The sequence below is a fragment of the Paenibacillus sp. G34 genome, assembly GCF_056856875.1.
Genome location: NZ_CM166469.1, coordinates 1,211,100 through 1,268,770, shown reverse-complemented (window position 1 = coordinate 1,268,770; position 57,671 = coordinate 1,211,100). Strand labels below are relative to the sequence as shown.

Genomic DNA, 57,671 nt, shown 5'->3' with positions numbered 1-57,671 from the left:
CTTACTAGTAGCCCACCTTCTACGTTGCCTCTCACCGTCAATTCTCCATGGTTGTAATCTCCCCAGAACATATCCTCCACATAAAGATTACCTGTAATATATATTTCCTGCCCCCCCACGAGCATATAAGGCGTTGTAAGATCACCAAGCACAACCAAGTTTGAAGAGGCCGCGTCGGATTCTGTGTTTCCAATATAACGATCAACGATCAGATTTCCCTCCACCATAATTAAAAAAGGCCCCTCATCCAGCAACAGCTCATTGATATGGAGATCACCTGACTGAAGCCATACTTCCTCGGCATCAAATTCACCGTCATGTGCTTCATTCTGTGTAAACATCCAGCTTTCGTGAGGCAACCTCGTTTTGATATCGGCAAAAGTAACCTTTTGACCTATGTGATGTATGGACATGTCCTGACACTCCTCATCGGTTGATATATGGTTAACATCTTCAAAACTTCTAATCTTCGAAACTCCGAATCTATTTGCAGCGTGACTACCCAGTTTAATTAGACTAGAGGAAATTGAGTTGAGCTTTCTGCTGACTGCATTGCAGCGATAAGCAGCGCAAAGTTAATCACATAAGTCCACATTCCAATCCGCACACTCCATACAGAGTGCAACAGCAAAAAACAAATATAGTACGTTCCTACACGTCACAAAACTACGTTTTTTCACTACTATTCTATGTGTTCACGCCAACGAATTCAATCTTTTTCCAGCTCATTGTTGCCAAAAGGCATCGAAACATCCTTTTTTCACTACTTTCGAGGTGCGAATCCCCCGGGGTTTTCATGTGAGCTTCACATTCGCACCCGCATAAATCACCTTCTGCCCTCTACTTAATCTTCCAACATTTCAATAGCCTCCTCTCTTCTAGTATCCTTTTAAAGCCCCCCTTTCCCTACTCCTCCAGCTTCTCCCAGCCACAACATCACAACATTCACTTTTCAAACTATGACATAGATCACATCCAACCTCATACACAAGTGCTACATTAATTAACGACCAACTGACCAAAACGGTAAAACGGTCAACCATCAGATAAGGTTATCTATTTTCGAAGCCTGTCACCGTTGCTTCAAGCTTTTCATTATTTACAATCGTTTCTAGTGCTTCACATTGCTTTTCTTGTTTTTCTTGCTTTTCTTGTTTTACCCGCTTCACCTATTTCACATTTCAGATGCCAAGGAGGTGCATAGCCGTGAAAACGATAGATCGAAGGCAACAGGTGATGGACTCTGCCGAGAAATCCTTTGCCCTGTTTGGCTATAAGGCCACAACGATGGAGCAAGTGGCGAGACTGGCCAATGTGGGCAAAGGAACGATCTATACCTTTTTCGAGAACAAAGAAGAATTGTTTGATGAGATCCTGCGCTCGATTATTGCTGATATGAAACGGATTACGGAGCAGACCGTGAAGGAGGAAAACTCTTTTCTGGATAACGTGCATCAGAGTATGGACTCATTGCTGGAGTACCGGGAGGAGCATGAGCTGCTGATCAAGCTTTTCCAAGAGGTCAACGATTTCGGAACCCCCCAAGCCAGAGAGGGTCTGCAAAAAGTAGAGAAAGCCATTCTCGAATACCTCGAGCGTCAAGTGAGTCGTGCTATGGAATTACAGCAGATTCGTACCGACGATCCTAAGCTGATTTCGTTTGTGCTACTGAAGTTATACGTCAGCCTAACATCCGATTGGAATAAAGCGCATCCTACCTTGCACAAGGATCAGATCAAAGCGTTTATGGGCCTCTTTCTCAAAAATGGATTATCCCCCACCTAGAGGAACGCTCGCAGACGCACACATACCATACTAAATAGAGATACAAGGGATAAGCGTAAGATAGGGAGAGAACATCATGAAATCATTGCGTGTATTTGGGCAGGATCTGAAATCTGCCTTCAAGAAACCAAAAGTATTTATTCCAATTCTCGTTGTGCTGTTCATTCCCGTGTTATATAGCGGACTGTTCCTGAACGCCTTCTGGGACCCATATGGCAAAATGAATGAATTACCTGTAGCCGTGGTGAACACGGATCGGGGTGCAGTTTACAATGACAAATCGCTTGAAGTCGGTCAGAATCTGGTCGATGAGCTGAAAAAAAGCGATGATTTCAACTGGCAGTTCGTCACCCGCGATCAGGCAGAACAAGGCATGAAGGACAACAAATATTACATGACCATTGTCATTCCGGAGAACTTTTCCGCCAAAGCAACTACCCTGATGGATGAGCATCCGGCTCCGGCAGAGCTGATCTACGAACCCAACGAAGGGTACAACTTCCTTGCGGGTCAGATCGGCGGTACGGCGGTGAAGCAGATTCGCTCCAAAGTCTCTGCCAAAGTCACAGAATCATATACCGAAACCCTGCTGGATAAGGTCGAGAAAATCTCGGACGGATTGGCGGATGCCGGAGATGGCGCAGGTAAAATCCATGATGGAGCAAGCAAACTGGACGAAGGGGCGGCTACGTTAAAAGAAAACCTGGCGAAACTGGCTGACGGTGCAGGCAAGCTGCAAACCGGCGCCGTTTCGTTAAAAGAAGGCACAGCCACCCTCGCCAAAGGCACTGGTGATCTTCACACTGGCGCGAGCACATTATCGAATGGTCTCGCACAACTATCTGCCGCCGGCACCAAGCTGGGTGACGGCGCAACGCAGGCTGCAGCTGGCAGTAAACAGCTGCATGCCGGTATCCAAGCTGCGCAAGAAGGCGCGTCCAAACTGGACGCCGGGCTCGCAGCTACCGAACAAGGCAGTGCCAAGCTGACCGCCGGACTGCAAACTTCCGTGGAAGGTAGCAGCAAAGTCAGCGAAGGCGCCAAAGCGGTTGCCCAAGGTCTGGCTCAATTAGCAAAGTCCAGTCCCGAACTGGCAGCCAGCCCCGCTGTTCAACAGCTACTCGCGGCTAGTCAGGCCGTTGCCGCTGGCAGTGAGCAGGTATATCAAGGCGGACAGCAACTCGTTGCCGGAAGTCAGCAACTTCAAGCTGCACAGCAACAATTGCATCAAGGCAGCAGCCAGTTGGTTCAAGGTGAAGAACAGCTGGTACAAGGCGCTGCACGGTTATCCGGCGGACAAGAAAAGCTGAGTGCCGGACTCAACCAATTCAATGCCAAATTAAACGAAGCCGCCGCTGGCGGTGCCAAACTGGCAACAGGATCAGAGCAACTGAATACTGGCGCAAGTAAGCTGTTGTCTGGCGTAAGCCAGCTGGAGGGCGGAGTTTCCACCCTTACGGACGGTTCTCATAAACTGGCTGATGGTGCAGGTAAGCTACAAGAAGGCACGATCAAGTTAACCGACGGATCCGGTGAACTCGCCAACAAACTAAACGACGCTGCGCAACAAACGAGCAGTGTCAAAAAGACGGATGAACTGGTTACGATGTATGCCGAACCTGTTCATGTCGATGAACACAAATTAAACGAAGTGCCCAACTACGGCACAGGTTTTTCGCCCTATTTTCTATCACTCGGATTATTTGTCGGTGCGTTGATTGCAACGCTGGTTGTGCCAACACGTGGTAGTAGTGTAAGTGACGCAAGTGGCTGGAATCGATTTGTCAGCAAAACCCTTGCCTTCACTATTATGAGTGGTGTTCAAGCGTTACTCGCTTCCGGGCTGGTGTTATACGGACTTGGCCTGAAGGTACAGAGTGTGCCGTTATTCCTTTTGTTCAGCTTTGTGACGAGTCTGAGCTTCATGTACATCATTCAGGCATTGGTAACTTGGCTGGAAAATCCGGGACGATTCATTGCCATCCTGCTGCTCATCTTCCAACTCACCACCAGCGCGGGAACGTTCCCACTGGAACTCATTCCGAACTGGCTGAAAGTGTTCAATCCATGGTTACCAATGACGTACTCCGTAACGGGATACAAAGCGGTCATCTCCAGCGGACAATTCGGCGTTGCCTGGGATCAGATCGGCATTCTGTGCGTCTTCGCAGTTCTCGGTCTGGTCGGTACGTTAACCTATTTCCTGAAACATCGCACGGCCCGAAACGAAAGTCTCAGCAGTGAAGCTGTGTTTCAGGCTTAAGCGACTGTTAGGTTATCTATAAACGTTTTACGTATAGTCCTGCTATACAATCAAAAGGCATATCCCTGGTCTGGCTCGCTGTAATAAAAGCGCGTCTGACGTTAAGGGATCAATGTCATTAAGTTAAGGTTCAGAACCAAATATCCATGTAAAAGAGTAGGCTATCTAAAAGATAACCTGCTCTTTTTTTGCGTAAAAACCCTGAAAAGGATTTTACTCGAAAGAAAAGTTGCCCTTTGAAACGGTGATGCAGCTCCTGATCTCTATGGGCGGTAACAGCCTATTCAAGGAATTCTTGGAATCGCAAGGTTATCATGATAATATAGCAACCGCTTCTGCTTTTGTGCAACAGAGGAATAAGATTCTGCCCTCTGTTGTGGAGTTCTTATTTCACAAATTTACACAATCGCATACGGACCTTAAGCGCTACCGCGGGATCAGTTACTCGCCATTGACGGTCAGATTTGCATTTCACCACTGGCCCTACGGATGTTGTAGACATTTACTGCGCTCAAGAGACGATGAACCCCAGTCCGATGTTGAAGCACTCATTCGTAAGAACGTGTTGCCGGGATTCGTTGCCGCGCCTAATGGTTTTTGTTCCTTCGCGCCGAACATACCTTTCGCTTCCACCGCATCAACCCAAGCAAGCTTTGCTTCGATTTAGCTAACGTCACAACCCGACAATATGGCGACAAGGCAGATAGCTGCAATAAATGGTATGCGTATAGCGCCGCCGCTTTGCGCAGCGCGTCGAATAATTCGATTGCATCGTTCATACTGGCGACCACCGGCGAATAGCTTGAAGAAGGTTTGACGCTTCATGTGTTCGAATAGGCGTGTCAGCTTCACCAACGGGTGACTGCGACCTTATTCGCATATTGAACGCCCGCAGCGTTTTTTATAACCGCCGCCTTGATCGATCTTCGCCAAGGCCGAAACGTTGTTCTTCAAATTTCTTTACTGGCGCAATTTCCATTAACGTTACCCCTTATTTATCGCAGAGCTTAATGTGGGGACACTGTATCGGTTTGTGGGACAGAAATGTAAAAAAGTCGGGAACGAAGCCCCGACTTTCTTCTAAATTACTTTTGATCTCCAATATCTGATACAGGTTCGCTATCGCCTTCTGACAAATAATATTTTGTTAGTATCGGCAACATTCCCATACTAGATATTCTTTTAAGTAATTGTAGAATAAGTTTGTCATCTACTTCTATATCTAAATCAGGTTGTAGAAGTAGTATTTTTTCAATCTCTGTTCTATATTCTTCAAATTTCGGCACATTATCTGATTCCTTAATTCTCTCGTTAAATTCTTTCGATTTACCAATTATTTTCCTTACTTGTTCGTTATTGAGCCGTTTACTCATTGCCCAGTCCCATAATACAAATGTTTCTGGATCAGTAGCGTAGTCCCTTAATAGATCAATGTAGTATTCTAGCCTACTAACTTTCTCTTCCAGTTTAATTATTCGATCATCATTGTTCATTTTTCTCTCCTAGGCAGTATAAAGTTGGGTAAAACTCTTCTGCAAACGATTTACATTATAACTTAAATCAGATCAAAAGGCTAGAAAGGTGAAAACATTCGCAACTGTTCTTGCTGTAGAAAGAGGGACGCCTAAATCGTATAAAACTCCAGAAATCGTATCAATAATAACTTGCTCAGCAACGGCTGCTTTAGAAGACAAGTTATCGAGAACATCTGCAATATCATCAGTATGTTTAGTAAAAGCTTTCAATGCTTTACCTTGCAGTCCCAAATAGTCCATCAGTTCCTCAAGGGCTTTTCCACCGCCCCGCAAAACACCTGCTACTGCTTTCATTGCTTTTTTCCCAACCCAATATTTCCATCCCTGAGTAGTAACCTCATCTCCCGACATAATTGCTCTTTTATGCTCTTTTATAGCAGAATCCGAAAGGTTCGGTGGTGGAATCTCAATAGTAGATGCCCCCACAGATGAAACCATAGCTGATAAACCAATCACTATTGACATCCCCAAAGCCACAACACTTTTTTTGTTAAACATAACTCATCCTCCAATATGTAATTTTTTTCCTTATAAAACATATAATATCATTATCTTACAAGTATTGTAAATGGGCGGTTAGTCCTATTAAAGCAAAAAAATATTTATTTCAACCACAATTTAGTAGATTAAATCAACAAAAAAAAAAAAGAAGCGCCGGGATTGAATCCCCGACGCTATTATTTTAATATTCAATTATAGACGCGTTTTACTGTTACAACATGATTAGTCCAGAATCCCGCGATTGCTTTAACGTGTACACCCCCGCCGCAAGGGTTCGTATGAAGCATTGTCCCGTTGCTTGTACGCAAAGGAGACTTCCGTTTCTACGTTGCTTTGTTGGCGGGAATCACTCGTAAGATTAACGCCTTGCGTATCGAAAATGAATTGCATGAACGAAGAACAATTGAAGTTAGCAGTTTGACCGGACTTCGCGCTGAACTTATACGGTACGCCCAGGTGTTTCATTCCAGTCGAAATGATCGTGTCGGCCTTCGTTGCCGTCGGCACTACTGACACCGGCGTCGGAGTTGGTGTTGCTGCTGCCGTAACGGATACGCTAATTTCAGGCTTAAGCGACTGTTTGGTTATTTATAACGTTTTACGCATAGTCCTGCTATACAATCAAAAGGCATATCCCTGGTCTGGCTCGCTGTAATAATAGCGCGTCTGACGTTAAGGGATATGCCTTTTGGAGTTGTCCATCATCTAACCATATTTAGCTCTACAATCTTACTTAGCGAAAATTTCTTCCATGAAGCGAAGGTATGTACTCTGCCACGAACATCATTTCAGCTAATATATCAGACTCTTTGTATGCTACAGCTATTCAGTCTACTCTTTTTCAAAAAAAGCATTGATCTACTAGTATGTAGAATACGACGATGTGTTTGCATAAAGAAGCAAAGCAATGATTAAGAAAGCAATAATAATTGCATAAAGGACCGTGCCGATGATGCCGCACACTAGTCCTGCGATCGCCATGCCTTTACCTTGTTCCCCGAGCATCCGAATCTCTTTGAAAGACAGTGACGCAAAAATAATTGCTATGATACCGATCAAGAATCCCACATAAGGAATGACCAAGGACAGAATCCCCATAACCAATGACACGATTGACTTGCCGTTGGTCTTTGGTGGTGCTGCATAAGGTTGTGGTGGCAGTGTGTCGTTGTAATAACGATCTGCATTGTTGTAATTTGTTGGCTGATTCAATGTAAATCCTCCCTCTTATTAAGTACTATCACATTATAAACGATAAAAGAGGAAAACAATTTCCAATTATTAGAAAAAAATATATTAACGATTATCAAAGGGTTAGCAGCGTGTCCCTCTCACAGATCCAACAAAATTTGAGAATGACCGCCCATGTTATCTAACATTAGTTTTATATTGAGCATCAGTATCGGCCACTTAAGACTCCATTCATTCTAACGATCACCAGCGACGCTATTTCACCCTTTTTAGTCATTTCAAAAATCTAACGATCACCAGAAACCTTATTTACTTGAAATACAGTGATTTTCGCTACATTTTGAGGGTTTCAGCCCAAATAGCGCTTGTGGTGATCGTTAGAATTCCAAAGGTCGCTGAAATGACAAAATAAGCTTCTCTGTGATCGTTAGCGTCTTAGGTGCAAGTCGAGCTGGGAAATCTCTGAGACATCAATCCACACACTCCATACGGAGTGCGACTGACAACCATGATACAGAGGGATTTATATGTATAAATTTCAATCCACGCACTCCATACGGAGTGCGACGCAGGTATAGCGCTCACCGTCAATACATACATGATTTCAATCCACGCACTCCATACGGAGTGCGACCTATTAACCGACCTCTAAACGCCCCAGAATCGTCGAATTTCAATCCACGCACTCCATACGGAGTGCGACCACAGGAACTGGGTGCATTGTTTGCAGACATACCTATTTCAATCCACGCACTCCATACGGAGTGCGACAGCGAAAAAACACGTAATAGAAACATAATCTATACACTTTCTTACGTGCTTTCGCGTATCTAACTAAGAGTTATACTCATCTTAATATAAATCGCCTAAAATATTCAAGATATTTTACCAAAAGGCAACAAATATAGGGGTTTTCAGGTGCGAATCCCCCAGGGGATTTCATGGGAGCTTGGCATTCGCACCTGTCTACCTGGTTTAAATCGCCCTCCACCGTTACCCTTCCAAATTGACTCGCTGCAGGAACGTCTGGGTACGCGCGAGCTTTGGCGCGCCAAAGATTTGTTCCGGCGGGCCTTGCTCGGCAATTTCGCCATTGTCCATGAAGAAGACACGATCCGCCACATCACGGGCGAAGCTCATCTCGTGCGTGACAATCATCATCGTCATATTTTCCTGTGCCAGTTGCTTGATGACGCGAAGCACTTCTCCCGTCAGCTCCGGATCGAGGGCTGAGGTTGGCTCATCGAAGAGCAGGATATCCGGCTGCATCATCAGGGCGCGGGCAATCGCTACGCGCTGCTTCTGTCCACCGGATAAGTTGGCTGGATAAGCATCGGCCTTGTCCGACAGTCCGACTTTCGCGAGCAATTCCATGCTACGGCTGCGAATCGCCTTGGTGCTCTCTTTTTTCAACGTCTTCGGCGCGAGCTCCAGATTGGCCTGTACTGTTAAATGCGGGAACAAGTTGAAATGCTGAAACACCATGCCCATACGATCCGTAATCTTCCGAATCTCGGCAGCCCCTGCGTAACGTCCATCGTCCACCAGCATCTGATTCTGAACACGAATCGTTCCGCCCGTAATATCCTCCAGATGGATCAGGCTACGCAGCATTGTGCTTTTTCCCGAACCCGAAGGTCCAATCACCGCAATCACTTCACCCGGAGCCACGTTAAAAGAGACTTGTTTCAGCACATCAAGTGTACCAAATGATTTTTTCAACTGATTTACTTCTATACTATAGGTCATATGCAGACAGTCCTTTGATTAAACAGATTTGATTTACTCATACGAGAAACGTTTCTCTAGAGCCTTGAACAGTAAGGTAAGCACCAGAGTCATCAGCAAATACATAATCGCCGCTACGAAAAATGGAACAAGCTGCAAGTCCCGATTCACCGCGGCTTGCGCAAAGTAGAGCAATTCAGGTACAGCCACGGCATAGAGCAACGCCGTATCTTTAATTAAGGTAATTGCCTCATTCGCTGTAGCCGGTAGTACCACCCGAACCATCTGTGGAATGATGACTTTCGTCATCGCTTGCCACTTCGTCAGGCCTAGCACTTTTGCTGCTTCATGCTGACCTTTATCAATGGACAACAATCCGCCCCGGAAGATTTCTGCGAAATACGCTGCGTAGTTGAGCACAAAAGCTATTCCCGCAGCTACGATTCGTTCAAACACCAGATACTCGCCAATGACCGGCAGCAACGGCAATCCAAAGCAGAAAAACAAAATTTGCAAAAGCAATGGTGTCCCGCGCATCACATAAACGTACGTATGGGCAATCCATGCCAAAGGTTTAAACCTACTTTTCATCGCAAGTGTGATCACAAATCCAAGCGGTACCGATAGGATGATCGCAACCAAAAACATAATAATCGTTGTCTGTGCACCCTCAAGCATCGGTTTTAAAATGGTCAAAATATAGTCCCAACTCATATTATGTCTCCTCTAATCTGTTAACCCCGCACTCCTCGGAAGCATATCGCTCCAGCGTGGAATACGGGGTTACTGTTTTCGTGAGTACACTCTCCTGATTCAAGAACAGCTCACATCATTATTGGTCAGATGAATTTCACCTGGCTAATTTCAAATTCACAAATTCATTTCACAATGATCAAAGATCATTTTTTCGTCATGTTTCATTACCTATTCTTACTTCTTACTTATTAACTTCTTACTTCTTACTTCAAAACCTTGTCTTCACCCAGCCACTGTGTTGAAATTTTTGCCGCTGTGCCATCGGCATTCAGCTCGTCCAGCGCTTTTTGCAGCTGATTCAGGAGCTCTTCATTGCCTTTTTTGATCCCGATGCCATATTGTTCTGGCGCCAGTGATTCATCCAGCAGTTTGAAGGTTCCTTCTTCCTTCGACATGTAATATCTTGCAACGACTTCATCAATGATGACAGCATCGAGACGCTTGGTTTTCAAGTCTGTCAGAGCAAGTACATTATCTTTGAATTCGGAAGCTTTGACTTTATCCTTCAGAGGACTTGCCGCAAGCGCATCCGCTGCTGAGGACAGTGCTTGCAATCCTACATTTTTGCCATCCAGTTCTTCCAGCTTGGTAATCGGGGAGTCTGCCAAAGTAATAGCAACCTGACTGTTCTCCAAGTATGGCTTGGTGAAAAGCACTTTCTCTTTACGCTCATCTGTAATCGTATATCCGTTCCAGATCATATCGATCCGGCCGCTATTGAGCTCCGACTCTTTGGAAGACCAGTCGATTGGCTGGAATGTCACCTTTTTACCCATTTTCTCCCCAGCTGCACGGGCATAATCAATGTCAAACCCGACAATTTCATTCTTCTCATCCCGGAATCCCATTGGAGCAAACTTATCGTCGATCCCTACAATGATGGTGTTCTCATCTTTATTTGCGGAGCTGGAACAGCCCGCCATAATGATCATACATATGCTGATAAATAATAGTAGGATTGCTTTCTTTCTCATCTCTCGTACCCCTCCATGTCTATGACCAAGCTCAAACGCTTTAGTTCGTTACCACGTTATCAGAGCCTTATAATAACATAGCATGAGAGAAGAGTCGAGCACCTTGCCCATTTCCAGCGAATTCAATCCTAAGAATTGTCGACAATTTGTGAAAATAACGCCTGCACCCCTGCCGGTTCCACCAGCTTCTCGCGTACGATAGAGTCCCATCGCTCCGGCTTTTGCAGTGCTTTAAGCTCTGTTCCAGCCCATTCCTGCGCGAGCTTACGTTCAAATACAACCCGTGTGTCCTTCAATTGGTAGACAACCTGCTCCAGATTATCGATCATTACAAAATTCGCAAGCGCATTATACGCGAGTATTCGATCCAACTGCACCGCATCCATCTCTTTTGTGTTCAAACTGTAATTAATCTGAGCCGTCAATGTTTCGGGAAACAGCTGATAACCATCCAATTGCTCATGTAACGGCAGGTTCTGATTCAGATGGCTAAGATTCGAGAAATTCCCCATATATGCATTCTGATATTTGGCCAAGGCGTTAAAATCATGCGTCAGTGGGTTATTCTGCTCAGCTTCATAACGTTCCTGATCTGCTGCTATTTTGGGATTAATGAAACCTTCCACTACGACAAGACCCACCAAGCCGATCACAAACAGGGAAACAATCCACATATTTTTCGCGTTCATACACTATCACTCACTTCATATTTGCTAACGATCCGGTATGCCCGGTGAACGACCAAAGGAACGAGGATACTTAGCAGCGGTAACGCAAAAGCAATCAAAATGACAGCGAGTTGATAGGGTCCATCCACCTGAATGGGCCTTTTAAACCAGATATTGCTTCCAAATCGCAATGCTGCCTGCGTACCCCAAAGCACAAGCACAACGGCTGCCCACAGCCACCATGCTCTGCGTTGCCACTGCTTCAACACTAACACACGAATCCGTATGGTCTTTTCTGTATCGGAAGATCCATGCTCCCTGTTGCTCATCAAATAAACGACATAAGCGGCGCCCACAATCAGGCTAATGATCAGAAGCAGATTGTTCAGCGCAGCTCCGCCCAACATCACTCGTGTAGGAATCGTAATAATCCAGGCAACCAAGCTGTAGATCAGGGTCGATTGCCACAGTGCTGTCCAGTAAGGAACACGTTTCACATGCCGGTAATCACTCATGAATTGTTCCATACCATCCATATGCTGTATCGCTGTTTGGAAAGCCTGCTCCTCACTCATGCCTTCGGCCAGATAATCATCTATTCGTGCGGCGAGGTTGCTACGAACTTCTTCTTTCAACTCCCGATGCTCCATTGTATCCTGTGCACCTGCAAATAAATCGTCCAAATGCCGATTAATCCGTGTTTCGAGCGTCATCCTTACTCATCTCCTTCTTCACCGGTGGCAATCATGCAATCGATTAATGCTTTGGCTGCATGCCAGGCTTGAACCTGTAGTTGATAAACTTCACGTCCCTGGCTGGAAATCCGGTAATATTTCCGCCTTCCCCCCTGTGTCTCTTCTCCCCAATATGACTCCACGAACCCACTCTTCTCCAGCCGTTTCAGACTGGAATACAGCGTAGGTTCCTTGAGCTCAAACTGCTCTCCACTTTTGCGGTATATTTCCTTAATAATGCCGTATCCATAGTTATCTGACGGGATAAGCACACTCAAAATAATGGGATCAATATTGCCCCGAATCAGATCACTGTTAATCACTTGAACATCCATTTGTGCGTTTCACCGACTCTCCTTCTTACTTTTCACATCTTACTTTTCACTTTTCACTTCTTACTTTCCACTTCTTCCTCTACTTCTTCAACCTTCAACCTTCAATCTTTAATCTTTAATCTTTAATCTTTAATCTTAATTCATCGTTCTTCCCTTTGATCCTGAGTATACTATAAGACATATTACTATGTCTGTAAAGGTAATATGTTGTACATTGTAATTGATTTTACATGCCCACAACGAAAAGACGAAGCAGCCTTAATGCTGCTCCGTCTTCATTTACGCCTTTTTTATGCTCTTCTACTGCTGTACCTTCTCGCGATCCTTGCCTTTATCCGACTCGCCCGCATTTTTGTTGGCGGCTTCCCGGTCTTGCTGCATCTCTTCTACCGTCTTGACCTTCAGACGCGCAGCGCCTTCGTATGCTTTGGTTGGAATCAGGTCTCCCGTAGCAAGTCTCGCTTCTGCCGCAGCAATCGCATCACCGTACTGTGGTAGCCACTTCGCCTGTGCAACCAGCATCTCATCGACCATCTGCCAGATTTCCTTCGGATTGCAGACCGCACCCACCAGCGGGTCCATCATAAAAGCCTGCCGCAGCAACTTATCGTCTCCATGGACTGCCGCCTCCACCGCAAGGCGCTGCACGGAAATACTCACATTACACACAGCTGCGGGACCGAGTGGCAGTTCGCCAATGTGCGGCATGGAGATACCGTTACGATCCACATAACCCGGTGCTTCAATAATGGCATCATTCGGCAGGTTCGAGATCACTCCGTTGTTCACGGTGTTGAAATGACCACGATACACACGTCCCGTCTCCAGGCTCTCTATGATATAGGAACCATGCTCTTCGCCGCGTTTCTCTGATATATACTGCATTGGTTCATCCTTCATCCAGTTTGGAAAATCTGTCTCAAACCAGTTACGTCCCTCGGTACACACGCGTAGATATCCACCTGTTTCCCCATTAATCCAGCTTCCCATGTCGATCCAGTCGTTAATTTCTTCAGGACGTTTGCGATACCATGGCACATACTCACTCAAATGACCGTTCGATTCGGTACTGTAATATCCAAAACGCCGCAGCATATCGATCCGTACCTTCTCGGTACGGCTGTACTCTGGATGCTCCTCAAAGGCTTCCAGCAAACCTTCGGTAAGATCCTTGCCTTTGTGGGACGCCTGAATATACCATGTCTGATGATTGATGCCGGCACAGACAATATCCACTTCACTCTTTTGCAGTCCATACACTTCCGCAATTTGTTGATGCCCATGCTGAACCCCGTGACACAGCCCGATTGTCCGCACACCACCGTATTTATTGCAGGCCCATGTCAGCATCGCCATTGGATTGGAGTAATTCAGGAGCAGCACATCCGGTGCACTCTGTTCGCGAATATCTTTGCAGATTTCAAGCATCTCGGCGATCCCGCGCTGTCCATACATAATACCGCCTGCACACAACGTATCCCCCACACATTGATCCACCCCGTACTTCAGCGGAATATCGACATCGGTTGCAAAAGCTTCCAGTCCCCCTACACGAATCGTACAGAGAACATACTTGGCGTCTTTCAACGCTTCTCTCCGATCAGTTGTCGGTTGAATCTGAATATTTAATCCATTCTCGCGGATATCCCGCTGGCACAGCTCGGTAACCATGTCCAGATTATGCTGATTAATATCGCAGAATGCGATCTCGATGTTGTTAAACTCGGGTACGGTGAGCAGATCACGCAACAACCCTCTTGTGAATCCAATACTTCCTGCCCCAATAAACGCCACTTTGAACGACATGTACATGTCCTCCCGTAATCCGAACCTTCCGGTTTCGGTTAATGACTTGCTTCATGGGTTCATTGTAGCAATGGAGAGAAGGAGAGCGTTATCAAAATCATGACCTCTTCAGGAATGAGGTGTCAAAAATCCTAACTTATATCTTTTTGTTTGCTATAACTGGCTGTAGCTAATGAGTTCAATCCCTTGTTCCTTCACATAGTTCATCAACGCTGGATTGATCAATACCGCTAGATCATGCTCACGCTCATCTACCAGAGATGAGATACTCCGCAGTTCCTCATCCGCATAACCCGGATGTCCAGCAATCTCAACGATATTTTCCGTATCCTTATACTGATCCAGCACACCACGCAACCAAGATTCCTGCAGAGAAGGCATAGCTGGATCACCACACAATACATCCGTAGACCGAATCCCCGCATCCACAAGCTTGCCGCTCATCTCTGGAGATAAGATGTCATCTCTTCTCATAGGAACGTTATACTCCCTCGCCAGTTCCATAACCAAGTCAAGCATTTGTGCATCTTTCACACTCACCCCATGATGGGTATCCAGATGATTCAACGTTAGCCCGGAAGCGAGAAACCTCTCGATTTGTGCCTTCAACTCCGCGCGCACTTCCCCAGGATTATAGGATGAAGGGATAAGCCCAGGTTTTCGATAGAAGCGACCCGATTCGTCCACGATACTCTGAACAGCTGATGCTTCCAGCACCGGAGCCATGAACGTCAGGTTCAAATGAACTCCCATAGCTGTAATTCCCGCCTCAAGGGCCATCACACTACTCTTCTCAAAATGCACCGAATTCACCAACGCCGAAGTATCTGTAATCAGACCTTGTTTCATTCCATGAAGGATGCCTTCGCTTACTCTCATGGTGATGCCATAATCGTCTGCATTAACAATCAGCTTCATATTGCTCCGCTCCTTCTCTGTTTCCATTTATGATCGAACAGATAACAGTTCCTCTTCTACAGCAACCGTCCCTTCTGTCAGTAACGGCGTAATGACACGGAATTGATCGGAATTCGTCACCACAATTGGCGTGGTCAGCTTAAAACCTTCGTTCCGGATCTGATCCATATCAAACTCAATCAGTACCTCTCCCTTACGGATTCGGTTACCTTGCTGAACTTTCTGAGTAAAATACTTCCCTTTCAATCTCACCGTGTCTATGCCGATATGCATGAGAATTTCGACGCCTTCATCCGAGGTGACTGCGATGGCATGTGCACTTTTCATCGTAACCGACACGATGCCGTCAACCGGGGATACCAGCTGACCTTTGGACGGAATAATGGCTACGCCCTTACCCATTGACTCCGAGGAAAATACGACATCCTCCACGTCATGAAGCGGGATCACTTTACCTTCAAGCGGACTTGCAATCACGCTTTCCATCGCTGCGTTCGTGTCAATTCCGGTAGCGTTTTGTTCTATTTTCCCCGTAGATGATGCAGATGCTGAGTGCTGGTTACTTTCACTTTTACTTTCGATTGGGTTATTTTCGTCTTTTTGTACCTCGGGCCCTTCAGCAACCTGATCATTTTTCTTGCTCTCGTAGCCAAACAGCACCACACACAAGGCTCCGCCCACAATTGCAGTCAACACGCCAATAATGTAATACAACATCGGACTCTGGGCCGGCAGGGTGAACACATTAAGGAAGAAATTGAACACAATCAGCTTCACGCCGAGATATCCCATCAGACCACCGGCAATGGCTCCAGCGGCTACCAAATAAATGAGTGTTTTGCGATAACGCAGAATGATACCATACAGAATAGGTTCAGTAACCCCGGACAGGATGGCAGACAGGAAAGATGAACCGCTCAACGCCTTAAGATCTTTATCCTTTGTTTTCAGGAATACCCCGAGACCAATCCCCATCGAAGCCGCTACAGATGTTGCCGCAAGAGGTGCAATGAGATCGCCGCCAGCGCTCAGATTACCCATAATAATAGGCACCGTTGCCCAGTGTAATCCAAGCAATACAAGGAAGGACCACGTTCCCCCCAGAATAATTCCGGCGATGACCGAGTTGCTGTTAATCAGAAAATTAACGATATCCCCAATCCACTGACCTACATACTGCCCGAATGGACCAATCAACATGGCTGTGAGCGGTACCATAATGACAAGCGAGAAGAACGGGACTGCGAACAACTGTACATTTTTGTGCATGATTTTCTTCAAAAACTTCTCCAGAACCGCGTAGATGCTAACGGCGATAAACATCGGAAAGACCGACGAAGCGTAGTTCATTAGCGATACAGGAATGCCTAGAAAATGAGTGGTAGTTCCTGCTGCTGTCAAAGCCGTAAAATTCGGCTCCATTAATGCAGCGCCGATCGCTGCTGCCACATAAGAATTCACATTTAGAACTTTGGCAATCGTAATCCCAAGTAGGATCGGCAAGAAATAAAAGATAGAGTTCCCTGCCGCAGCCAATATGGCATACGTTCCACTATCCACAGCAATCCATCCGGCTCTCTCAAGAACGATTAACAGCGCCTTGACCAGACCTGCTCCGGCAAATACCGGGATTAATGGCGTTAGACTGCCCGATATCAAGCCAAAGATAGCTGAACGGATGCTCTTTTTTTCTTTCTCCGAGCTTCCACCGGACCCAGCCCCGTCGAACTCCCCTTCCGCGACGATATGTTTGTACACCTCGGACACGTCATTGCCTACAACAACCTGAAATTGGCCGCCGCTTTCAACCACCTTCAGGATGCCCGCTGTGTTTTCAAGCGTGTCTGCATCGGCCTTCCGATTGTCGTTCAAGACAAATCTTAAACGTGTAGCGCAGTGCGTCAGCGACTGAATATTTTCCTTTCCTCCAACGCGATCTACAATGTTTTGAGCTAATTTGAGATGATCCATGTTGCTCCCCCCATACTTTTGTATAATCATTACAATTCACATTTTCACTTCGTCACTTCGGACGACACATACGATGACAAAATAAAAACCTGAACTGAAGCTCGTCTACTGACCTTAGTCAATACACAAGCCTCAGTTCAGGTTTCGCCTGCCGAACAGTCACAATCCCTTAATATATAATTGTATTAGCAGTTCTTCATTCTTCCGCCAGATCATGCTCACGGTTCGTGACCCGGTGAATGTGGATCATGAAATAAACCATTTCCTCATTCGTTGTTTTCTTCTCGTAGTTAATCTCCAGGTAGTTTCTAATCTTTCTCGCGCACGCGTACGACTCGGGGTACTTGTCCTTTACATGATCGTATAAAGAATCTCTATCCTCCGGAATCAACTCATCATGAAGAATTCGGTACGCAAAATAACGCAGATGTGTGAGGAAACGGCTGTAATTAATCGAGCTTTCGTCCAGTTTAATTCCAAAATGATATTTCACAATATTCGCCAAATCATTAACGATCTTTGTCATCTGATACGTTTGTTTCATATCCTGCCCACGCTGCTGTGCATTAACGAAATGTAGGGCAATGGAACCGGCCTCATCCTCCGGCAGTTTCACACCTGTTTTCTGTTCAATAATGTTCAGCGCATTCAGGGCAACTCTATATTCGGCTGCATAGAACTTTTTGATCTCCCACAGCAGAGCATTCTTGACAATAATGCCTTCCGGAAACCTTCTTATCGCGAAGCTGATATGATCCGTCAGGGTGATGTAGATGTTATCACTGAATTTGAGGGCAAGTTGTTGTTCGGCGTATTCAATAATTTCATTCGATAATTCCAAATGTTCGGTTGGGATCTCACCAATCAGACCCATCAGTTTGTCAGACGTTGCTTTTTCAACCACAAACTTTTTCTCCACCTGCGAAAAATCAATTACATCACTATTATGTTTGTTATAACCGATCCCTTTTCCCATCACAATCATTTCGTCCCCGTTATCATCTGTAAGTAAAATCACATTGTTATTGAAAATTTTCCTAATCTTCATCTGCATCACCTCCAACTCATCACAAACTCTTCCCGTTAATATTCCATAAAATTCTTCGAACAATCAAAATCTCCTATAAAAAAAACCTAAATTGAAGCAGCAACATGCATAACTCATGTCTACTACGAACAATTTAGGTATCGCCTGCCGAACAGTCACAATCCTGTTTATATGATGTTAAACGCTAACTTGTACACGAATCCGTTACTCTGAACAAAGAATATCATGAATACCCTTTCAGTTCAACATTTAGTTTCTACCAACCCTTGTCAGCCGCTTACAGCGTCTACTCCGATTCCTCCGGGTAGCTCCACTGTATTCGCTCCATGGAACCCCGGTATTGAACAGGTGTCTTACCCGTATACTTTTTGAAAAGCAAATGAAAATACTGTCGACTCCCCACACCCACATAGTCTGAAATTTCGGAGATGGGGATGTTGGTCTGCTGTAACAACATCTTGGCCTTCTCCATCCGTAGCCTCGTCAGATAGTCAGTCGGTGTCCACTGCATATAATTACGGAAAATGCGGTGTAAATACCCTGGATGTAAATTGACTGCAGCCGCGATATCCTTCATCTGAATATTGCGATCCATATTATGATGCATGAATTCAATCGTACGTTTCACATACAGCTCTGTCTGATCTAGTGCACTTCGTTCCATCTCGCCTCGCAGTCTTGCAATTCGGACGAGCAATTGGATAAAAAGAGTTCGTACCAGCATCCCCTGCTCCGGAGAGCTCAGGTTTCGGGCTTCACGATGAAGCATTCGCTCTTCGGCAGGAATCACCCGCATGTGTACAGGAGGAAGCCCAGATTTCGTCTGATCTTGTGATTGTTCCAGTTCCTGTTTCTGTTTCTGTTTCTGTTCCTGCTCCTGTGCCTGTAGCTGTGTCTGTACTTGCCTTTGCTCCAGCAAACCACGCTGATCCAGTTCAAGCACCAGGCTTTTCATCGTATGATACACTTCTTCCGGGTCAGGCAAAACGAGATAAGGAGTGGATCGAGTTAGAAAAGTGTGGACTGTTTCCTCTTCCAGCGCAAGTTGCCGTATGGAAAGTTGTCCAGAAGCATGACAGACAAAGCCAAATTCCACATTGAGCATCCGGCAAGGAACACCGTCCTGTACTAACAGTCGATGAGGAACCCCTGCATCCAGCAGGATGAACTGCCCTTTTTTCAACACCGCCTGTTCTGAGCTTCCATCTGCCATCATTACATCCACTCGGCACATGCCCGTAATGATGTACATAATTTCCGTGGAATCATGGCTGTGATAGGCCATCTGATAATCATCCCACTGTTTGTAATAATAAGCGAAAAAACGCGGTCCCCAGTCTTCTGTCCGAAGGCGTTCCTGAAAAAGACTGCCTGAAAAGGATTGTGTCTGATCCATCCTCATTACCTCCCTTCAAGCGTTATACAGAGTGCGGCCGATTGGCTTTATTTTGAAATAAACACCATTTAATAGCGCATTAGATTTCAACGATCCGGTACTGCTCTCCATCCATAACAATGACTTGGGAGTTCGTTATAGGCACAAGAGGTAATGCGGACTGATACTTATCCATAACTTGTGCTGCCGACTCTACAAATGGGGGACATCCCACATGTGGTACGGGATAGAAATCAACAGAATGTAGTCCTTCGTAGCTAGACAAGTCTGGTGCTACCGCGCAATCATCCATGGCTTTCACATAGGCAATATCAGGGGCGAGGATGATGGAACCTGCTGATTCCCCGATATATATTTTCCCTGCTTGAATGTGGGCTTGTATGTACTTCTCTGCTCCACTTCTGCGAAGCTCCTGTAATAGAAAAAAGGTGTTGCCACCCGACACGTAGATCAGGTCACTTTGTTGTAACTTGCTAGCTATCTCCTCAGAAGTTGCCGTGGATACTTCTAATTCTTCTACAATAAGTCCGTATTTCTCAAGCGCCTGTCTGCCCGCATGTACATAAGCATCATATGGTTCAGGTACAGCAGCAGTCGGAATAAAGGTGACGGTTCTCCCTGCTAACGTCTCTCCCAGTGTGTTCAACAAGCCTGATGTCTCTTCAAAAGAAGCGGACAAAAACAATTTTTTCATTTTCATGACCTCCGAGTCTTATTTAGGTAATCGTTGATAGATCAGATAGCACTTGAACGTATTGCATTGGTGCAAAAGTACATATACATTATTTATGTTCTCGTAATAATAAGGCAGTACAGTCCGTTCCCTATAGGCTATTATTATATAATCATCATCCTTTCAGCTCCAAATCCATCGTTAAAGGAGATTTCATATCATGAATACAACCTTTTATCTGGTCAGACATGGTGTCAAAAAAAGCGATATTGGCGACGTGCCACTTACATCCGAAGGTAGCCGTCAGGCTCAATTGACCGCCAGGCACTTCGCAAACGCTCCATATCCTATCCACCGGATCGTCGCGAGTCCACTTCGCCGAGCTCAAGAAACCGCCCAAGCGATTGCTTCCCTTACCGGGTCTGACGTTGCAGAAGATGCACGCTTGCGCGAACGCGCGAATTGGGGCGATGATCCCGAGCAGACTTTTGAACAATTCGTCGCCTTATGGGATCAGTGTACAGCAGATCCAGAGTTCATTCCACATGTTGGTGATTCCGCCAAACAGGCGGGTACACGACTAGCCTCTTTGCTTGACGAACTAGCTACGCAAGCGCCACCCGGCAGCCATATTGTTTTGGCTACACATGGCGGTCTGATTACCGATTTCCTGGTGCAGACCTTTTCCGAGCAAGAGCTGAACAGATGGCATTCGAACTTCCTGGTCGATCAGAAACGTCTGATTCCCGAGTGCTCCATTACCAAGTTGTTGGTTCAGGATGGTCAATATACGCTGGAATCATTCGCTTCCGCAACTCACTTGAGCGAAGACGTGGAGAAGTAGTCCAACGTACTCATTAACGTAACATGTAACTTGGTATGTAACGTACTCTTTATCATACTCTGTAACGTGATATGTAATATATTATTTTAAAATGTATCTAACTATACGCATCAAAAAAAAGCTCTGGAATGTCTCTGCGTTATCATTACACAGGAGCGAATTCCAGAGCACAAGTTAAAAGTCTATGCTTATTTATCTCCCTTGCCTTTTCCCGGGGTATAGAAGTTCGGCAGCGTTACCTTCGACCAATCGATGTCAGATGCCATGTAGAAGGATGGATAGGAAGGTTGGTTATACCCGCTGTTCTGTCCGGCAATACCTACACGGTACATCGCATCGTGCATCAGCGTATACAGCTTGCGGTCTGTCTTCTCGGTGCTCAAGTAGATACGAATCGCTGAACTATCCGCCGTACGCACCAACATCTCTTCCCGCCAGTCTCCGAATACATCGGCAACTAGCGAAGGTGTACCTTTCGTATGGTTATTGGTTAAGGTTCCCGTCGCGGTCAGCACCGTGCCGCGTTTCCAATCCTTGATCGTAGGGGTGACATCGATGGCCCCGTCTACGATTTGGGTAGTCATGTCGGCAGCCCAGCGAATGCTCATATTGGTTCCGGGCGCCTGATCACTTATTTTTTCACCCTGTGCCGTCCATAATCCGACAGCCCATGTCTCCAGCCCGCGCCGGGTTGGATCCACATCTCCGACCATGCCACGTCCGGTATCTTTGCCGGTATATCCGCCATAGATCACTTCCCCAGTCTTGGCATCACGCAGGGAATATCCGTATGGCGCCCAAGGTCCACCTTCATGCACCATAAAGATCTCCAGTCCCGGGCGATCCGGGTCAATATCTGCGACATGCAGCGCATCCCCGTGTCCCAAACGTGCAATCGTTCCCGGTGCAGCACTCTCAGGCGGCATCACATCTGTGGAACTGTATAGCACACTGCCATCGTGGTCAATTGTCGCGGAGCCATAAATAATCTCATGTTTGCCGTCACCATCCACATCAGCCACACTGAAATAGTGTGCGCCCTGCGTGGTAATTGAACCGTACTGCGGATCTGTGCCATCTACACCGTGTGGCCCGTCGTTAAACGGATTTTTCATCGGTGTCCAGCCGCTATCCACGTACCATTCCTTTTTCAGCTTTTTGCCATCCCAGTTGTAAGCTGCCATCGTGGAGCGAGTATAATATCCGCGTGCAAAAATTGCAGACGGTTTTTTGCCGTCCAGATACGCAACTCCCGCGAGGAAACGGTCTACCCGGTTTGCCGGTTCAATGCGCGCCATCGCATAATCGCCCCACATCAGGCCATCATCATGACGTTCCGGTTCATAACGGACGGTCTGCAATTCTTTTCCCGACTTGCCTTCAAATACGGTAATATACTCCGGTCCATCCACAATAAAGCCTTCAAACTTGCGCAGTTCATTGCGAGCGCTCCGCTGCGGTGCATATACATCTATAAAGTAGTCAGCCAAGCTTTCCGCATCCTGCCGGGATAACGGATAGCTGTACTTTTTCTCGATCCCAAACGCTTCTTCCAGCGTTGCAGGCCAGTTTCCTTTCACAACCTCTTCGTGTTTATGCCAGTTCCGGAACATATCGACTACATGGTCGTAGTACCCCTCTGCACTGAGGCGATAGTCGTCATCGTGTGTCACCCCTGCCTTGCGGTCTTCTTTCGGCAATGTGATGTACTTCTGCGAGGTTGGTTTCCCCTTTTTGTTGTATTTGATGATTTGCGTGCCCGGAGCGGTCTTGAACATCAATTCAGCCTTGCCATCTCCGTCAAAATCATAGACAAGCATCTGTGTATAATGTGCTCCCGCACGAATGTTAACCCCGAGATCGATCCGGTATAACAATTGTCCATCCAGCGTGTAACAATCGACGTAAGTGTTGCCCGTATATCCTTTTTGCGATACGTCCTTGGCGTTAGATGGGTCCCATTTTACGAAAAACTCGTACTGACCGTCTCCGTCCACATCACCGACACTCATGTCATTGGCACTGTAGATGTATGCTTCACCCGCAGGCGTGATACCGTCAGCCGGCTTTTGCAAAGGAATATCAACATAACCGTTCGCCCAAGGACTGACGGATGAGCTACGTTTGCTTTCTTTGCCTTTGCTGTTCACGGCGGCAACTTCGTAACGAGAAGATGTCGTGCCTGTGCTGTCCACATAATTGGTACTGTCTGTGACCGTTGCAATCCTTTTGCCATCCCGATACACATTGAAATCCGTCCCGGTCAGCCCTTGGTCGCTGTACCCTGTTGCCTCATCCCCAAGTAATCTCCAGCTTAGAAAAACACCTTCGGACGTCGAAGCCGCTACCAACCCGCGATCCAGCTTCTCCAATTGAATACCTTTACTGTGGCTGCCACCTTTGTCTTTAGCATGCATCTCCACTTCCATAGCACCATTCCCCTGAGTTTGGGACTCGGTTTGCGAGGCCTCAGCTCCGCTGATTCCGGCAGAGCCACTAAGAATCAAAGCCAGACTGAGTGCAGAGGAAAGCACTTTGGCCCCAAGAGGCATGCGCGGCCGTTTTGATCGTTTGCTGCGACTTATTCGACTGTGGGGACTGTTGGAACTGTTGGGACTGCTGGAAGGGTTTTTGCTGTGACTGCCCGGACTAATGCTACTGCTAGTATGGAAGCCTGAACCGGCCTGACCGGCATCTTTTACTGATCTTAAGTTCATCAACCTTCACTCTCCCTGGTTAGAATGGGTAATGATCCTTCTACCTGACCATACATAAGAAAACAAATGGATGCGCTTACAAAATTAATTTTATAAAGAGAATCCCGTTAACCTCGCGTACTTCTTCTCCCTTTCTCCAGCCCCCTTCCACTCTCTTTGTTTAGTTCGCAGCAAGAGTTATCATCCATCGGGTACTATTATAGACATCCTTACTACCTAACCATAGGCAAATATCCGTCCAAAACGATCAATATTCAGTGTATCTCGATTAGAGTATGCCACGGTAAAAAATGAACAGGCACCACACTTATGATTATAGCCCCTTCTTCCAAAACATCAGAACAATCCCTTCTTCCAAACCATCAGAATAATCCCTTCTTCCAAACCATCGGAAAGCGCTCCAGGCTCATTCATCTGATTATGCTTTTTCAACAAGCTCGCTCCTTCTAAGAAGGCTAACGATCTCCACGGAGCTTATTTAGTTGTTTTAAGCCACATTTGAATTCTAATGATCACCAGTAACCTTATTTCCCTCCAAACGAGGTAAATCGCATCAAAAATACCGAGTTTCATCGAAATAGCGTCGCTACGGATCGTTAGAATTGATTCATGTCTCTTTTTCGCCATATAAGCTCTCCTGAGATCGTTAGACAAAAACAGAGCTGCCCCCGGTCAATGAATGACCAAGAAACAACCCTGTTTTGATAAGTTGTACGTAGACTCACACGTGCCTTAGCACCAAATCACCAACTGTATAACCTTACGGCTCGATTCCCCATACAAGACTACCGTCTTGATAGAGCGTGACTTTATCCCAATCTTGATAGGACGTTTTGGTTGGATCATAGGAATAGTCATCGCTCTCGTCAAAGTTGGACCAGTCCGTTTTGAACATGCGAAGCTGGATGTCTCCGGATTGCCCGCCAGCAGCAATGCTTCCTGCGCCAGACTTGAAGCTCAGCTCGACATATCCATCTCCAAAGGTACGGTCGATGTTAGCTGCGCCAACCATGGCCCAGTCAATGGCAGAATCCATTGCCGCCGAACCTTCCTTGGTGAAATAATAACGAAGTGTCAGATCGCTCAGATCCACTGTGGTGCTGCCCAGGTTTTTGATGTTGAACAACGGTCTGATCTGGTTATCCGTTGCATTGGTATCCCCTGCACGATATTGCACCACCAGATCACTTGTTGGTACAACCACACCCGCTGGTGTTGCAGAGGCTACAGTAGAATTAGCACTTTGCCCAGCTGCATTCACCGCACTCACTACATAATAGTAGGTTGTGCCATTCGTCAGCGAAGTATTGATATACGACGTTGCAGTGACATTGGATGCAACCGTCGTGAATGGACCCGCTGCCGTCAGCGCGCGTTTCACATTATAGCTGGTTGCACCTGCCGATGCTGTCCAAGCCAGACTCACCTGTGCATTGCCAGCTGTTGCTGTCAACGCTGTTGGTGCCGCAGGAGCCGTTGCAACTGCTGCCGGTGTTGCCATCGCAGATGCAGAGTTCACACTCTCGCCTGCAGCATTACTTGCTGTCACGACATAATAGTACGTTGTACCATTCGTCAAGCCCGTGTTCGTGTAGGTTGTTCCGCTGACATTGGCAGCAACCGTTACAAATGGACCGGATGCCGTCAGCGCACGTTTTACCGTATAACTGGTCGCACCTGTCGAAGCCGCCCATGTCAACGTCACTTGAGCATTGCCAGCAGCAGCTGTTACTGTAGCTGGGGCTGCCGGTGCTGTATTTCCACCTGGAGGATTGCCCCCGCTATTCTCAGAAAGTACAGGGAAGGAGTTCTGTACGAGCTGTACAAACTGATCATGGAACCAGTGACCTGATACCGGTGCGTTAGCGAGTGCACCAGTCAGCACCCCATCTTTTGTTGTATACGTTGGATCACACATCCGGTCAAATCCTTTACCCTCATTATTCGGAATTTCAGAACTGGAGCCATCGGATTCACCTGGAGGTTTTACCCATACATAGGCATCCAGATGCGCAGGTCCTGGAGCTGCCTTTGGCGCTTCTCCGATCCCTGCTCCGCTTGCATTACACCAGTTACCCCGGTGCTCCCGGCGATCCACACGGCCGGAATTCACATAATCATTGATGTTGCTGCCTGTAGCAGTGGCTGGACGATTCACCCCGCCCCATCCGTTACGGCTGGTATCAATGAGGAAACCTGTGCTCGCTGGCCATCCGGCTTGTACGAAATCGGCATATAACTTCGCTGTGAAATCGGTTTCGTCAAAGTACGGATTCCATTCGTAGAACTTCGCTGAACGAATCGGTTGTCCACCGATATTCAGATCCGGGTTGGTCAGGTTTGGTTCAGCCAGCGGTGTTGTATTGGCAGTATTCGTAATGAATCCATCTGCACTGCTCAGTCCGCCGAGCGTGTCCCCTACCACATCCGTATAGAGCGCGACCGCTCCAGAACGGTTGTTATCCCATCCGAGCCAGCCGGAGTGACCGATATCCAGGTAGTTATATACGTTTGGAATAGCGTGCAGCTTGTCCAGCGTATATTTAATACCAGCTTCATAAATTCCGCTTGCAGCCGCTTGACCACAAGCTGGTGTGCTCAGATTGGTTACCAGGTTAGGCAAACTATCTGGCTCAATAACAGCGATAATGCGAATGTCCTGATATTTAGGATCAGCAAAAATATCTGCAATTACGTCAATGTAATCCGTTTTATACGTCTGCAATGCTGCCTGGGTTAAAGGAAGCTCCCCGTTAGATGCAAGGGCATGGCAGTCCCGGCCCGGCAAATTGTAGATAACGAAAGACGCGGTAATAGGTACGCCTGGCTTCTTCTGAGCGAGCACCGCATCGAGATGCTCTTCTACGCTCTTGCGGCCAGCGTTCTCGGCCCCGCCGTAGATGGCTGCAATACGGTCAATCCACACCGCTGTAGGATAGGATTTCACCGTTTCCATCTTCGCTTTCAGCGAAGCATCACTGGTAATGGCAATAGAGGTATCCACCAGTGCAGAGTAGTCCTCATTGAGATAAGCTGTGGCGCCAACAAACGGATTGTTCACATGGGCCTCCGCTGCCTGCGTCACACCTGGAGACATGCCGGGGAAAATCCCTGCTGCAAGCAGCGCAGCTGCCATCATTTGTTTTACACCTTTACGCAGCAGCTTCCGTCCTCTTGATTCAGTTTTCAATGTTTTCTTCATAGTTCCACCTTTCCCTTAGATAAGATTGGACTCGACTCATGTCTGTTCCTCTGTGTAGAAGCAGGATGCATGGCACAAAGTGCATGGAAAAAATGTGTGGTGTTTCGTTCACCTCCATAGAAAAATAGGTTGAGTAAAGAGCAAATATACGTCGGGTGTGTTGGTAGAATTGCTGTGTGAGCGTGTGTGGGGGTCAAATCATGAGAGTATACGTGGTGGAATAACTGATTCTTGTACATGGAATTGAAGAGTGCAGAAAATGTTGAGTCCATAACGAACCTTGCCGTAAGCGCTTACCAACTAAAATTAAAAAAAGCTTCAGCCTGCGATGACTACCTGTTCACCTCCTTATAGTGTGATTATACGACATGTAAATATTACTGTAAATTGAATTATATAAATTAAATTATATTTTTTTCCACATAAAAAGAAGGATTTTTGTCCCCTCCCGCCACAACAGAGAAAAGGCCCATTACGGTATAAACCGCAATGAACCTTATGTAAAAGCGACTCTATTGAATAACAACAACATCCCCTGGCTTCAAGCCACTAACAACCTCGGTTTTATCCCCAGACTCCATGCCCGTTTTAATCGCATGCTGCTCCGTCTGTCCGTTTCCTTTATCCAGTAACACGTAAGGTTCGGGCTGATCACGCATAATGGCAAGGCTGGATACGACCGTCACTTTGTCCTTGCGCATGGTTTCAATGTCTCCTTCCAGACTGACACCGCCATACATGCGAGCGTCCGGCTTCAGATCGATGACCACGTCAAACTGGGAGGCCTGCTTCAGATCGGTATCCGAACTTTTCCGGGCAAATTTGGATACCTTGCTGACGGTTCCGGTAAATTTCAGATCCTTCTGCGCACTCATTCGCACCTGTACCGGCATGCCTGCCTTCAGTTTGAACATCTCTTCCTCACCCACAATAGTCATGAATTTCATCTTGCCGGTATTGGTGATGGAGCCGATGAGCTGTCCTTCCGTAACTGCCCGTGTTTTGCTATCCTGGTCGTTCAACTGAAAAACACCCGTGGTCCCGGCATATACCACTGCTTTGCTCATCACGTCCTGTTTCTTGCGTATTTCCTGCTCTTTAAGAACCAGTGCTTTCTGACTCAGTTCGTTTGCAAGACGTTTGCTCTCCCGATCTGCAAAAGCCTTTTTGCGCTCCTCCTCCGTCACACCAAGTGTTTCGGTCATGCCGGCCGAATTGATGCTGATCTGATTCATCTCCACGTCTAACCGGGCTTTGTCCAGATCACTCTGCATCTGATTGACCTCTGTCTGTAGCGCCGACGTATCCAGCGTGAACAGAATACTTCCCTTTTTCACTTGTTCCCCGTTCTTGACATGCCACTGTTTAATGTTGGAAGTATACGGGGCAAATACGTCCGTCTGCTCGGTATATACCGATTTCCCTTTTACTTGAATCGTTTGTGTCATCGTCTCCTGTGTCACATCAAAGGTGATGGGCGGTGGAGCTTCAACCGGTGCTTCGGGCTGGGGTTTGTATTTCTCGTATACCCAATACCCTGCACCTGCCATAAGTACAACGGTAACGATTATGCTGATCCATTTCTTCATGCGTTATATTCCCTTTCACTGATAAGTTTGAGTCTGAAAATAGTTCCGAAGTTCCGCTCACTCGTCTCTCGCGATCACATCGATTTAATGACGCTCAGTGCATTCGTACGGGACGCACTGATTGCTGGATAGATACCCGATACCACACCGACAAGCACGGCAAAAATAATGCCCATCGGCAGGGCCGATTGTTGAATAATGACCGTCATCGGCCCGCCTGCCTGATCTGCCATCTGATTCGCGAGTAGCTGGTTCACCCCTCCAAGCGCGGCAAACGCAATACCTACACCCGCCACACCACCAATGAATCCCAGCATGGCCGCCTCCGCGATAAACATCTGACGAATCTGCCACAGGTTGGCGCCAAGCACCTTCATAACCCCGATCTGCTTGCGCCGCTGATGTGTGGACATGATCATCGCAACAATAATAGACAGTGACGCTAGCACCATAATAAAACCGCCAATGCCAATGGCTGCTTTCTGATACATCGCAAGCTGCCCAGCCATGGCCTCTTCCTGAAAAAGATTACTTTGCGTGTTTAATGTCAGCCTTTTGATCTGCTCTTCGACCTGAGCTACATGCCGCTTGTTATCCACCTTCACCAAAGCGGAGTTAAGACGTTTAAGCGCCGGACTGTCTGCTTGCTGCAATCCAAGCTCATCCTGCAAGGCACGCGCCGTATCCAGCGGAACATATACTTTTTTGTCACCCTGTGCACTCATATCATCCATATTGGATGGTTTGGCCAGTTCACCCGATACACGAATAGTTCCACTCATCTTGGTCTTTCTGCCATTCGTAAAATCTTCATACCGAAATTGAATACGCTGCTGCATCAGTTGATCCTGTTTCATCATCATCTCGTTGTACTGTTGCAACAGGTCATTGTTATACGGATCAGAATTTAGCTGTTCAAACAACTTTTGCGTCACTTTCTGATCGATAAATCCATAGGTAGCACCGTAATTCACAACAGCAATTCGGCCGTTGCCAGCACCGCTGCCTTGTGAATAGTTGTATCCGAAACCGTTCAGTGTTCCCATTTCTGTACCAATCACTTCCACATAGGAGCTGCGTCCATCGGGAAGCACCATGTCCAGTGCATCCAGCCTTAACATCGGAGCTACAGCAACGACATGTGGAAGCCGCTGTATAATCCGAATTTTCTCCATCGTCAGCGCGCCCCGTTCAAACTTGCTTTTCGTGCCTCCGCTGCCATTCCCCGTTTTGATCCCCTCGTTCGGGCTGATCGTAATTTCGTCCATCTTGTAGTTATCATTCAACGTTTTCTCGCTGTATGTCTGTACCGACTGCCCCACACTCAGTGCAATAATCATCGCTGCCGAACCGATTGACAGACCGATCATACAGAGTAATGTGACCACTTTGCGCCGAATGATCTGTCCCCAGGCCATGCGCACTACGTCCCGTATTCTCACTGTTCCTCTCCTTTTACATGAACTCTCATACATGCTGCAACTGGGCAACCTGTTGCTGTTCGACCAATCTCCCCTGCTGTAGCGTCAGTACAACCTGCATCTGTTCGGCCACCTCGGCTTCGTGTGTCACAATGACAAAGGTTGTTTTCATCTCTCTGTTCAGTTGCTGCAAAATGGAAAGAATCTCTTCCTCGGTCTCTGTATCCAGATTACCCGTTGGTTCATCTGCGAAGATGACCGAAGGCTCCGTGATGAGCGAGCGGGCGATACTGACCCGTTGCTGCTGACCACCTGATAACTGCGACGGAAAGAGATTCGTCTTATCTCCTAGCCCCACTTGTTCTAGTAGGCGGAGCGCCTTTTCTTTACGTTTGGATGGTCTTATTCCCATAAATACCAAAGGCAGTTCTACATTTTCGCGGATTGTCAGATTGGACAACAGCTCGTAGGATTGAAATATAAATCCAATGTGACTACGCCGAAACTCCGCCAGACGATTCTCACTGAAACGCACAATATCCTGTCCCGCGATCCAAATCTTGCCTTGCGTTGGCTTCATTAACCCAGCCATCAGATTCAGCAATGTGGACTTGCCTGAACCTGAACTACCCAGCAGCGCAACCATCTGCCCCTCTTGAATCGTCAGATTAATATCTTGCAGCACGGGAACATCGCCCTGTGCATTACGGAAGGCATGGGATACCTGTTCAACTTGAAGCATTTGCGGCTTGTCTTCCTTTCCATTTCCTGATTATGTATTTCTGTCTATCTCACTTTATTATAGAGCGCAGATGTATCGGGGCAGGACGCAGTTGTATCCAACTTGTAACATGTCAACACAAAAAGCCCTGCGGCAGAGCGTACAACGCTTTCCGCAGGGATATATGTTCTTTCTAATGTCTGAATAATACTAATGCTGTGGCAGCAAATTCTCTACATGAATCGACCTCTCGCTGGGTAGTGCTCCTGTCATAAACCTACCATGCCTTAAAGCTAAAACGATACAACTCACTCTTGCTGGCGGTGCTGCTTGCCATGAACAGTTCTTCCTCAAACCATTTCAGCTTGATAAAATTGTTGATATTCCGGTAGATCACCGTATCGGAGGACAAGCTCTGATCATTCAGGAAGGCAATATGAAGCTCGTTTTTCTGATTCTCCAGTGTATTCAGATAAGCAATTCGGGATTCGTCCGCGCTCAGATCAAAATTCCAGAATGTGCCCTTGGCCAGCAAGTTCAACTTCTTCTTTTCCGCCTGATATCGATATAGTCCCTGCACCTGATTCACTTCACCCTGAAAGATCATATCCCCGTTTTTCAACAGATGGTATTGCTGGATATCCTTCGATCTCAGGTATAAGGACACGTTCGGATTTTTCTCAAGCGACACACGATAGACGGCAAAATCATCCTTGTGCATGACCAGAACATAAGCCTGCTTCATATCCTGACTAAGCTCAAAACTGTCAATAACGATGTAATTCTTACCCGATTTATCCTCATATGTCTCTACTCCGACTTTCTTCATCATGACCTCATCGGAAAACAGGATCTCTTCTTTGCCCGTTCTCAGATCGGTCTGAATGAAACCACGCTCATCATGACTGATGGATGTGTCGTTACTGAGAAACTCCCTGAAATAGGAATGTTCCTTGCCCAGTTTGGTTCGTTCGCCACTTTTCATATCGTATATAAAAGCCGTGCGCTGGGCTTGTCCCGAACGATACTGAGCATACATCAGCTTGGTTCGATCCGGGCTTAGTACAACGCCGAAATCCGTGTTGCCACTGATCTCTTTCACCTGGTTATCATCCAGATGCAGCTTGAGCAACCGCAGTCCTGTATACGAACGTTCGGTACTGTTAACAACAATCGTATTCCGATCCCCCATATCAAAATCATAAATAACAAAATCATTCGGAATTTTAGTCGCTGACTCAATCTGGATTGTACTGCTCGATGGGGGCGCGAGACGACTGTTGAATTGTTCACCAGGCAATATCACAGTACGTGGTTTAAGGTGACTCATGCTGAACAGACTGCCAATCCCGAATATCCCCCCGACAAAGGCAATGAGTAGCCCGGACAGCATCAGCTTATCGCGATGTTTACGCCAAAAGCCGGTATATTTCATGTGTTTCGATCCCCCGGCAGGCGGATATAGACTTGTGTCCCTTCCCGCATGATGCTTTTCATCTCCACTGTTCCTCCATGACGCTCCACAATGTTTTTCACAATCGACAGCCCCAGGCCAGCGCTGCCTTTTTCAACGCGGTTCATGCCCTTATCCTGGTAAAAGGGTTCAAACACATGATTCAGGGCTTCTGCACCGATGCCTTCACCCTGATCTCGAATCATAATGGCAATAGACTGTTCTTCCCGCGAGGACTGTACTTCAATGATCGAATTCACATCACTATACTTGACGGAGTTATCCAGTACGTTCAGGAATACCTCTTTCAGCTTGTCCCGATCCCCCTGCACATACAGCTCTTCTTCAAGTTCATAATGAATGCCGATATTGTATTTGCCTGCCTTGATCGACATGTCCTCACATGCTTCCCGGATAACTTCCGAGACGTCAACCCGTGCAAAACGGTAGTTCTCAATCACTGCCGAAGACACGGACACTTCCAAAATATCCGCAACCATTGTATTCAGACGACGGCTTTCCTTGATGATATAATTCATGCCCTTGTCGAAGAAATCCGGGTCGGTGAATCCATTATCCCGCAAAATCTGAGCATAGCCCAGAATAGTCGTCAGCGGTGTTTTTAATTCATGTGTCACATTGTCAAAAAAAACTTTGCTTCGTGCCTGTACTTGTTTCACTTCGTCACGTTCTCGCTCAATCACATCAATCTGCTCTCTTACCCGGTCAATCATGACCGTGAAGCTCGCCGCCAGTTCCCCAATCTCATCCTTCGTGGCAATCTGAATATCCGCATTCAGGCTACCTTGGGCCACTTCGGCAGAACGTTTCGTCAACACACGAATGGGCTGTGTAATTTTCCGGGAAATAAAAATGGAAGCAATGAAAACAAACACAAATATCGTCGCTGCAAACAGTTTAATTGTATCCTGAAAGCGCATATTGCGCCGATACAGGTCGGTATAATCCTTTTCGAGCTGCACAATGCCAACGAGTTGCTGGTCACTCTGAATCGGGAAAGAGAGGCTTGCTACAACCCGTCCTTGATCGACTTTTGTCGTATAGGCAATTCGGGATTGCATCGCTTCTCTCAAATCTTCTATGTCGGTGTGTTTAACCAGTTTTCCTGCAGTAGTACTGGAGCCATACGTGGAGGCATCGGGGCGATAGAGCGTAATTTCCCCGCCCACAGCAGAGCCAATCTGCTCTTCCAACTCCCGGCTGCCCGCCTCCAGCGAATCTTTACTGATTCGTTTGTTATGGATGAGAAAATACTGATTCAAGGCGATATCCAGATTTTTTTTGGATTGCACCATATCCTCTCGCACTTCACGATACATATTCTCTTGAGCGACCTTGTTGGACAGGATCAGCAGTGCCGAGAAACCGATAAAAACGATCACCGAGAACAGCACAACCATTTTAAACTGAATGGTCCATTTCATGTCTGCACCTGAATATTCAGCTTGTACCCTACGCCAAATACCGTTTCAATCATCGATATGCCTTGGTCACCGCTGTCCAGCTTTTTGCGAATGCGCTGCACATGGATGTCCACGGTACGCGTATCTCCTGCAAAATCAAATCCCCACACCTTGTCCAGCAGCTCTGAACGTGTATGTACTTTGCGGTGGTGGTTCACGAGGAAGAGTAGCAGATCATACTCCTTGTTGGTGAGCCCTGCTCGTTCCCCGTCCTTCCACACCTCGCGCTCATCCTTACGAATCTCGATATGTTTGCCTAGTCTAACGACTTCGTAAGACTGGTTCTCCAGTGTTTCGCTGATGAGATCGATCCGGCGGAAAATCGCCCGGATGCGAACAACCACTTCGCGGATATCAAAAGGCTTTGTAATATAATCGTCAGCCCCCAGCTCCATGCCAAGCACCTTGTCCAGCATATCGGACTTTGCCGTAATCATGATTACCGGGATTTTGGAATTCACAGACAACTGTCTGCACACATCGAAGCCGCTCATATCGGGCAACATCAGGTCAAGTAGAATCAGATCGGGCCTAGATTCCCGAAGTAGATTCAATCCTTCCCTGCCCGAAGCCGCCTCCTTGATTTCGAACCCTTCCTTGCGAAGCGAATAGGACAATATATCGCGAATGGACTCTTCATCTTCGATGATTAATATCTCTTTTGGTCTCATAATACATTCGTAATCTCCCTGCTCTATGAATTTCATCTGTCTATATTCTGTATCCCAAGCCGACTGCTTGAACAGAGGAAATCAAGAAATGTTACAACTCCGATACAACTCTGAACCTTTTGGAAACAACCTCCCGCTATACTGGCATTAACAGAACGCCAAACGGACCGGAACCAAGGTTTGATCCATATCCAAGGGGGATTCACATCTTATGAACCACACACAGATTAATGATGCTTACATTAACTATAAATCAGAAATCACCAGGTATCTATCCCAAATCGTCAAACAGCCGCAGGATGCGGAAGACTTGGCGCAAGATTGTTTTATCCGTCTCATGAACGTCACAGTCCATATCCCGGAAGACAGAATTCTCTACTATCTCAAACGCATCGCACGTAACCTGGCTATGGACAGCTTTCGCAGACGTACCCGGACCCTACGCCGTGACAGCCGGCTGGAAACCCCTGCGCACCATGTTGATACTCCTCAGATGGAGATTAATGAAGGAGTTAACGAAATTGTCTCCCATATCCATAATACCGAACATCGCAAGATTTTGGAGCTGCGTCTGATCCATGGGTATTCCATTAAAGAAACAGCCCAGATGGTGAACCGCAGTGAAGGCATGATCAAATCATCCGTTTTCCACGCCGTCAATCGTATTCGTGCCAAAGTCATCTCGTAGAGATGGCTTTTTTTATTTTGGTGTTGTACCCGTTGTTGTGACTGTACTTCTTGATTTGTGCCTGATATTTGTCCCTTCTGTTTACGACTCGTAAGTCTCTACTCCACATGTTCTTTCCGCTCTATCTCTCCATTCTTGTTACCCACCACATTATCATTTCCATTCTTGTAACAACCAATAATCCAAATGACCTATTCATATGCCAAAATGCCTAATTTTACAAAGTTCGATCTAATTTTTACAATTTGTTATGACTATGTGAGATTTTCATGTGGTAGAATATGGACGAACTTATGAATCAACTAATATTTGGGAGGGATTTGGTTGGGTACATTGAAACGTTTGCGGGGAGTTTGGTTAAAATCACTTCTGGCATTATCCGTGGCTTTGCCACTTCAGGTCGGATTATGGAACAGCGATGCTTCGGTTCATGCGGAAGGACCGACAGACCCGGCTCCATTCATTCAAGCCAAGGTCGTTAACGAGAATGCTGGCAAAAAAGTACTGTTCGACAATTCGCATGGTCAGACTGCCGGAGCAGCTGACTGGGTTATTGATGGTGGCTTCTCTGATTTCGGTAATGCTCTGGCGAACGACGGTTATGATGTGAAAGAACTGCGCAAAACGACACCTTTTACCTATGATGATCTGAAAGAATACAACGTATTTGTCATTGCTGAACCTCAAATTCCTTTCAAAACATCTGAACAGGCGGCATTAAAACAATATGTTGAAACGGGCGGCAGCATCTTCTTCATTGGAGATCACTACAACGCCGACCGTAACAAAAACCGCTGGGATGGCTCGGAAGTCATTAACGGCTATCGCCGCGGTGCATATGAAGACCCAACCAAAGGCATGAGCGCAGATGAGCGCAATTCAGCAGCCATGCAAGATGTAACCAGCACGGACTGGTTGTCGAATAACTTCGGCGTACGTTTCCGGTACAACGCACTTGGCGACATTAACGCCAATATCATCGTGCCAGCGGATCAGGCATTCGGCATTACCGAAGGCGTCTCTGCGGTAGCGATGCATGCAGGTTCTACGCTGGCGATCACTGACCCGGAGAAAGCCAAAGGTATTGTGTACTTGCCAAAAACGAATGCCAAATGGAATAACGCCGTAGACCAAGGCGTATATAACGGTGGCGGGATCGAAGAAGGTCCATATGTAGCTGTATCCAAGCTGGGTGCAGGTAAAGCGGCCTTCATCGGTGACTCTTCCCCAGTGGAAGATGCATCTCCGAAATATTTGCGCGAAGAAACAGGCACACGCAAAACAACATATGACGGCTTCAAAGAAGTCGATGATGCCGTGTTGCTCGTCAATACGGTAAACTGGCTGGCTACGCAAGAAAATTATAATAAGCTGTCCGAAGTAAACGGCCTCACATTGGATACAGCTACAGCGCTGCTACCCTTCGAAGAGCCAGCGGCTTCTACTGAACCGCAAGCTGAACCTTGGGCTGCACCTGCTGCCGGATACAAATGGTATGATCGTTCCACGTTCAAGCCAGGCTCGTACGGCGGCCCTGCATCCAGCGCTAACGCAGCGTACAGCTTCGTGAAGCAAGATACATTGCCTAATGCCGAAGACTTCCAGATTCGTGTGGTTGTAGAAAATATGGCTCCAAACACTACCGTTTCCGGTTACAGTGCCGGTATTTATCTGACAGGCGGCACACAGGTAGCTATGATCCAGAATGATAGTGGAACATGGCCAACTTCGTACGGATACAGCTCGGCGTTTAGCGTAACGTCGGATAGCAACGGACGCGGGATCAAAGATCTGAATGTACGCATCAAGCCAGGTACGAATGGTAACGCCAGCTTACGTCTGCGTCTGAACGGCAGCAACCTGATTACCAGTGCGGTAAGCATTGCTAATGTACCGGCACAGCCACTACCGGAAGAACAAGGTCCAATTCCAGCAGCAATTAGCGTAGCCGAGGCACGCACCAAAGCGGTAGGTACTACAGTTACCGTTGAAGGCGTTGTAACTACCAAACCGGGTTCTTTTGGCGGACAAGCCTTCTATCTTCAGGATGATACGGCGGGAATCTACGTGTTCCAGCACACGAGCGGATTCGATATAGGTGATAAAGTGAAAGTGACTGCACCAACAACGATCTACAACAGTGAGTTCGAATTAACCGATGTGGTTGCGATTGAGAAAACAGGAACCGCTTCTGTTCCAGCTCCGGCGCTGGTTACAGCCATCAATGATGCGAATCAAGGTCAACTTGTTCAATTGAAAAATGTAACGGTCCAGAATATCATCAGCGCTACGCCTGTGGGTTCATTTGAATTTGATGCGGTAGCTGCGGACGGAACAAGCACACATGTGCGTGTGGATACACGTACTGGTGTGAGTGAAACGACTTTCCCTTATGTTGCTGGTGACAAGATTGATATCACAGGCATTTCAGCTATTTTCAAAGACGTATTTCAATTGAAACCAAGAAGCTTGGATGACATTGTAGCTTCGGAAGAACAAGGTGGAGGCGAAAATCCTTCTACTCCAGCCGAAGGAGCGCCGGGTAAACCGGTGCTTTCCTCCGATAACGGACATACCACCGGGCTGTCTGATGGTTCATACAACGTCAGCATGAATCTGTGGTGGGGCGAAAATGCCACCGAGTACAAGCTATACGAGAACGGTACCCTTGTGGATACGCAAAAGTTAACGGCAGCTTCCCCTTCTTCACAGTTTGCTAAAACGGCGATTAAAGACAAAGCGAACGGAACCTATACGTATGTTGCCGAGCTCATCAACGACAAAGGCGCTACTCGCAGTGACGAGTTGACGGTTCAAATTGCGAACGCGGCTCCAGGTAAAGCCGTTTTGTCTCAAAACAACTGGGATGGTGATGGCAACTACACCGTAACGATGAACCTTTGGTGGGGTACGAATGCAACCGAGTATCGTCTATATGAAAATGATGTATTGATCGATATGCAAGCACTGAATGCCGCAACACCATCTGCTCAAACGGCGAAAACCGACCTGAGCGGTCGTGCGAACGGAACATACACGTATCGCGCGGAACTGATCAACGCCGCAGGCGTGACCAGTACGGAAACCATTACGGTACAGGTGAGCAAAGCAGCTTTACCTTTGGCGAGCTAGTCTCGAAGTAAGAGTAAGAGCAAAAGAAAGTAAGCTTAGGAATACAATTAGAGTAGTCCAAGCGCGGAAACGAAAGTAGGAATAGAAGCAGAGTAAGCGCAGGCGCGGAAACTGAAAAACTACGAAAACGGAAATTTATGCAATAACTTAGATCTAACGAAACGAAGAATGTTAATAGGAACGAAGAAAGTAGTTTAAGCTAAGTAGAACGCGAGCAGTAACGAAAAACCGAAACCAGTCCGGGGGTCAGAAAACAGGCTCCGGTGGTTTCGGTTTTTTTGTGTTTTTTGTGTTTTTTGTGTTTTTTGTGTTTTTTGTGTTTTTGTAGTCTTTTTTTAGGTCTTTGTATTTTTGAATGTTCTATTTTGTGTTTCTATTACGGTTTTATTCCGGTTTTATTGTGTTTGTATAATAGTTTTATCGTGGTTGTATTATGGTATTATTCCTGGCGTACCAATAAACTCTTGAACTCTCTACCCCCTCAGCGCTAACGATCATGAGAGAGCTTATTTGGTCATTTTTGCAGGTTTATACATTCTAACGATCACCAGCAACGCTATTTAGCTATTTTTCAGTGTTTTGAGGCAAACATCGGGTTAAATGAAACAAATAGCGTCCGTACGGATCGTTAGAATTTCAATGAGGCCTTTTTAGGCTAAATAAGGCTCCTGGTGATCGTTAGCGCATCTGCTCCGAGAATCATCTTAGACGCGGATTCTCATAACCTTTTCTTACAAAAAGAATACTATTCCACACTGCACTGTAAGCTGCTAAGGCCAAGATACCAATGACCAATATGAAATTCATCTGCGTGAGAGAATAGCTGCTCCCCGTAAAAATAATGAGAATCGCACTGAGCCCGATATTTTCCCGGTTATGTTTTTTAAACTTCTGAAAGATCATTCGATACAGCAAGATTAGCACCATAAACACGGTCCATATCACATAAAATGTTTCCATAGAATCGTTACCTCCTCACAAAAGGCTTATTTCTTTAAGAATCAATTAACGTTTCAAATCTCATGACCAACATCATTATGTACGTTCCAACTTGTCCAGCGGCCATCTTCACCTACAAATGACTTTTCACTCCTCTTTCCCCCCTTCGATTTACTTTATTCCCCTTCGATTCCCTTCAATATGGCCGTGCTCTCTATTTTCAATTTCGACCCGTACAAAGCTTATCCAGTATAATGTAACATAAATTTTCGAATCTTCTCTTTTACTTCGCTTTTAAAATCATATCCTCTTGATGCTTTTTACCATTTGTGTCTTTCCATTCAATCACAACCGTTTGGTCGTCTTCAGTGCTAACCATGGAGCCTTCTGAGATTATGATAGGAAAATGTATCGATTTTGAAGTTAATCCGTCTTCCTGTCTGATCATTTTTCCATCATTGATGTTTATTTTCGACCATTTCACATCTTCCAGATTATCTCTTTTATAAGAGATGATATATTCACCGTTTTCCCCTGCTCTCTTTGTGACTGTGGTATCTAATTCTCCACTCCAATGCTCACTCTCTCCGCTGAGGTTCATTTTTGTTTGCATGTCTGAGCAACCAACAAGAGATATGGCAACGATAAACATAAATATAGATGTCCATAACATGTTATTATGTTTCTTCATAAAATCCCTCCATTACATTATCCAATGTATAACTATACACTATCATATTAAGAATACATTTTTAACATTTATTCCAAATAAGTTAATATTCTAATAAATTTCGTATAGATCAGATTAGGATTTTAATAAGATTCAGTAATAACTCATCATATTCATATTCATTTGAAAACAACGGCCTAAAAGCATCTCATGCGAATGCACAAGATGCTCCTAATGATTGTTATGAATTAAAGCATTTCATTCTCTATGCCTTCTCCATACAGACAAGAAAGTATAATTCCCTCTACACCAGCTTCTTCCGAATATATCCCGAGATCAGATCAATGATCGTGATCATCACGATAATGCCGAGCAGAATAATACCGACACGCGGCCAGTTACGTGTGCTGAGTGCAAAGATCAGCGGTGTACCGATACCACCTGCGCCGATTACACCGAGGATCGTCGCAGAACGGACATTAATTTCAAACCGATACAATGTATAGTTTAGGAATCCTGGAATAACCTGCGGCAAGATGGCAAACCAGAGTTGTTGCAGTCGGGTCGCTCCGGAAGCCAGTAACGCTTCGGACGGGCCGTAGTCAATATTTTCAACCTCATCCGCGTACAGTTTACCCAGCATCCCGATCGAGTGAAGTCCAAGGGCTAACACCCCAGCGAATGATCCTGGACCTACAGCCTTGATGAACAAGAGAGCCATAATAATCTCGGGAAACGTACGGATGAAACTAAGCATCATTTTACCCGCACCCGAGATCGCCCGATGCCCACTCATGTTCCGGGCAGACCAGAAAGCAAACGGGATACAGAGCACAGCAGAGATCACAGTACCTAACACAGAAATCGCCAGAGTATCCAGCAGTCCGCGCAGCAAATCCTCGCCTTCAGGCAAATAAACGAAATTCCAGTCGGGCGAGAAAATACCCGCAATAATAGCTTTCATGATCTGTCCGGCGGTTTCCTTGAATCCGGTAAAAGGTACACCCGCAAGCGCCCACGCATAGACCAGAATTAACAATAGAATGATAAGCCAGCGGAGCGGATTTTTCCGTGGTTTGGGTCTTGGCCGAATACGGCTCGCTTCATTTTTCATCATAACAATTTCTCCCGCAGCTTAGTGCTCACATAGTCGATAATCAGAACGATGGCAAGTGTGAAAATAATAATGGTATTCGTCTTGTCATACTCCAGGAATCCAAGTGTCGCTTCATAATAAAGTCCGATACCACCCGCTCCAACCAGTCCAAGGATCGCGGCGGCACGTACGTTAATTTCGAAGGCATACAGTACATAAGACGTGAACTGGGCTGCCAGTTGCGGCACGACACCATACACAATAAGCTGAATTCGATTCATGCCCACAGCGGTCATCGCTTCAAGCGGCCCTTTGTCAATCGTCTCCAGCGTTTCATACGTGAGCTTGGCGATTAGTCCAACCGAGAATACAGCCAGCGCGAGAATACCCGGAACCGGCCCCAGTCCAAATACAGCAACGAACAACGCTGCCAGTAGCAAGTCAGGAACCGTACGAATCAGATTTAATAGAAAACGTGCCGGATAATAGATCCAGCGGCTCGGCGCCAAATTACCTGCACAGATGATGGAAATAGGAATAGCAATGATTGCACCGATGGTTGTCCCGAGCAAAGCCATACGGATCGTCTCCAGCATGCCCTGTACGATATTGTCAAAATAACTCCAGCGCGGCGGAAACATCTCTTTCAGCAGCTTCCACATCTCCGGGCCACCCGTGAACAGTTCTGCAAAGCTCGCATCCGTCTGCTTGGCGCTCGCCCACAAGAGTAGCACAATGATGACTAGCGTCAGTAGATGTTTGGTCTTCCCCGGTGGTTTGGGGCGATTCACGATCTGCTTCGGGCTTGAGCCAGGTTCCTTGCCTGCACCTGGGCGCCCTTCCTGTTCAAGTGAAACGTTGGATTGTCCTTTCATACCAGCACTTCTCCCTGCTCATGCACAGCCTGCTTGTCCAACAACTCATCCGCCAAAATCGGTCTACCGTAAATTTCAGCAAAACGCTCATCCGTTGCTTCTTCCACCGGACCGTCAAATACAACCTCGCCTGCCCGCAAACCAACAATACGTGTCGCATACTCTCTCGCCAGATCAATAAAGTGCAAATTAACAATCGTTGTAATGCCGAGATCCTGATTAATCCGTTTAAGGTCATCCATGACCTGTTTCGTTGTCAGCGGATCGAGTGAAGCCACCGGTTCATCGGCCAAAATAATTTTTGCTTCCTGAGCGAGTACACGGGCAATCGCCACACGCTGCTGTTGTCCACCAGACAACTGATCTGCACGAGAGTAAGCCTTCTCCGAGATATTCACCCGATCCAATGCATCAAAGGCCAATTCTACATCCTCTTTCGGAAAACGACCCAAAATGGTACGAAGTGTGGAATGGTACCCCACCCGACCAGCCAGTACATTGCGCAACACGCTGGATCGTTTCACCAGATTGAAGCTCTGGAAGATCATGCCGATATCGCGGCGGATCAGACGCAGGCGTTTGCCTTGCGCCTTGGTGATGGAGCTGCCGTTAATCAAAATTTCACCTTCACTAATATCATGCAGCCGGTTGATCGACCGCAGCAATGTGGATTTGCCTGCACCAGACAAACCGACCACCGCGATGAATTCTCCCTGCTTAAATTTCAAATTTATGTTATTGAGGCCTTTCGTGCCGTTTGCATACGTTTTGGTCACGTTGTGAAGCTCAATCATCGCGTTAATCCTTCTTTCATCCATAATATTTATCGATATAAGTTGAACTAAAGGATGATTTACACAGGCACTTCGATGACAGAATAATGTGTAAATCAAAAAGTTCAACTTATATCGTTTCCGCTGTTCCCTAGCAGAAACTTATAATAACGGCACAAGCCAGAACAGCGTCAATTACGCTGAACTGGCCTGTTCACTGTGCAAAGTCACGAATGGCTTGTTGGAACGAAAAACTACTCGGTTTTCACTTTCTCGTTATACTGGCGAACGATATCGAACTTGCTGTCATCGGACTCCACATAACCTTCGTGCGTGTAGATTTCTTTGATGATCTGGTGGCCTTCTGTATCTTTACCGATATCGATGAAGGCTTGTTTGATCTTCGCTGTCCAATCTGCGTTCATGTCGGTACGAACGGCGATCGTATCGTTAGGAATAGGCTCAGTGAAAGCAAGGACACGTGTGTCTTTGAACACATTCGGATAGTCTTTGGAAACCGTGTTACGGGCATCCTGGAAAATAGCAGCTGCGTCTACGTCACCGTTCAATACGGCAAGAACAGCTTGGTCATGGCCTTTAACGGTTACAGGCTGTACATCTTTGAGCGGATCAATGCCGCGATCCAGCAACAAGGCTGCAGGCCATACATAACCAGCGGAAGACGTTACGTTCTGGTAAGCCATTTTCTTCCCTTTCAGATCCTCAACCGATTGGATCGGGGAGTCTTTTTTTACAATAATCATCGATTTATACGAATCTGCCAGTTGCTCTGTCGGAGCGCCAGTCTCATCATTCACACCGAAACGTTGAGCTTGCAAAATGACTTGTGCTGCTCCTTTTTCTTTCGCAAGTACATAAGCCGTCGGAGGCAGGAATCCTACATCTACTTTTTTGGAAGCCATCGCTTCAATAATCGTGTTGTAGTCTGTAGATACGCTGACTTTTACCGGAATACCCAGCTTGTCTCCAAGCAATTTTTCCAGCGGTTTTGCTTTTGCTTCAAGGGTGTCTGCATTCTGGGAAGGAACGAATTGCACCGTCAGTTCCGTAGGTACATAACCTTCAGCGGTTTTGTCTTTCTCTGCTGTTTCGGTTGATGTGCCGGACGCGCTTGAATTGGCTTCAGCGCCGTTTGACGAATTGGACGTAGCATTAGACCCACATGCACTCAGGAACAGTACCAAAATCAACAATGGTAAAAATAAAGCAGACTTCTTCAATCGAACACCCTCCAAAAGTTTTTCTGATTTTCAATACTTGTCTACTATAATTGGCAAATATTTGCGTGATGTGAAACGAAATTTGGAGTTTTGTAAAGTTTCCTGGCAGGCTGTCAACGTGACATTCTTCTGTTAAAATAGGCTCATTATGGTCGATGAATTAAGAGGAAATACGCCAGGATTAAGGGTTAACGTCCGTTATTCAGGCTTGTTCTTCTGCTTCTTTCTACGGTTTATGCCATATATCTAAACTTATATATTAGAGGAGATTGTAAAATGACACGCATTCCCCCTACGACAAACTTCGATATCTTGTTCACAAGTGACCTTCACGGAGCAATTCGCCCTATCCATTACAATACCAACGCATATCGTCATGCCGGTCTTGCTTTGCTGGCTTCCCTGATTCGGCAGGAACGTGAACGGTCGCCTGAATTACTGTTAATCGATAACGGAGACTTGCTGCAAGGCTCTCCTCTGGCTTCTTATGCAGCTTCTCATGGCTCCAAAGCGCACACTCATCCTTTTATTCACGTCTTAAATGAGCTGGGATATGATGCGGCGGTCATGGGTAATCATGAGTTTAACTATGGTCAGGAATTGCTGCGCGGTGCGGTGGAAGGTTCCTGCTTTCCTTGGCTGTCTGCCAATATTGCAGAACTTCCGCTTGCCCCTGAAAGAGCAGGTATTCCGGCTTTTGGCGAACCGTATCTGATCAAGACGCTCTCGACTGGTGTAAAAATCGCCTTGCTCGGTGCAACCACCCATTACATCCCTAACTGGGAGCATCCGAAACATATTGAAGGACTTCATTTCATGGATGCACTGGATACGATTCGTACGTGGGTGAAGTATATACGGGAATATGAGCAACCCGATGTGCTGGTGGTCAGTTATCATGGGGGATTTGAATGTGATCTGGACACGGGAGAACCTGCAGAGCGCTTGACCGGAGAGAATCAGGCGTACGAAATCTGCCGAGAGATTGATGGCATTGACGTGCTACTGACGGGTCATCAGCATCGCCAATTGACTGGCGAAATCAATGGGGTAACCGTGATTCAGCCAGGGTTTAATGGCAGTGGACTAGGTCAAGTGTCTGTGCAACTTCAGCAATCGCCAGACACGGGTAAGTGGGTGGTAACGGATAAACAAGCGAAGTTGTTGTTACTAGAGGAATACCCTGATCTAAAGCCTGATCCTGTAGTAATGAAGCTCACTAATGAGCTGGAAGCTTCGGCACAAACGTGGCTGGATCAGCCGATAGGCGAAGTAGCGGGGGACGGGGATTTATCGATATCCAGTGCCACACAGCTACGGCTGCGTGCGCATCCTTTTATTGATTTTGTACATCAGGTGCAGATGGAAGCAACAGGAGCCCAGCTTTCCAATACGGCGATGCTTAGCGAAGAAGCTCGTGGTTTCGGCCACCAGATTACGGTGCGTGATGTGTTGTCCAACTTCATTTACCCCAATACCCTGACTGTGCTCGAACTGAGCGGCAAGGATATTCGGGAGGCTTTGGAGCAGACGGCACGTTATTTCGAACTGGACACTTCCGGCAAAGTAGTCGTTAACCCGGCGTATATGCAGCCCAAGCCTCAACACTACAACTACGACATGTGGGCAGGCATCGATTATGAACTTAACATTTCCCAGCCTGTAGGCAGTCGTGTCGTGAAGCTGGAACGGGATGGAAAACCGCTGGAGATGGATGGTACATACTCCGTCGTAATGAACAGTTACCGCGCGGCAGGTGGTGGAGATTATGCCATGTATCCGGGCAAAAAGGTACTCCACGAAGGAGCCACGGACATGGCTGCACTCGTGGAAGATTTCATTCGCAGGCACCAGCCGTTACAAGTTCGGGAAGTGCATAACTGGAAGGTGACCAACTGAAGTTTCGACTGAGCGAAAATGCCAAAGGAAAGAGTACATGAAAAAAGGACGGAGCCGGGTTATCCGGTTTCGTCCTTTTACCTTTTGAGGAACTTTCTTTTAACGATGTATACATTTTAGGATTGTGTACTTTTGTTGTGAAACTATGGATTCACGGTTAGGATAACTTAACTCTATTAAAACAAGGAATCCGAGAGAAGCAGTACAATGAGAAAAGCGATCACCCAGACCAGAAACAAATTCGCAGTTGCGACAGCCCACTTGCTTTTGCCCGAATGATAGAACGCCCAGCATACGAAGGAAAATAATACACCCATGGGATACGTAGCCATAAGGATTGCTGCTGTCGTATCTAACAGTGGATGGTCACCAGACTCCCGATAGGCATAAAAAAACAAACTCATCATCAGTACATACGGATAGGCTACAAGAGTTAATCCATAAATAACATTGAAGAATATAAGCCAATTTGCAAGTTTCGGATTTTTCAAAACAGACGAACAACCTCCTTGTAAACATTAAACTCATTTCAGTATATCCACCTGTTCCTACTACGTCATGGTATACTTTTCCATTAATTAATTAGTATTTATCCATGTATATCTCCTTTCAAACAGCAATCTGTTTGTGCATTCTATTTATGCGTCTGTAGTGGTAAGCGAACAGGATAAGTCCCAGCGCACTTGTAATGATCTCTGTTACTGTCATAGACCAGATGATGCCTGTAAGGCCAAAAGATTGATGAAAAATAATGATGACTGGAATAAACAGTGTACCCTGGCATATTGCCATAACATTGGTCGGGATGCCTTCTCCTGCCGCTTTGAAAATGCCTGTAAACAATCCTGTTAATCCAGTGAACAGCGCAGAGATCAACATCGCCACCAGAATTGAACTTCCCGCCTCCAGTACGGATGCATCCGAAGAGAAAAAGCGAATTACAGGTTCTTTGAACATATATACAATGCCTATAAAAAGAACACCAATACCGATGATATACAGCGAGGCCTGTTTATACGTAGCTTTTAAACGACCAAACTTCTGACTCGCGAAACTGTGCGCCACCAGTGGGATAATCCCCATAAAGATCCCCATTGCAAGAAACTCGGGAAGCTGTACAACCCGTAAAGCAATACCGAATCCCGCGACTACGCTTTCTCCATAGATCATGGCGTAATGGTTCAGTAACAGCGTAGATACGATTAGAAAAGAGGTTTGTAGCAACTCGGAAACTCCGATTTTGAATACTTCCATCTGGTCTTTGACCTGGAGCTTCCAATGTCCCAGAAACCCTCTCAAATTCTCGCTGCGACGGGACAAAAACCAAACATAATAGGCCGCAGAACACCCATTGGCTAATACAATGGATAATGCAGCTCCAATCACATGCCAATTCAATACTAGAATCAATAGCACATCCAGAATAATGCTGGCTGCGATGCTAATAAACATGCCGATCATGGATTCTTTCGAAGCACCCTCCGACCGAACGAGCTGTTCCAGCGCAAAATTAAGTATAACGATAGCTCCTCCGCCCAGAAGTGTAATCGCATACTGGCTTGTGTACTCATATACAGCTTGATCGGCTCCCAGTCCCCGAACAATAGGTGAGATGAACAACCAGGAGATCAGGGCAATCAGCAAACCAATGCCCAAGCTCGAGTAAAAGGAATATCCTGCGACTCGTTTCGCCTTTTCCCGCTCTCCCGTTGCCGCTAAGCGTGTAATGAATGTTCCACCGCCCACCCCGAACATATTGCCAAAAGCCATTAATACCGTAAAGATCGGCAGTCCCAGCGTAATAGCGCTAAACATGCCCGTATCATGAACCAGACCGATAAAAAACGCGTTAATAAGGTTGTATAACGTTCCCGCTGACATACCAAGCATCATCGGAATGGACAGATGCATAATCGACTTGAGGACAGGCGCTTTGTCCAGATAATAGGAATTTGAATGTTTTTCTTTCATGTTAACTTCCACCTTCTTAACTATTAAACAATTAGATTTCTAAGTATTCGCTTAAAAAAACACGAATCTAAGTTCATAATATTCTGCAAGGAAAATTAAGGCTTGATATATTCACACGATTATTAGAACACTAATAGTTCGAAATCTAAGTTTTAATCCAAGAGCAGTTCATCTGCTCTATACATCCCCAGTTACCGTAATCAAACTTATAAATTCTGATTAACCTTGGTCAGCAAACGCATCAATGTTGCCTGCTCTTCATCCGTCAAACTTTTCACAATCTCGTTCTCCACGGCGGCAAACATCCGCTCTATATCCTGAATCACTTGCTCGCCCTTCGGCAGCACGTACAGATTCTTTTGCCGTTCATTGTCAGCGGGAATTTTTCGTACGATATAACCGTTCTTCTCCAATCCTTTTAACATGCTTGTAATCGTTGCATCCCTGCGGTTGAAGACATCCGCCAGATTTTTCTGTATTAATCCTCCTTCCTGATGCTCATAGATATATCCAATAACTCTTCCTTGTTGAGCGTTCAACCCCAGTTCATTGACCTGATCATCCGCTTTGCGTTTGATCTTAATACCGATTGTCTGGAACAGATCCGAATAAGGCGTATTTTTGCGCATGAATTCTCTCCCTCCTGTTCTTGTTCTTCTCTAATCTGTTTCATCACTGTTCTCTTACTTTCTGACTCACTTACTAAATTACTTACTCGAAAAGAATAAATCTCTAAATGTTAGATATCTAACTATTCATGAACTAAATATACAATTGTGACTTCCTCTCTGTCAAGAATCGATATTTCTTCACTTGCATATCCAACATATCAAAAAAGGACTGAAGCTCCTTGTGGGCTCCAATCCTTCTGCTGTTACATCGCTAGCCTGAGTCAGGATTACCGTGTGTATACCGGAAGGAAGTGTTTCTCTCACTTTCCAAGACTCTCCTGCTTGTTTCAAGCTTGCTTCATGCCACCTACACTCTATTGCGCCTTTTTCCGCAGCTGGCTGTTATATAAATCACTATAAAATCCACCCTGTTTCAGCAATTCATCATGCGAACCCTGCTCCAGTAGTTTCCCATCCTTAAGTACCAAAATCCGGTCGGCCTGACGAATCGTGTTCAGCCTGTGTGCAATGACAAAGCTGGTGCGGCCATGCATCAGACGTTCCAGCCCCTCCTGAATTTTGATCTCGGTTACCGTATCAATACTGCTGGTTGCCTCGTCCAAGACCAGAATGGACGGATCAGCCAGGATTGCCCGGGCAATAGCAAGCAATTGCTTTTGTCCTTGGCTAATGCCGCTCCCATCCGCTTGAAGCACCCGGTCATACCCGTTCTTCATTCGCATAATAAAGGAATGTGCATTCGCCAGCTTGGAGGCAATCTCCACTTCTTCATCGGTTGCATCTAGACGTCCGAACCGGATATTTTCACGAATCGTTCCCTGGAACAAAAATGAATCCTGCAATACAAACGCCATGTGCGACCGCAGGTTTTCCCGCCGAATGGTTGTCATCTTGTGCCCATCCACCGTAATCGTTCCACTTGTCGGGTCATAAAAGCGGGATAAGAGCTGAATCAGCGTTGTTTTGCCTGCTCCTGTTGGACCGACCAGCGCAATCATCTCGCCCGGCTTCGCTTCAAAACTGATATCGCGTAGAATATTACGACCCTCATCATATCCAAAGGACACCTTATCGAACCGAACGTTGCCCTGAATGTTATCCAAGGCAATTGCAGCCCCTTCATCCTTGGATTCCTCATCCTCATCCAGCACCTCGAACACCCGCTCTGCCCCAGCGATCGCAGACAACAGCGTGTTCCACTGATTCGCCAGATCGTTCAACGGACGTGTGAATTGGCGCGCATACTCTACAAAAATAATGATGACCCCTACCGTAACGGAGCCCTGTATCGCCAAAATACCGCCAATCCCCGCTACGATTGCAAAGCTCAGGTTGTTGAGTCCGTTCATCAGTTTTGGAATAAAACCTGAAATCGTCTGAGCCCAGAATGCGGAAATGCGGATTCGCATATTACGCTCCTCAAAGCCGCGAATAACCCGTTCTTCCTGAGAAAATGCCTTAATGATCCGCTGCCCGGATAACGTTTCCTCAATATAACCATTGAGTTCCCCCAGATTGCGCTGCCGCTCTTTGAAAAGCGGTCCCGTTCTGCGCGTTATCCAGCGCATCCCCACAGCCATTAGAGGTACAACAATAAAGGTGAGCAACGTGAGCAACGGGCTGAGCCACAACATCACACCTAATGTGCCAATTAACGTTAACACACTCGAAAAAATCTGAATCGCCGAGCTGTTCAGCGTACTGCTTACGTTCTCGATATCGTTGGTGACCCGGCTCATAATCTCACCTTGCTGGCGCTTGCCAAAGAACGGAATCGGCAGCTTATGCAGATGAGCAAACAGATCATAACGCATACGGAATACTGTCTCCTGAGCAATCTCAATCATCCAAATATTCTGCAGCCAGGATGTGAGCGAAAAGAGCACATACACCGCCACCAGTCCGAGCAGAAACCAAGTCCAGCTTGAACTGGTCGCTTCTTCGGCAATGAATTGGTCAACGGCCACGCCCACCATATAAGGCCCAAGTAGAGCCAGCCCAGAGCTGGCAAATACCATCAGTAACACAAGTGAAAGCTTGATTTTACGGCGTGAGAGGTAACTCCAGATCCGACCAAGTGTGCCTGACCAGTTTTTGGCTCTTACTTTCGGCTTCCGTTGGCTCCCTGAACGGAGTGACTCCGAATCGAGAACAGGCCGTGGCTGACGGAAAGGCTCAATGAATGCTTTGAACATACTGTGCGCCCTCCCCATATTGTGATTCATGAATTCGGCGGTATAACTCCGACGACTCCATCAAGTCTTCGTGTTTTCCCTGTCCAATCAGTCGTCCATCATCCAGGAGCAGAATCAGGTCGGCGGAAGTGGTTGAACTGATCTTCTGTGTAATCAGAAACGTTGTGCAGGAGAGATCTTCAAGTGCATCTAGAAGCCTGCCTTCAGTAGCTACATCGAGCGCACTTGTGCTGTCATCCAGAATAAGTATGCTTGGACGACGTACCAAAGCTCTCGCAATGGAGAGGCGCTGCTTTTGTCCGCCCGAAAGGTTAACCCCCCTCTGACCGAGCAACGTATCATATCCGTTCGGCAACTGCTCAATGGTCTCATGGATCTGAGCCCGCTTGGCCGCTTCCACAATCTCTTCCATCGTGGCATCTTCTCGTCCCCAAGCAATGTTTTCACGCACAGAACCCGTGAACAGTACGACTTCCTGAGGAACATAACCAATGGCTTTACGAAGGGTCGGCAGATCCAGTTCGGATGCATCTGTAGCATCAATACGCACCTCGCCATGTTCTTCCGTATACAGGCGTGGAATGAGTTGCACCAGAGAGGATTTTCCTGATCCGGTAGCTCCCATAATCGCAATCCGCTCACCTGCTTTTGCCGAGAACGTAATATTTTCCAGCACTTTAATCTCGCTGTTGGGATAACTGAATCCTACACTGCGGAACTCGACTGTACCTTGTACGGTGCGTTGCTCCTGCTTATGCTGTATGGAACCAGAACTATGCAAAGGATTCAATGTATTTTGGGTATCCGTGTGTCCGGCCTGTTCCCGCTGACCCGTACGCTCCGTCTCTGACGTATCCTCGGTTTCAAACACTTCATTCAGACGCTGTGCTGAAGCGCTAGCCCGTGAAAAGGTGACTAGAATCCACGATAACATCGATAATGCTCCAATGGTACGTAGCAGATAATTAATGACTGCAACAACTTCACCTACGGTTGCCGAACCTGATACGATATCCTTCCGTCCAAACCAAAGCACGGCGATAATACAACCGTTCATCATCAGTAACATGAATGGCATCGTTGTCTCCGTCAGGCGCAGCGCAGAGATCGTGCCTTTCATCAGCTTGCCGCTGAAGCTGGCAAAGCGTTCAATCTCGTGGCCCATCCGTACAAAAACACGGATCAGCCGGATGCCTGTCAGATTCTCCTGGATGACACCGTTCACGGCATCCAGTCTGCGCTGCACATTGCGGAATAGCAGCGCCGCTTTTTTTAGCATCCAAATTACAACGACAAGCAGCACCGGCATCATGACAACAAGTAGCCATCCCAATCGCGGACTCACTACGATCGCCATGATCATGCTCCCGATCACCACCAGCGGAACACGGGTCATGAAGCGAAGACTCATGAAGATGGTATCCTGCACCTGGGTCACATCCCCGGTTAACCGGGTGATGAGCGATGATGTCGCAAAACGGTTGAACACAGCATAGGAAAACGTTTGCATCTTGTCATACAACTTCTCTCTCAGATCGTACCCAAACCCAAGACTCGCATGGGAAGCAAAAAATGAACTTGCAATCCCGGCCGCGAACGCGATAACTGCACTACCAACCAGTACACCACCCCACATCCAAACGACACCCAGATCTCCCTGCTGAATACCATTATCAATGATTTTGGAGATCAGATAAGGCTGAGCCAGCTCCACCGTTAATTCAATCAGCATCATAACCAATGCTGCAATGGCGGCGACCCGGTACTTTTTCAAGTGAACAAACAGCTTGAGCATTCCCATTCCTCCGGCCCCGAAGCACATTACTGGCGATCCTGCATCCAATTCACACCATCAGCTCCGTTATTCTCTTTTCTTAAAGCTATGTAAAATTTCACGTAACCAATACGACTATTATATCGCATTTTCCATCTGCACATCGTTATGTTCTTCTCATTCTTAGTATTAACCTCAAATTTTAACCTGAAATCGACTGCCCAAAAACATGCTATATAAGTTGAACTAAAAATTTTACACAGTCCACTCCGATGACAGAATAACCTTTCGTTAACGTGTAAAAAAGAATAGTTCAACTAATATAACTTATCAAAATAAAATACCCGAGGCAGCGTCGCCCGTTGCCTGGGCATCCTTTTACAGCTGTTTCAACGCGATACCCACGTACTCACGGCGCTCTCTCACATACGTGCGAATCTTCTCCGGTTCATTCAGAAAGACATTCATGGGCCACTTCATATAAGGGTCGTTCCCTACATCTTCCCGAATTTCATCGTGTAATCGATATACTAGCGGCATGATTCTTTTCTCCGTAAAGGTACCCTCCAAATGTTGTTTCATCAGCTTCTTATACTGCTCACGACACGTGCGGAATGCGAGCAAACGCCCTGTAAGTTTATTGTACCCCTGAATGCGAACCAGATTCGGATTGACCTTGGCACCGTAACAATTTCTCCCCCAAGTCCCTTCGTAATCCCAAGGAAGAATGCTGTACTTTCGGCTTTTGGCTTTTTCATACCATGTATAGTTCTGGTGAAATCCATCGAAGTTCCCTGTCAGCACCGCCCCGCTCAGCCACCGCAGATAGTTGTTGATATCCACCCTGGATTGCAAAAAACGAAACAGATCCATTTTGGATTTTCCATTCAAATGTTGAATAAACTTGCGCAGCCTCTGGCGATCCTCCATATTGCCCCGGATCAGACTGTATCCAGACAATAGATCGCTTCCTGAATCGGCTGTTCGGGACGGTAGGGCAAAACTGGCGCTATCGTTTACGGCATAAAAAATACTCCGGACAGGCATTTTTCTTTGGCGAAAAAAAGAAGATTTCACACCTTGAATTCGTAAATATACACCTGCAAGTTGACCATTAAGATACAGTACACAGTGGCGTGTAGAAGGTGCGGGTACACGAATCATCTCAAAGAATTGAAATGAAAGTGCGTTCCGTAACAGTGAAGGGTCATCATATTCCGCATTGAAGTGGAATGTACGGCTTGCCGTGCGAATCTCGAATGATTTTTTCACATAAGCGCGTGTATGCCCACCCCGGTACCGAATTCGAATGGGAAGCTGCTTGCCGTCCTCCATCTGCATCGTGCCGTTCACAAACGTTTCTGACCATATGTTCGATGTTAATCGCTGGTATTCATTCGTCGACACATGGATGTGGTAGACAGGTAGAGTCATTTCCATCCGCCTTTCGGTCACCTGTGAGTTAAGCCCGTAGGCTATTACATCATCCTATGCACTAACACAGCAGGCCGTAAGGGCGAATGCACAGCCCATTTATGGAACCATCCGCGAAGTCATATGGTACATTTGCTGAAAACCTATCACACCAATCTATAAATTACCGTTTTTCTCATAGATTACTGCCAATTTGCTATACAAATGGTTGTCTGCTGGTTCCTCAGATGCTAGGTACACATATGATTAAACTACAGACAGACTCCAATGACGAGTGGCAGGGATTCAACAAACATCAACGAACAACCGTCAGCGGCCTATCTGAACTTATATCTGGGAAGGGGCAAAATACAATGTCTATGAATGGTCAGGGAATGAGAGGTTTGGTTGGAAGAGAAGTCAAGATTAATCGCGGTGGACCCGATTCAATCCAAGGCACATTAATGGATGTACGCTGGGACTACATGGCTGTGAGCTGCAAAGAAGGCATGGTGTATGTAAATGATGCTCATGTCAAAAGTATTACTGACACAGGTCGTTCCGGCGGAGCCAGAGGACCTATGGGGAATCCGATTCCGGCGAACACATTCCTCGGAGTCATGCAGGCACTTCGCTTCCGTCCTGTACAGATTAACCGCGGAGGCCCGGAAAAAGTGGAAGGCATCCTGGCCGATGCCAACCAGAGTCAATTAATTCTGACGATGAAAAATCAGGAGATCATCCGTATTCCTTTACAGCATGTGAAATCCGTCTCCCTGGTTCGCGGAAGCAGCAGCAACAACAACAACAACAATAACAACGGTAAAAACACAAGCCAAGGGAATAAAACACAAAATACGCAGTCTGGCGGCAATCGTTCCCAAGGGAATCGCAGTGCAGGCAACCAAGCGTGCGGAAATAAATCACAAGGAAATAAATCAGGCAACAACAAATCGCGTGGTAATCAGTCTCAAGGGAATAAATCGGGTGGAAACAAGTCTGGCGGCAACAAATCACGGGGGAATCAAAATCGCGGAAATAAGTCCGGAGGCAGACGGTAATTTGTAAACAACAATAAACGAAGCTACTACCAGTTTAAAGGGGGGAATGATCATGCTGATCTTTATCGCAATCGTCTTGACAGGTGTGCCTTTGTATTGGATCGTTATGCCGGGAAGGCCCACCTCGACTCATGAACATCTGAAACAGTCTTCACAAGGACTTCTCCCCCTGGGAGGTGAATCACAGTAAATGCCTGATTACCAGTTGTGGTTAACCTTCGGGGTATTTATCATCACAGTTATTTTCCTGATGTGGCGGCCTGGCGGATTAAATGAATCGATTCCCACTTCGCTTGGGGCGCTACTTCTTATTCTTACTGGTGTAAGCAGTTTGGGGCATATCCTGGGCATTTTCGAAATTGTATCCGGCGCAGCGATTACGATTCTCTCCACCATTGTCATGTCCATTATTCTGGATAGCATCGGCTTCTTTCGCTGGATCGCTGTGAACATGATTGAAAAGGCACGAGGTTCCGGCTTCCGATTGTTCTGGCTGATTCTATTACTTTGTTTTCTCATGACCATCTTCTTCAACAACGACGGCAGCATTCTGATCACTACCCCCATCATCATTCGAATCTGTGCCATGTTACGTCTCAAAATTCATCAGCAGTTGCCTTACCTCATCTCCGGTGCACTTATCGCTACAGCTTCCAGCGCTCCGATCGGACTCAGTAATCTCGCTAACCTGATTGCCTTGAAGATGGTAGGGTTAAACCTGAACACCTACACTCAGATGATGTTTGTACCATCCATGCTCGGAATTATGGCCATGACTCTGCTACTACTCTATTATTTTCGCAGAAGTATACCCAAAGTTATTCATCAGTTCCCCGTATCCATGCAAAGTTCATCAGGATCAGGTTATCATCCATTGCAGTCAACAGAATCTGAATCTGATCACTCCAAAAATAATGTAGACTGGTGGTTGTTCCGTGTCTGTATCGGGATTGTTGTATTGATCCGGGCAGGATATTTTCTAGCTGAACAATTCGGTGTACACATGGAGATCGTCGCCATCACCGGTGTGGTCCTGATGCTCGCTGTACGGTGGTATCGTACACGATCCGGACTGAAAGATGTCGTCACACAAACGCCTTGGCATATTCTTCTCTTTGCCTTCAGCATTTATATTATTGTGGACAGTCTTCACCGAGCTGGGATGACAACATGGATTACCGAATTTACGGGTCCGATTGCCGAAAGAGGCAATGCCAGTCTGATTGCTGTATCTGGGTTACTATTAACCGTGCTGTCTAATTTGTTCAACAACTTGCCCTCGGTCATGATTGGAACATTCGCCGTTACTGACCTTCATTTGAGTGATACTCAACTCCATCTAGCATATCTTGCTAATATATTAGGGAGTGACATCGGAGCATTATTAACACCCATAGGCACACTTGCCACCTTAATCTGGATGTATATATTACGGACCCATCATATTCGAGTCTCATGGAAACAGTATATGAAAGTAACCTTCATTGTGATACCCATCAGTTTAATTATCAGTCTATTTTCCTTGTATATCTGGGTGGCCATGCTGTATTGAGAGGAGGTATACTGTGAAATCTGCAACGACGTGGTTAGGTAAAACGATTGAATTTGAATTATCCGGCTGTAAACTGCCTATCCAAGGTGAGGTCATTGATGCAGGCGAGGACATTATTGTTGTCTATGGTAATCAGCGCTACATTTATGTGCCGCTTCATCATATTCAAACGATGCATTTTACGAAATCAGAAGAAACTTCTAATAATGTGGACGTGCCTGCACCTGATCCCGAAATGGACCATGACAACATCTCTTATCGAAAAGTACTAATGAATGCTCGCGGAAGATTTAGTGAAATTTCCATTGGTAGTCGTACGTTACACGGTTATATTACCAGCATCATGAACGATTATTTTATCTTCTATTCTCCATTGCATCATTCGGTCTACGTTTCCATCCATCATCTCAAATATATTATTCCTTCCCCCACCAATAGCAGGCCATTTGCGATGGAACATCAACATTTCCCCATACAGCCATCATCCATCTCACTCTCTCGCACACTCGATCAACAGCTGCAAAAAATGGCCGGAGAACTCGTCATCTTGAATCTCGGTTACAAGCCCGAACAGACAGGACTACTCAAAAGTATCAACGACAAGCTGCTTGAAGTCATTGATGCAGAAGGTTCCACGCGGTTCATGCACACCAGCCATGTTCAAACGCTTCATTTACCTTAATGGTTAAAATAGAACGCAAACAGGGATATTCCGGAGAATGGCACCTTAGCCTGGAATATCCCTGTTTTTGTATTTATGCTGACCTTAACTTTATTTTTACCAATACTGACTGTAACTATAATTTTATTTCTGATTGTTACTTTGATTCTGATTGTAACTTTGATTTTGACACTAGCTCTGAATCACCGTGACGCGATCACTCTGACATGGAAAATGACGAAGACTCAAAAGCTTAACAGCTCAATCAATTCATTCGGCGACGCGCATCTTTACTTGTCTATCTGTATACTCGCGGTTAATAGTCTGTAAAATTGGCTATTTAATTCCTTTAGCCTTCGCCATATGCTCGATCCGAATCTGATGGTCCGTTGAATTCGCTGTGTTTAACATGTTCCAAATCTCCTGAGTATCTTGCTCTTTATACAAGGTCTCAGGCAGCTCTGTCTCAAGTCGTTCTGTCTTGCGCTGAATGGTCTCGACTAATTCATGATCGTAGATGACCAATTCATCCGAGTTGACATACCTTACAGCTGGGTCAACACTGATCCGGCAGCGGTTCGTGAACGTAACCATGGAGACCAGCCGAACACGCTTGTAATCTCCAAGATGTGCCTGAATCGCTTCAACATGGGCGCGGTGCTGCATGAGCGGATTGTACATTTTGACCCTGCTGCTGCTCACAGACCAATTCGCT

At 46.4% G+C, this 57,671-nt stretch carries 48 protein-coding genes and 1 CRISPR repeat array (2 of these 49 cut by a window edge); of the genes, 10 read left to right on the top strand and 38 right to left on the bottom strand.

Annotated elements, in window-relative coordinates; translation table 11 throughout:
* Positions 1-413, bottom strand: the start of a protein-coding gene (locus AC1VYS_RS05600; protein ID WP_482913373.1) for a hypothetical protein. 1,168 nt of this gene lie to the left of the window's left edge; the window shows 413 of its 1,581 coding nt (coding positions 1-413); its start codon is at positions 411-413; its stop codon lies beyond the left edge, outside the window.
* Between the two features lie 793 nt (positions 414-1,206).
* Between AC1VYS_RS05600 and AC1VYS_RS05595 the strand changes: the two genes are divergently transcribed.
* On the top strand, positions 1,207-1,785 hold the full coding sequence (locus AC1VYS_RS05595) for a TetR/AcrR family transcriptional regulator (RefSeq protein ID WP_482913372.1): 579 nt from the start codon (positions 1,207-1,209) through the stop codon (positions 1,783-1,785).
* A gap of 76 nt (positions 1,786-1,861) precedes the next feature.
* Positions 1,862-4,048, top strand: a complete 2,187-nt coding sequence (locus AC1VYS_RS05590; protein WP_482913371.1) for a YhgE/Pip family protein — start codon at positions 1,862-1,864, stop codon at positions 4,046-4,048.
* A gap of 1,085 nt (positions 4,049-5,133) precedes the next feature.
* Here AC1VYS_RS05590 and AC1VYS_RS05585 read toward each other — a convergent pair.
* The 16 genes from AC1VYS_RS05585 to AC1VYS_RS05510 all read right to left on the bottom strand — a co-directional run bounded on the left by AC1VYS_RS05585 (position 5,134) and on the right by AC1VYS_RS05510 (position 20,303).
* Positions 5,134-5,541, bottom strand: a complete 408-nt coding sequence (locus AC1VYS_RS05585) for a hypothetical protein (protein ID WP_482913370.1) — start codon at positions 5,539-5,541, stop codon at positions 5,134-5,136.
* Positions 5,542-5,613: 72 nt separating this feature from the next.
* Positions 5,614-6,081 carry a hypothetical protein gene (locus AC1VYS_RS05580; RefSeq protein ID WP_482913369.1) on the bottom strand — a complete coding sequence of 156 codons (468 nt, stop codon included), beginning with the start codon at positions 6,079-6,081 and terminating at the stop codon, positions 5,614-5,616.
* Positions 6,082-6,330: 249 nt separating this feature from the next.
* Complete coding sequence (locus AC1VYS_RS05575) at positions 6,331-6,600, bottom strand: NlpC/P60 family protein (protein ID WP_482934483.1); 270 nt, start codon at positions 6,598-6,600, stop codon at positions 6,331-6,333.
* A 345-nt stretch (positions 6,601-6,945) separates the two neighbouring features.
* On the bottom strand, positions 6,946-7,296 hold the full coding sequence (locus tag AC1VYS_RS05570) for a DUF4190 domain-containing protein (protein ID WP_482913368.1): 351 nt from the start codon (positions 7,294-7,296) through the stop codon (positions 6,946-6,948).
* A gap of 446 nt (positions 7,297-7,742) precedes the next feature.
* Positions 7,743-8,046: a CRISPR direct-repeat array (repeat unit 33 nt; unit sequence ATTTCAATCCACGCACTCCATACGGAGTGCGAC).
* A gap of 222 nt (positions 8,047-8,268) precedes the next feature.
* Positions 8,269-9,024: an amino acid ABC transporter ATP-binding protein gene (locus AC1VYS_RS05565; RefSeq protein ID WP_482913367.1), complete on the bottom strand. Its 756-nt coding sequence runs from the start codon at positions 9,022-9,024 to the stop codon at positions 8,269-8,271.
* 33 nt (positions 9,025-9,057) lie between these two features.
* Positions 9,058-9,717 (bottom strand): amino acid ABC transporter permease, encoded by a 660-nt coding sequence (locus AC1VYS_RS05560; RefSeq protein WP_441925958.1) that lies wholly within the window; start codon positions 9,715-9,717, stop codon positions 9,058-9,060.
* Positions 9,718-9,962: 245 nt separating this feature from the next.
* The gene (locus AC1VYS_RS05555) at positions 9,963-10,733 is read right to left on the bottom strand and encodes an amino acid ABC transporter substrate-binding protein (RefSeq protein ID WP_482913366.1); all 771 of its coding nucleotides are present in this window, start codon (positions 10,731-10,733) and stop codon (positions 9,963-9,965) included.
* Positions 10,734-10,861: 128 nt separating this feature from the next.
* Positions 10,862-11,422, bottom strand: coding sequence for a DUF4825 domain-containing protein (locus AC1VYS_RS05550; protein ID WP_482913365.1), 561 nt, complete (start codon positions 11,420-11,422; stop codon positions 10,862-10,864).
* Positions 11,419-12,114, bottom strand: a complete 696-nt coding sequence (locus tag AC1VYS_RS05545; RefSeq protein ID WP_482913364.1) for a permease prefix domain 1-containing protein — start codon at positions 12,112-12,114, stop codon at positions 11,419-11,421. Before AC1VYS_RS05545 ends, AC1VYS_RS05550 begins: the two co-directional genes overlap by 4 nt.
* A gap of 2 nt (positions 12,115-12,116) precedes the next feature.
* Positions 12,117-12,470, bottom strand: a complete 354-nt coding sequence (locus AC1VYS_RS05540) for a PadR family transcriptional regulator (RefSeq protein ID WP_482913363.1) — start codon at positions 12,468-12,470, stop codon at positions 12,117-12,119.
* A gap of 300 nt (positions 12,471-12,770) precedes the next feature.
* Positions 12,771-14,276 carry an alpha-galactosidase gene (gene melA, locus AC1VYS_RS05535; RefSeq protein WP_482913362.1) on the bottom strand — a complete coding sequence of 502 codons (1,506 nt, stop codon included), beginning with the start codon at positions 14,274-14,276 and terminating at the stop codon, positions 12,771-12,773.
* A gap of 153 nt (positions 14,277-14,429) precedes the next feature.
* Positions 14,430-15,194 (bottom strand): ChbG/HpnK family deacetylase, encoded by a 765-nt coding sequence (locus tag AC1VYS_RS05530; protein WP_482913361.1) that lies wholly within the window; start codon positions 15,192-15,194, stop codon positions 14,430-14,432.
* 27 nt (positions 15,195-15,221) lie between these two features.
* Positions 15,222-17,165 (bottom strand): beta-glucoside-specific PTS transporter subunit IIABC, encoded by a 1,944-nt coding sequence (locus AC1VYS_RS05525; protein ID WP_482913360.1) that lies wholly within the window; start codon positions 17,163-17,165, stop codon positions 15,222-15,224.
* Between the two features lie 196 nt (positions 17,166-17,361).
* Complete coding sequence (gene licT / locus AC1VYS_RS05520) at positions 17,362-18,213, bottom strand: BglG family transcription antiterminator LicT (RefSeq protein ID WP_482913359.1); 852 nt, start codon at positions 18,211-18,213, stop codon at positions 17,362-17,364.
* A gap of 286 nt (positions 18,214-18,499) precedes the next feature.
* Positions 18,500-19,609 carry an AraC family transcriptional regulator gene (locus tag AC1VYS_RS05515; protein ID WP_482913358.1) on the bottom strand — a complete coding sequence of 370 codons (1,110 nt, stop codon included), beginning with the start codon at positions 19,607-19,609 and terminating at the stop codon, positions 18,500-18,502.
* A gap of 79 nt (positions 19,610-19,688) precedes the next feature.
* On the bottom strand, positions 19,689-20,303 hold the full coding sequence (locus tag AC1VYS_RS05510; protein WP_482913357.1) for a Type 1 glutamine amidotransferase-like domain-containing protein: 615 nt from the start codon (positions 20,301-20,303) through the stop codon (positions 19,689-19,691).
* Positions 20,304-20,502: 199 nt separating this feature from the next.
* Here AC1VYS_RS05510 and AC1VYS_RS05505 point away from each other — a divergent pair, with 199 nt between their 5' ends.
* The gene (locus tag AC1VYS_RS05505) at positions 20,503-21,126 is read left to right on the top strand and encodes a histidine phosphatase family protein (protein ID WP_482913356.1); all 624 of its coding nucleotides are present in this window, start codon (positions 20,503-20,505) and stop codon (positions 21,124-21,126) included.
* A 188-nt stretch (positions 21,127-21,314) separates the two neighbouring features.
* On the opposite strand, the gene AC1VYS_RS05500 is transcribed toward AC1VYS_RS05505, so the two are convergent.
* From AC1VYS_RS05500 to AC1VYS_RS05465, 8 genes are all read right to left on the bottom strand, one after another.
* Positions 21,315-23,678: a rhamnogalacturonan lyase gene (locus AC1VYS_RS05500; protein WP_482914914.1), complete on the bottom strand. Its 2,364-nt coding sequence runs from the start codon at positions 23,676-23,678 to the stop codon at positions 21,315-21,317.
* A 925-nt stretch (positions 23,679-24,603) separates the two neighbouring features.
* Positions 24,604-27,045, bottom strand: coding sequence for a glycoside hydrolase family 6 protein (locus AC1VYS_RS05495; protein WP_482913355.1), 2,442 nt, complete (start codon positions 27,043-27,045; stop codon positions 24,604-24,606).
* 512 nt (positions 27,046-27,557) lie between these two features.
* A complete protein-coding gene (locus tag AC1VYS_RS05490; protein WP_482913354.1) occupies positions 27,558-28,634 on the bottom strand; it encodes an efflux RND transporter periplasmic adaptor subunit in 1,077 nt (358 codons plus the stop codon).
* Positions 28,635-28,708: 74 nt separating this feature from the next.
* Positions 28,709-30,076, bottom strand: a complete 1,368-nt coding sequence (locus AC1VYS_RS05485; RefSeq protein WP_482913353.1) for an ABC transporter permease — start codon at positions 30,074-30,076, stop codon at positions 28,709-28,711.
* Between the two features lie 25 nt (positions 30,077-30,101).
* On the bottom strand, positions 30,102-30,797 hold the full coding sequence (locus AC1VYS_RS05480) for an ABC transporter ATP-binding protein (RefSeq protein ID WP_090917679.1): 696 nt from the start codon (positions 30,795-30,797) through the stop codon (positions 30,102-30,104).
* A gap of 256 nt (positions 30,798-31,053) precedes the next feature.
* Entirely contained in the window at positions 31,054-32,211 is a 1,158-nt protein-coding gene (locus AC1VYS_RS05475; protein WP_482913352.1) for a hypothetical protein, read from the bottom strand.
* Positions 32,208-33,674, bottom strand: coding sequence for a sensor histidine kinase (locus AC1VYS_RS05470; RefSeq protein WP_482913351.1), 1,467 nt, complete (start codon positions 33,672-33,674; stop codon positions 32,208-32,210). The genes AC1VYS_RS05475 and AC1VYS_RS05470 overlap by 4 nt, the downstream gene beginning before the upstream one ends.
* On the bottom strand, positions 33,671-34,384 hold the full coding sequence (locus tag AC1VYS_RS05465; RefSeq protein WP_482913350.1) for a response regulator transcription factor: 714 nt from the start codon (positions 34,382-34,384) through the stop codon (positions 33,671-33,673). Before AC1VYS_RS05465 ends, AC1VYS_RS05470 begins: the two co-directional genes overlap by 4 nt.
* A gap of 211 nt (positions 34,385-34,595) precedes the next feature.
* On the opposite strand from AC1VYS_RS05465, the gene AC1VYS_RS05460 reads away from it, so the two are divergent.
* Positions 34,596-35,072, top strand: coding sequence for an RNA polymerase sigma factor (locus AC1VYS_RS05460; protein WP_090917672.1), 477 nt, complete (start codon positions 34,596-34,598; stop codon positions 35,070-35,072).
* Between the two features lie 324 nt (positions 35,073-35,396).
* The gene (locus AC1VYS_RS05455; protein WP_482913349.1) at positions 35,397-38,204 is read left to right on the top strand and encodes a chitinase N-terminal domain-containing protein; all 2,808 of its coding nucleotides are present in this window, start codon (positions 35,397-35,399) and stop codon (positions 38,202-38,204) included.
* Positions 38,205-38,903: 699 nt separating this feature from the next.
* On the opposite strand, the gene AC1VYS_RS05450 is transcribed toward AC1VYS_RS05455, so the two are convergent.
* The 6 genes from AC1VYS_RS05450 to AC1VYS_RS05425 form a co-directional block, all read right to left on the bottom strand.
* A complete protein-coding gene (locus tag AC1VYS_RS05450) occupies positions 38,904-39,164 on the bottom strand; it encodes a hypothetical protein (RefSeq protein WP_482913348.1) in 261 nt (86 codons plus the stop codon).
* Positions 39,165-39,426: 262 nt separating this feature from the next.
* Positions 39,427-39,834, bottom strand: a complete 408-nt coding sequence (locus AC1VYS_RS05445; RefSeq protein WP_482913347.1) for a hypothetical protein — start codon at positions 39,832-39,834, stop codon at positions 39,427-39,429.
* A gap of 283 nt (positions 39,835-40,117) precedes the next feature.
* On the bottom strand, positions 40,118-40,930 hold the full coding sequence (phnE, locus tag AC1VYS_RS05440; RefSeq protein ID WP_090917666.1) for a phosphonate ABC transporter, permease protein PhnE: 813 nt from the start codon (positions 40,928-40,930) through the stop codon (positions 40,118-40,120).
* A complete protein-coding gene (phnE, locus tag AC1VYS_RS05435) occupies positions 40,927-41,784 on the bottom strand; it encodes a phosphonate ABC transporter, permease protein PhnE (protein WP_482913346.1) in 858 nt (285 codons plus the stop codon). Before phnE (AC1VYS_RS05435) ends, phnE (AC1VYS_RS05440) begins: the two co-directional genes overlap by 4 nt.
* Positions 41,781-42,578 carry a phosphonate ABC transporter ATP-binding protein gene (gene phnC / locus AC1VYS_RS05430; RefSeq protein ID WP_090917664.1) on the bottom strand — a complete coding sequence of 266 codons (798 nt, stop codon included), beginning with the start codon at positions 42,576-42,578 and terminating at the stop codon, positions 41,781-41,783. The genes phnE (AC1VYS_RS05435) and phnC overlap by 4 nt, the downstream gene beginning before the upstream one ends.
* Before the next feature lie 233 nt (positions 42,579-42,811).
* Positions 42,812-43,798, bottom strand: a complete 987-nt coding sequence (locus tag AC1VYS_RS05425; RefSeq protein WP_482913345.1) for a phosphate/phosphite/phosphonate ABC transporter substrate-binding protein — start codon at positions 43,796-43,798, stop codon at positions 42,812-42,814.
* 276 nt (positions 43,799-44,074) lie between these two features.
* Between AC1VYS_RS05425 and AC1VYS_RS05420 the strand changes: the two genes are divergently transcribed.
* Entirely contained in the window at positions 44,075-45,697 is a 1,623-nt protein-coding gene (locus AC1VYS_RS05420) for a bifunctional metallophosphatase/5'-nucleotidase (RefSeq protein WP_482913344.1), read from the top strand.
* A gap of 176 nt (positions 45,698-45,873) precedes the next feature.
* On the opposite strand, the gene AC1VYS_RS05415 is transcribed toward AC1VYS_RS05420, so the two are convergent.
* The 6 genes from AC1VYS_RS05415 to AC1VYS_RS05390 all read right to left on the bottom strand — a co-directional run bounded on the left by AC1VYS_RS05415 (position 45,874) and on the right by AC1VYS_RS05390 (position 53,676).
* Complete coding sequence (locus tag AC1VYS_RS05415) at positions 45,874-46,188, bottom strand: hypothetical protein (protein WP_482913343.1); 315 nt, start codon at positions 46,186-46,188, stop codon at positions 45,874-45,876.
* Between the two features lie 118 nt (positions 46,189-46,306).
* Positions 46,307-47,668, bottom strand: a complete 1,362-nt coding sequence (locus AC1VYS_RS05410; protein WP_482913342.1) for an MATE family efflux transporter — start codon at positions 47,666-47,668, stop codon at positions 46,307-46,309.
* A 206-nt stretch (positions 47,669-47,874) separates the two neighbouring features.
* On the bottom strand, positions 47,875-48,297 hold the full coding sequence (locus tag AC1VYS_RS05405) for a MarR family winged helix-turn-helix transcriptional regulator (RefSeq protein WP_482913341.1): 423 nt from the start codon (positions 48,295-48,297) through the stop codon (positions 47,875-47,877).
* Positions 48,298-48,653: 356 nt separating this feature from the next.
* A complete protein-coding gene (locus AC1VYS_RS05400) occupies positions 48,654-50,495 on the bottom strand; it encodes an ABC transporter ATP-binding protein (RefSeq protein WP_482913340.1) in 1,842 nt (613 codons plus the stop codon).
* Positions 50,476-52,296, bottom strand: coding sequence for an ABC transporter ATP-binding protein (locus AC1VYS_RS05395; protein ID WP_482913339.1), 1,821 nt, complete (start codon positions 52,294-52,296; stop codon positions 50,476-50,478). The genes AC1VYS_RS05400 and AC1VYS_RS05395 overlap by 20 nt, the downstream gene beginning before the upstream one ends.
* Positions 52,297-52,647: 351 nt before the next feature.
* The gene (locus AC1VYS_RS05390) at positions 52,648-53,676 is read right to left on the bottom strand and encodes a CotH kinase family protein (RefSeq protein WP_482934482.1); all 1,029 of its coding nucleotides are present in this window, start codon (positions 53,674-53,676) and stop codon (positions 52,648-52,650) included.
* 269 nt (positions 53,677-53,945) lie between these two features.
* Between AC1VYS_RS05390 and AC1VYS_RS05385 the strand changes: the two genes are divergently transcribed.
* From AC1VYS_RS05385 to AC1VYS_RS05370, 4 genes are read left to right on the top strand one after another with little or no spacing between them, the layout of a single operon-like run.
* Complete coding sequence (locus tag AC1VYS_RS05385) at positions 53,946-54,743, top strand: DUF6897 domain-containing protein (protein WP_482913337.1); 798 nt, start codon at positions 53,946-53,948, stop codon at positions 54,741-54,743.
* A gap of 52 nt (positions 54,744-54,795) precedes the next feature.
* A complete protein-coding gene (locus AC1VYS_RS05380) occupies positions 54,796-54,933 on the top strand; it encodes a hypothetical protein (protein ID WP_167375667.1) in 138 nt (45 codons plus the stop codon).
* Positions 54,934-56,295 carry an arsenic transporter gene (locus AC1VYS_RS05375; RefSeq protein WP_482913336.1) on the top strand — a complete coding sequence of 454 codons (1,362 nt, stop codon included), beginning with the start codon at positions 54,934-54,936 and terminating at the stop codon, positions 56,293-56,295. It abuts the gene before it with no gap.
* A gap of 13 nt (positions 56,296-56,308) precedes the next feature.
* Complete coding sequence (locus AC1VYS_RS05370; RefSeq protein ID WP_482913335.1) at positions 56,309-56,977, top strand: DUF2642 domain-containing protein; 669 nt, start codon at positions 56,309-56,311, stop codon at positions 56,975-56,977.
* Between the two features lie 315 nt (positions 56,978-57,292).
* Here the strand turns inward: AC1VYS_RS05370 and AC1VYS_RS05365 are convergent, their stop codons facing one another.
* Positions 57,293-57,671 carry the 3' portion of a nuclease-related domain-containing protein gene (locus tag AC1VYS_RS05365; protein WP_482913334.1) on the bottom strand. It continues 362 nt past the right edge of the window, so only the last 379 of its 741 coding nucleotides appear in the window; its start codon lies off the right edge, out of view; its stop codon occupies positions 57,293-57,295.

Excerpts from the sequence above, each read along its gene's own strand:
- AC1VYS_RS05590 (WP_482913371.1), top strand. The coding sequence starts at position 1,862 with ATGAAATCATTGCGTGTATTTGGGCAGGATCTGAAATCTGCCTTCAAG.
- AC1VYS_RS05585 (WP_482913370.1), bottom strand. The coding sequence starts at position 5,541 with ATGAACAATGATGATCGAATAATTAAACTGGAAGAGAAAGTTAGTAGG.
- AC1VYS_RS05580 (WP_482913369.1), bottom strand. The coding sequence starts at position 6,081 with ATGTTTAACAAAAAAAGTGTTGTGGCTTTGGGGATGTCAATAGTGATT.
- AC1VYS_RS05565 (WP_482913367.1), bottom strand. The coding sequence starts at position 9,024 with ATGACCTATAGTATAGAAGTAAATCAGTTGAAAAAATCATTTGGTACA.
- AC1VYS_RS05560 (WP_441925958.1), bottom strand. The coding sequence starts at position 9,717 with ATGAGTTGGGACTATATTTTGACCATTTTAAAACCGATGCTTGAGGGT.
- AC1VYS_RS05555 (WP_482913366.1), bottom strand. The coding sequence starts at position 10,733 with ATGAGAAAGAAAGCAATCCTACTATTATTTATCAGCATATGTATGATC.
- AC1VYS_RS05550 (WP_482913365.1), bottom strand. The coding sequence starts at position 11,422 with ATGAACGCGAAAAATATGTGGATTGTTTCCCTGTTTGTGATCGGCTTG.
- AC1VYS_RS05545 (WP_482913364.1), bottom strand. The coding sequence starts at position 12,114 with ATGACGCTCGAAACACGGATTAATCGGCATTTGGACGATTTATTTGCA.
- AC1VYS_RS05540 (WP_482913363.1), bottom strand. The coding sequence starts at position 12,470 with ATGGATGTTCAAGTGATTAACAGTGATCTGATTCGGGGCAATATTGAT.
- melA (WP_482913362.1), bottom strand. The coding sequence starts at position 14,276 with ATGTCGTTCAAAGTGGCGTTTATTGGGGCAGGAAGTATTGGATTCACA.
- AC1VYS_RS05530 (WP_482913361.1), bottom strand. The coding sequence starts at position 15,194 with ATGAAGCTGATTGTTAATGCAGACGATTATGGCATCACCATGAGAGTA.
- AC1VYS_RS05525 (WP_482913360.1), bottom strand. The coding sequence starts at position 17,165 with ATGGATCATCTCAAATTAGCTCAAAACATTGTAGATCGCGTTGGAGGA.
- licT (WP_482913359.1), bottom strand. The coding sequence starts at position 18,213 with ATGAAGATTAGGAAAATTTTCAATAACAATGTGATTTTACTTACAGAT.
- AC1VYS_RS05515 (WP_482913358.1), bottom strand. The coding sequence starts at position 19,609 with ATGGATCAGACACAATCCTTTTCAGGCAGTCTTTTTCAGGAACGCCTT.
- AC1VYS_RS05510 (WP_482913357.1), bottom strand. The coding sequence starts at position 20,303 with ATGAAAAAATTGTTTTTGTCCGCTTCTTTTGAAGAGACATCAGGCTTG.
- AC1VYS_RS05505 (WP_482913356.1), top strand. The coding sequence starts at position 20,503 with ATGAATACAACCTTTTATCTGGTCAGACATGGTGTCAAAAAAAGCGAT.
- AC1VYS_RS05500 (WP_482914914.1), bottom strand. The coding sequence starts at position 23,678 with ATGCCTCTTGGGGCCAAAGTGCTTTCCTCTGCACTCAGTCTGGCTTTG.
- AC1VYS_RS05495 (WP_482913355.1), bottom strand. The coding sequence starts at position 27,045 with ATGAAGAAAACATTGAAAACTGAATCAAGAGGACGGAAGCTGCTGCGT.
- AC1VYS_RS05490 (WP_482913354.1), bottom strand. The coding sequence starts at position 28,634 with ATGAAGAAATGGATCAGCATAATCGTTACCGTTGTACTTATGGCAGGT.
- AC1VYS_RS05480 (WP_090917679.1), bottom strand. The coding sequence starts at position 30,797 with ATGCTTCAAGTTGAACAGGTATCCCATGCCTTCCGTAATGCACAGGGC.
- AC1VYS_RS05475 (WP_482913352.1), bottom strand. The coding sequence starts at position 32,211 with ATGAAATATACCGGCTTTTGGCGTAAACATCGCGATAAGCTGATGCTG.
- AC1VYS_RS05470 (WP_482913351.1), bottom strand. The coding sequence starts at position 33,674 with ATGAAATGGACCATTCAGTTTAAAATGGTTGTGCTGTTCTCGGTGATC.
- AC1VYS_RS05465 (WP_482913350.1), bottom strand. The coding sequence starts at position 34,384 with ATGAGACCAAAAGAGATATTAATCATCGAAGATGAAGAGTCCATTCGC.
- AC1VYS_RS05460 (WP_090917672.1), top strand. The coding sequence starts at position 34,596 with ATGAACCACACACAGATTAATGATGCTTACATTAACTATAAATCAGAA.
- AC1VYS_RS05450 (WP_482913348.1), bottom strand. The coding sequence starts at position 39,164 with ATGGAAACATTTTATGTGATATGGACCGTGTTTATGGTGCTAATCTTG.
- AC1VYS_RS05445 (WP_482913347.1), bottom strand. The coding sequence starts at position 39,834 with ATGAAGAAACATAATAACATGTTATGGACATCTATATTTATGTTTATC.
- phnE (WP_090917666.1), bottom strand. The coding sequence starts at position 40,930 with ATGATGAAAAATGAAGCGAGCCGTATTCGGCCAAGACCCAAACCACGG.
- phnE (WP_482913346.1), bottom strand. The coding sequence starts at position 41,784 with ATGAAAGGACAATCCAACGTTTCACTTGAACAGGAAGGGCGCCCAGGT.
- phnC (WP_090917664.1), bottom strand. The coding sequence starts at position 42,578 with ATGATTGAGCTTCACAACGTGACCAAAACGTATGCAAACGGCACGAAA.
- AC1VYS_RS05420 (WP_482913344.1), top strand. The coding sequence starts at position 44,075 with ATGACACGCATTCCCCCTACGACAAACTTCGATATCTTGTTCACAAGT.
- AC1VYS_RS05410 (WP_482913342.1), bottom strand. The coding sequence starts at position 47,668 with ATGAAAGAAAAACATTCAAATTCCTATTATCTGGACAAAGCGCCTGTC.
- AC1VYS_RS05405 (WP_482913341.1), bottom strand. The coding sequence starts at position 48,297 with ATGCGCAAAAATACGCCTTATTCGGATCTGTTCCAGACAATCGGTATT.
- AC1VYS_RS05400 (WP_482913340.1), bottom strand. The coding sequence starts at position 50,495 with ATGTTCAAAGCATTCATTGAGCCTTTCCGTCAGCCACGGCCTGTTCTC.
- AC1VYS_RS05395 (WP_482913339.1), bottom strand. The coding sequence starts at position 52,296 with ATGGGAATGCTCAAGCTGTTTGTTCACTTGAAAAAGTACCGGGTCGCC.
- AC1VYS_RS05385 (WP_482913337.1), top strand. The coding sequence starts at position 53,946 with ATGATTAAACTACAGACAGACTCCAATGACGAGTGGCAGGGATTCAAC.
- AC1VYS_RS05380 (WP_167375667.1), top strand. The coding sequence starts at position 54,796 with ATGCTGATCTTTATCGCAATCGTCTTGACAGGTGTGCCTTTGTATTGG.
- AC1VYS_RS05375 (WP_482913336.1), top strand. The coding sequence starts at position 54,934 with ATGCCTGATTACCAGTTGTGGTTAACCTTCGGGGTATTTATCATCACA.